This window comes from Roseovarius sp. ZX-A-9 (genome assembly GCF_028369135.1).
Taxonomy (GTDB): domain Bacteria; phylum Pseudomonadota; class Alphaproteobacteria; order Rhodobacterales; family Rhodobacteraceae; genus Roseovarius.
Genome location: NZ_JAPWHW010000006.1, coordinates 1 through 57,671, shown reverse-complemented (window position 1 = coordinate 57,671; position 57,671 = coordinate 1). Strand labels below are relative to the sequence as shown.

The 57,671-nt window shown below is 62.4% G+C and carries 47 protein-coding genes and 1 tRNA gene (1 of these 48 running past the window's edge); 34 read left to right on the top strand and 14 right to left on the bottom strand.

All coding sequences use genetic code 11. The features are described from left to right. Positions 1-318 carry the start of a c-type cytochrome biogenesis protein CcmI gene (gene ccmI, locus O3306_RS07515; protein ID WP_272005180.1) on the bottom strand. It extends 912 nt beyond the left edge of the window, so the window shows 318 of its 1,230 coding nt (coding positions 1-318); its start codon is at positions 316-318; the stop codon falls past the left edge of the window. 198 nt (positions 319-516) lie between these two features. On the opposite strand from ccmI, the gene O3306_RS07510 reads away from it, so the two are divergent. From O3306_RS07510 to O3306_RS07490, 5 genes are all read left to right on the top strand, one after another. After that, the gene (locus O3306_RS07510; RefSeq protein ID WP_272005178.1) at positions 517-1,761 is read left to right on the top strand and encodes a sarcosine oxidase subunit beta family protein; all 1,245 of its coding nucleotides are present in this window, start codon (positions 517-519) and stop codon (positions 1,759-1,761) included. A 64-nt stretch (positions 1,762-1,825) separates the two neighbouring features. Continuing rightward, positions 1,826-2,023, top strand: coding sequence for a hypothetical protein (locus O3306_RS07505; protein ID WP_272005175.1), 198 nt, complete (start codon positions 1,826-1,828; stop codon positions 2,021-2,023). 108 nt (positions 2,024-2,131) lie between these two features. Then, positions 2,132-2,461 carry a sarcosine oxidase subunit delta gene (locus O3306_RS07500; protein ID WP_272005172.1) on the top strand — a complete coding sequence of 110 codons (330 nt, stop codon included), beginning with the start codon at positions 2,132-2,134 and terminating at the stop codon, positions 2,459-2,461. A gap of 61 nt (positions 2,462-2,522) precedes the next feature. Further along, positions 2,523-5,537: a sarcosine oxidase subunit alpha family protein gene (locus O3306_RS07495; protein WP_272005170.1), complete on the top strand. Its 3,015-nt coding sequence runs from the start codon at positions 2,523-2,525 to the stop codon at positions 5,535-5,537. After that, a complete protein-coding gene (locus O3306_RS07490) occupies positions 5,530-6,102 on the top strand; it encodes a sarcosine oxidase subunit gamma (RefSeq protein WP_272005168.1) in 573 nt (190 codons plus the stop codon). The genes O3306_RS07495 and O3306_RS07490 overlap by 8 nt, the downstream gene beginning before the upstream one ends. A gap of 91 nt (positions 6,103-6,193) precedes the next feature. On the opposite strand, the gene O3306_RS07485 is transcribed toward O3306_RS07490, so the two are convergent. After that, a complete protein-coding gene (locus tag O3306_RS07485) occupies positions 6,194-7,756 on the bottom strand; it encodes a hypothetical protein (protein ID WP_272005165.1) in 1,563 nt (520 codons plus the stop codon). A 345-nt stretch (positions 7,757-8,101) separates the two neighbouring features. Here O3306_RS07485 and O3306_RS07480 point away from each other — a divergent pair, with 345 nt between their 5' ends. The 3 genes from O3306_RS07480 (at position 8,102) to rarD (ending at position 10,285) form a co-directional block, all read left to right on the top strand. Then, positions 8,102-8,701: a superoxide dismutase gene (locus O3306_RS07480; protein WP_272005163.1), complete on the top strand. Its 600-nt coding sequence runs from the start codon at positions 8,102-8,104 to the stop codon at positions 8,699-8,701. A gap of 202 nt (positions 8,702-8,903) precedes the next feature. Next, the gene (locus O3306_RS07475; protein ID WP_272005161.1) at positions 8,904-9,371 is read left to right on the top strand and encodes a MarR family winged helix-turn-helix transcriptional regulator; all 468 of its coding nucleotides are present in this window, start codon (positions 8,904-8,906) and stop codon (positions 9,369-9,371) included. Next, the gene (rarD, locus tag O3306_RS07470) at positions 9,368-10,285 is read left to right on the top strand and encodes an EamA family transporter RarD (protein ID WP_272005159.1); all 918 of its coding nucleotides are present in this window, start codon (positions 9,368-9,370) and stop codon (positions 10,283-10,285) included. Before O3306_RS07475 ends, rarD begins: the two co-directional genes overlap by 4 nt. On the opposite strand, the gene O3306_RS07465 is transcribed toward rarD, so the two are convergent. Continuing rightward, a complete protein-coding gene (locus tag O3306_RS07465; RefSeq protein ID WP_272005156.1) occupies positions 10,225-10,776 on the bottom strand; it encodes a TIGR00730 family Rossman fold protein in 552 nt (183 codons plus the stop codon). The genes rarD and O3306_RS07465 overlap by 61 nt on opposite strands. 222 nt (positions 10,777-10,998) lie before the next feature. Between O3306_RS07465 and O3306_RS07460 the strand changes: the two genes are divergently transcribed. From O3306_RS07460 to O3306_RS07450, 3 genes are all read left to right on the top strand, one after another. Next, on the top strand, positions 10,999-12,708 hold the full coding sequence (locus O3306_RS07460; RefSeq protein ID WP_272005153.1) for a LysM peptidoglycan-binding domain-containing protein: 1,710 nt from the start codon (positions 10,999-11,001) through the stop codon (positions 12,706-12,708). A gap of 228 nt (positions 12,709-12,936) precedes the next feature. Beyond that, positions 12,937-14,748: an ABCB family ABC transporter ATP-binding protein/permease gene (locus tag O3306_RS07455; RefSeq protein ID WP_272005152.1), complete on the top strand. Its 1,812-nt coding sequence runs from the start codon at positions 12,937-12,939 to the stop codon at positions 14,746-14,748. Then, on the top strand, positions 14,745-15,089 hold the full coding sequence (locus tag O3306_RS07450) for a hypothetical protein (protein ID WP_272005150.1): 345 nt from the start codon (positions 14,745-14,747) through the stop codon (positions 15,087-15,089). Before O3306_RS07455 ends, O3306_RS07450 begins: the two co-directional genes overlap by 4 nt. A 36-nt stretch (positions 15,090-15,125) precedes the next feature. Here O3306_RS07450 and O3306_RS07445 read toward each other — a convergent pair whose 3' ends face one another. Both O3306_RS07445 and O3306_RS07440 read right to left on the bottom strand, forming a co-directional pair. Beyond that, the gene (locus tag O3306_RS07445) at positions 15,126-19,052 is read right to left on the bottom strand and encodes an efflux RND transporter permease subunit (RefSeq protein ID WP_272005147.1); all 3,927 of its coding nucleotides are present in this window, start codon (positions 19,050-19,052) and stop codon (positions 15,126-15,128) included. After that, a complete protein-coding gene (locus O3306_RS07440; RefSeq protein WP_272005143.1) occupies positions 19,049-20,308 on the bottom strand; it encodes an efflux RND transporter periplasmic adaptor subunit in 1,260 nt (419 codons plus the stop codon). Before O3306_RS07440 ends, O3306_RS07445 begins: the two co-directional genes overlap by 4 nt. Before the next feature lie 219 nt (positions 20,309-20,527). On the opposite strand from O3306_RS07440, the gene O3306_RS07435 reads away from it, so the two are divergent. The 3 genes from O3306_RS07435 to der are packed head-to-tail and all read left to right on the top strand — an operon-like array spanning position 20,528 to position 24,095. Continuing rightward, complete coding sequence (locus O3306_RS07435) at positions 20,528-21,208, top strand: tetratricopeptide repeat protein (RefSeq protein WP_272005140.1); 681 nt, start codon at positions 20,528-20,530, stop codon at positions 21,206-21,208. Positions 21,209-21,257: 49 nt separating this feature from the next. Next, entirely contained in the window at positions 21,258-22,595 is a 1,338-nt protein-coding gene (locus tag O3306_RS07430; protein WP_272005137.1) for a PQQ-like beta-propeller repeat protein, read from the top strand. 48 nt (positions 22,596-22,643) lie between these two features. Next, positions 22,644-24,095: a ribosome biogenesis GTPase Der gene (gene der / locus O3306_RS07425; RefSeq protein WP_272005134.1), complete on the top strand. Its 1,452-nt coding sequence runs from the start codon at positions 22,644-22,646 to the stop codon at positions 24,093-24,095. Between the two features lie 21 nt (positions 24,096-24,116). Here der and O3306_RS07420 read toward each other — a convergent pair whose 3' ends face one another. The 6 genes from O3306_RS07420 to O3306_RS07395 all read right to left on the bottom strand — a co-directional run bounded on the left by O3306_RS07420 (position 24,117) and on the right by O3306_RS07395 (position 32,061). Beyond that, positions 24,117-24,821 carry a hypothetical protein gene (locus O3306_RS07420; RefSeq protein ID WP_272005131.1) on the bottom strand — a complete coding sequence of 235 codons (705 nt, stop codon included), beginning with the start codon at positions 24,819-24,821 and terminating at the stop codon, positions 24,117-24,119. Between the two features lie 74 nt (positions 24,822-24,895). Further along, the gene (gene serS / locus O3306_RS07415; RefSeq protein WP_272005128.1) at positions 24,896-26,191 is read right to left on the bottom strand and encodes a serine--tRNA ligase; all 1,296 of its coding nucleotides are present in this window, start codon (positions 26,189-26,191) and stop codon (positions 24,896-24,898) included. A 79-nt stretch (positions 26,192-26,270) separates the two neighbouring features. Next, a complete protein-coding gene (locus tag O3306_RS07410) occupies positions 26,271-28,022 on the bottom strand; it encodes a pentapeptide repeat-containing protein (RefSeq protein WP_272005125.1) in 1,752 nt (583 codons plus the stop codon). 110 nt (positions 28,023-28,132) lie between these two features. Continuing rightward, positions 28,133-29,365 carry a multidrug effflux MFS transporter gene (locus tag O3306_RS07405; protein ID WP_272005122.1) on the bottom strand — a complete coding sequence of 411 codons (1,233 nt, stop codon included), beginning with the start codon at positions 29,363-29,365 and terminating at the stop codon, positions 28,133-28,135. Positions 29,366-29,520: 155 nt separating this feature from the next. Further along, on the bottom strand, positions 29,521-31,197 hold the full coding sequence (locus O3306_RS07400) for an ABC transporter substrate-binding protein (RefSeq protein ID WP_272005119.1): 1,677 nt from the start codon (positions 31,195-31,197) through the stop codon (positions 29,521-29,523). Between the two features lie 162 nt (positions 31,198-31,359). Continuing rightward, the gene (locus O3306_RS07395; protein WP_272005118.1) at positions 31,360-32,061 is read right to left on the bottom strand and encodes a glutathione S-transferase family protein; all 702 of its coding nucleotides are present in this window, start codon (positions 32,059-32,061) and stop codon (positions 31,360-31,362) included. A gap of 168 nt (positions 32,062-32,229) precedes the next feature. Here O3306_RS07395 and rpiA point away from each other — a divergent pair, with 168 nt between their 5' ends. From rpiA to O3306_RS07365, 6 genes are all read left to right on the top strand, one after another. Further along, positions 32,230-33,018, top strand: a complete 789-nt coding sequence (rpiA, locus tag O3306_RS07390; RefSeq protein ID WP_272005116.1) for a ribose-5-phosphate isomerase RpiA — start codon at positions 32,230-32,232, stop codon at positions 33,016-33,018. Between the two features lie 27 nt (positions 33,019-33,045). Next, on the top strand, positions 33,046-34,401 hold the full coding sequence (gor, locus tag O3306_RS07385; RefSeq protein ID WP_272005114.1) for a glutathione-disulfide reductase: 1,356 nt from the start codon (positions 33,046-33,048) through the stop codon (positions 34,399-34,401). Between the two features lie 95 nt (positions 34,402-34,496). Then, on the top strand, positions 34,497-35,651 hold the full coding sequence (gene hflK / locus O3306_RS07380; RefSeq protein WP_272005111.1) for an FtsH protease activity modulator HflK: 1,155 nt from the start codon (positions 34,497-34,499) through the stop codon (positions 35,649-35,651). Position 35,652: 1 nt separating this feature from the next. Next, on the top strand, positions 35,653-36,522 hold the full coding sequence (gene hflC, locus O3306_RS07375; RefSeq protein WP_272005108.1) for a protease modulator HflC: 870 nt from the start codon (positions 35,653-35,655) through the stop codon (positions 36,520-36,522). Next, positions 36,522-36,719, top strand: coding sequence for a DUF2065 domain-containing protein (locus tag O3306_RS07370; RefSeq protein WP_272005105.1), 198 nt, complete (start codon positions 36,522-36,524; stop codon positions 36,717-36,719). Before hflC ends, O3306_RS07370 begins: the two co-directional genes overlap by 1 nt. A gap of 232 nt (positions 36,720-36,951) precedes the next feature. Next, positions 36,952-38,349, top strand: coding sequence for a Do family serine endopeptidase (locus tag O3306_RS07365; RefSeq protein ID WP_272005564.1), 1,398 nt, complete (start codon positions 36,952-36,954; stop codon positions 38,347-38,349). Positions 38,350-38,530: 181 nt separating this feature from the next. Here O3306_RS07365 and O3306_RS07360 read toward each other — a convergent pair whose 3' ends face one another. Next, on the bottom strand, positions 38,531-40,354 hold the full coding sequence (locus O3306_RS07360; protein WP_272005102.1) for a BCCT family transporter: 1,824 nt from the start codon (positions 40,352-40,354) through the stop codon (positions 38,531-38,533). 436 nt (positions 40,355-40,790) lie between these two features. On the opposite strand from O3306_RS07360, the gene O3306_RS07355 reads away from it, so the two are divergent. The 9 genes from O3306_RS07355 to O3306_RS07315 all read left to right on the top strand — a co-directional run bounded on the left by O3306_RS07355 (position 40,791) and on the right by O3306_RS07315 (position 50,833). Continuing rightward, positions 40,791-42,017: an aminotransferase class V-fold PLP-dependent enzyme gene (locus O3306_RS07355; protein WP_272005100.1), complete on the top strand. Its 1,227-nt coding sequence runs from the start codon at positions 40,791-40,793 to the stop codon at positions 42,015-42,017. Between the two features lie 49 nt (positions 42,018-42,066). Beyond that, the gene (locus O3306_RS07350) at positions 42,067-43,488 is read left to right on the top strand and encodes a cryptochrome/photolyase family protein (RefSeq protein ID WP_272005096.1); all 1,422 of its coding nucleotides are present in this window, start codon (positions 42,067-42,069) and stop codon (positions 43,486-43,488) included. 74 nt (positions 43,489-43,562) lie between these two features. Beyond that, positions 43,563-44,771, top strand: a complete 1,209-nt coding sequence (locus tag O3306_RS07345) for an SAM-dependent methyltransferase (RefSeq protein WP_272005093.1) — start codon at positions 43,563-43,565, stop codon at positions 44,769-44,771. Next, the gene (locus O3306_RS07340; RefSeq protein WP_272005090.1) at positions 44,772-45,230 is read left to right on the top strand and encodes a TrgA family protein; all 459 of its coding nucleotides are present in this window, start codon (positions 44,772-44,774) and stop codon (positions 45,228-45,230) included. It abuts the gene before it with no gap. A gap of 4 nt (positions 45,231-45,234) precedes the next feature. Next, positions 45,235-46,362 carry an NUDIX domain-containing protein gene (locus O3306_RS07335; RefSeq protein WP_272005087.1) on the top strand — a complete coding sequence of 376 codons (1,128 nt, stop codon included), beginning with the start codon at positions 45,235-45,237 and terminating at the stop codon, positions 46,360-46,362. 53 nt (positions 46,363-46,415) lie between these two features. After that, positions 46,416-47,447 carry a cysteine synthase A gene (locus tag O3306_RS07330; protein ID WP_272005084.1) on the top strand — a complete coding sequence of 344 codons (1,032 nt, stop codon included), beginning with the start codon at positions 46,416-46,418 and terminating at the stop codon, positions 47,445-47,447. Next, positions 47,444-49,933: a DUF3772 domain-containing protein gene (locus tag O3306_RS07325; protein WP_272005081.1), complete on the top strand. Its 2,490-nt coding sequence runs from the start codon at positions 47,444-47,446 to the stop codon at positions 49,931-49,933. The genes O3306_RS07330 and O3306_RS07325 overlap by 4 nt, the downstream gene beginning before the upstream one ends. Then, positions 49,930-50,649 carry an alanyl-tRNA editing protein gene (locus O3306_RS07320; RefSeq protein ID WP_272005079.1) on the top strand — a complete coding sequence of 240 codons (720 nt, stop codon included), beginning with the start codon at positions 49,930-49,932 and terminating at the stop codon, positions 50,647-50,649. Before O3306_RS07325 ends, O3306_RS07320 begins: the two co-directional genes overlap by 4 nt. A 94-nt stretch (positions 50,650-50,743) precedes the next feature. After that, positions 50,744-50,833 (top strand) — tRNA-Ser (locus O3306_RS07315). 289 nt (positions 50,834-51,122) lie between these two features. Here the strand turns inward: O3306_RS07315 and O3306_RS07310 are convergent. Continuing rightward, a complete protein-coding gene (locus O3306_RS07310) occupies positions 51,123-51,317 on the bottom strand; it encodes a hypothetical protein (protein ID WP_272005076.1) in 195 nt (64 codons plus the stop codon). Continuing rightward, positions 51,314-52,105: a phosphodiesterase gene (locus tag O3306_RS07305; protein ID WP_272005073.1), complete on the bottom strand. Its 792-nt coding sequence runs from the start codon at positions 52,103-52,105 to the stop codon at positions 51,314-51,316. The genes O3306_RS07310 and O3306_RS07305 overlap by 4 nt, the downstream gene beginning before the upstream one ends. Positions 52,106-52,443: 338 nt before the next feature. On the opposite strand from O3306_RS07305, the gene O3306_RS07300 reads away from it, so the two are divergent. From O3306_RS07300 to O3306_RS07280, 5 genes are all read left to right on the top strand, one after another. After that, positions 52,444-53,748: an ABC transporter substrate-binding protein gene (locus O3306_RS07300; RefSeq protein WP_272005070.1), complete on the top strand. Its 1,305-nt coding sequence runs from the start codon at positions 52,444-52,446 to the stop codon at positions 53,746-53,748. Between the two features lie 67 nt (positions 53,749-53,815). Next, the gene (locus tag O3306_RS07295; protein ID WP_272005068.1) at positions 53,816-54,718 is read left to right on the top strand and encodes a carbohydrate ABC transporter permease; all 903 of its coding nucleotides are present in this window, start codon (positions 53,816-53,818) and stop codon (positions 54,716-54,718) included. Next, on the top strand, positions 54,718-55,590 hold the full coding sequence (locus O3306_RS07290) for a carbohydrate ABC transporter permease (protein ID WP_272005066.1): 873 nt from the start codon (positions 54,718-54,720) through the stop codon (positions 55,588-55,590). Before O3306_RS07295 ends, O3306_RS07290 begins: the two co-directional genes overlap by 1 nt. Positions 55,591-55,612: 22 nt before the next feature. After that, positions 55,613-56,674 (top strand): ABC transporter ATP-binding protein, encoded by a 1,062-nt coding sequence (locus O3306_RS07285; protein WP_272005064.1) that lies wholly within the window; start codon positions 55,613-55,615, stop codon positions 56,672-56,674. A 23-nt stretch (positions 56,675-56,697) separates the two neighbouring features. Next, positions 56,698-57,471, top strand: coding sequence for a DeoR/GlpR family DNA-binding transcription regulator (locus O3306_RS07280; protein WP_272005062.1), 774 nt, complete (start codon positions 56,698-56,700; stop codon positions 57,469-57,471). Positions 57,472-57,671 lie beyond the last annotated feature (200 nt).

Sequence of the window (57,671 nt, the reverse complement as noted above, 5' to 3'; positions counted from 1 at the left end):
GACCAATGCCAGCGTCGCCAGCGCAAACACGATCCGGCCCGCAACCGGCGGCTGCCCGCCCGTCTCGCCGCCGCGCTGCAACTGGGCATCGGCGGCAAGGATGCGGCGCGAAACTTCGGTGCGCACGCGCCCGGCCTCGGCCTCGGTCAGCACTCCGCGTGCCTGATCGCGCTCCACTTCGCGCAACTGATCGCGGTAAACGCCGATGTCATAGGCTGCGGGCGGCGCGTCGCCCACGCGCCCGCGCATCAGCGCGGCGCCAATGGCGGCACTGACAGCCAGCGCCAGCGCGCCTGTGAGGGTCCAGAAAATCATCATTGCTCCCTGCTCTTGCCCCCACATAGCGCCGCGCTGGACAGGAAAAAAGGGGCACGGTGTCGCTGCTGCCCCCATGTGACATCTCGATGTCGCATATTTCGCGCCGGACGCCGCATTATGTATCCATTTCTGGCCGGGCATGTCGCATACCGGTCTGTGAAACCGGCTGTGCCGAATCCCCTGTCATCGAGGCCCCGCATGAAAAAATATTCAGCCTTTGCCGTCGCCCGAGAGGCTCTGCGCCACCACACCGGATGGGAGCGCGCCTGGGCCTCGCCGGAACCGCGCGCCAAATATGACGTTATCATCGTCGGTGCCGGCGGGCATGGTCTGGCCACGGCCTACTACCTGGGCAAGAACTTCGGCATCACCAATGTGGCGATCCTCGAAAAGGGCTGGCTGGGTGGCGGTAACACTGGCCGCAACACCACGATCATCCGCTCGAACTATCTTCAGGATCCCTCGGCGGCGATCTACGAAAAGGCCCGCAGCCTTTACGAGACGATGAGCCAGGATCTGAACTACAACGTGATGTTCAGCCCTCGCGGCGTGATGATGCTGGCCCAGACCCAGCACGAGGTGCGCGGCTACGAGCGCACCGCCCATGCCAACGCGCTGCAAGGTGTGACGACCGAATTCATCACCCCCCAGCGGGTCAAGGAACTGGTGCCGATCATCAATCTCGACGGGCCGCGCTATCCGGTTCTGGGCGCGCTTTGGCAGGCGCGGGCCGGGACCGCGCGTCACGATGCGGTCGCCTGGGGCTATGCGCGGGCCTGCTCGGCCATGGGTATGCACGTCATTCAGAAATGCGAAGTGACCGGCATCCGCCAATCGGGCGGCAAAGTCACTGGCGTCACCACCAACCGGGGCGATATCGCCTGTGACAAACTGGGCGTAGTCGTGGCGGGCCATTCGGGCCATCTGGCCGAAATGGCGGGCTTCCGTCTGCCGATCGAATCCGTGGCGCTTCAGGCGCTGGTGTCCGAGCCGATCAAGCCATGCATGGACGTGGTGGTGATGGCCAACACGGTGCACGGCTACATGAGCCAGTCCGACAAGGGTGAGATGGTCATCGGCGGCGGTGCGGACGGGTACAACAACTACACACAGCGCGGCGCGTTCCACCATATCGAGGAAACCGTCCGCGCACTGGTCGAAACTTTCCCGATGATCGCGCGGCTCAAGATGCTGCGCCAATGGGGCGGCATCGTGGATATGACCGGTGACCGTTCGCCGATCTTGTCCAAGACGCCAGTGGACGGCATGTTCATGAACTGCGGCTGGGGCACCGGCGGGTTCAAGGCGATCCCTGGCTCGGGGTGGGGCTTTGCCGAACTGATGGCCAAGGGACACTCGCCCCTGACCGAGGCGTTCTCGCTCGACCGTTTCGCCGAGGGCCGCTTCATCGACGAAAGCGTTGCGGCGGGGGTGGCGCACTGATGAGGAACCTTTCCGCAAAAACCTGCGTTGGGACCGTGAAACGTACCCAATCAGGAGACGCATCATGTCCGATCAAGTCCAATCCGGCCAGCGCCAGAGCAACGGCTTCCTCGCCTTCATTGTCGGCGGCCTTGTCGTCGCGGTCGGCGTCATTGGCTGGCTGCTTTATGACGGCGGCACCAGCAGCGATGACGTCACTATTTCCATCGAAGGTGCGGCACCTGCTGCCGAAGCCGTGGAAGATGCCGTCACCGGCAACTGACGTCGCACGTCTGTCCGTAATACTGCAAAAAGGGCGGTGCCGCTTGGCATCCGCCCTATTTGCGTGGCGTTCCGCTATTTCTGCCCCTTCTCGAAAGGAATGTGCCCCATGCTGATCCTGACCTGTCCCTATTGCGGCGTGACCGGCGAGGAAACCGAATTTCACGGCGGCGGTGAGGCGCATGTGAAACGCTTCGGCCCCGGCTCATCCGACTCCGAGTTTCGCGATTACCTCTTCTCCAAGGTGAACCCCAAGGGCGTCCATTTCGAGCGCTGGCGCCACAACAATGGCTGCGGCAAGTGGTTCCATGCGGCCCGCGATACCATGACGCTGGAAGTCTACGGCACCTACCCGGCCCAGACCTTCGAGCCGCCGCAGGAAATCAAGGACGCGATCACCGCCAAGCGCCCCGGCTGGTCGTGGAGGGAATTCTCATGATCTTTCATCTTTCCAAAAATACCTCAATCGCTCCCGCAGCCACAGGCACGAGGGTTTCCAAATGAGCACACGTCTGGCACAGGGCGGCCGTTTCCTGAACAAATCGCGCAGCCTGGAATTCACCTTCAACGGCATGCGCCTGCGTGGCGTCGAGGGGGACACCATCGCCTCGGCATTGCTGGCAAACGATCACATGATGATCGGCCGCTCGTTCAAATATCACCGCCCGCGCGGCGTCGTGGCCTCTGGCGCCGAAGAGCCCAATGGCCTCGTCGGCATGGGCGAGGGCAACAGCTTCGAGCCCAACCAGCGCGTCACCACGACCGAGCTTTTCAATGGACTGACCTGCACCAGCCAGAACCACTGGCCGTCGCTCGAATTCGACATCGGCGCGATCAACTCCAAACTGAGCCGCTTCCTGCCTGCGGGCTTCTATTACAAGATGTTCATCCACCCGCGCCCTTTCTGGAAACATGTCTACGAGCCGTTCATCCGCCGTTCCGCAGGTTTGGGCCGCGCGCCCAAGGACCGCGACACCGACACTTACGAGCATTTCTACGCCTTCGTTGATGTGCTGGTGGTCGGCGGCGGTGTGGCTGGTCTGCAGGCCGCTAGGGCGGCGGGCGAGGCCGGTGCCAAGGTGCTGTTGATCGAGCAGACCCCGCATTGGGGCGGACGGGCCCCGGTCGATGGCGGCACTGTTGACGGGCAGCCTGTGGACAAGTTCGTGGACGAAACCGTTGCGGCGCTTGAAAACATGCCCAAAGTGACCCTGCGCAATCGCATGATGGGGGCGGGCGTCTACGATCATGGTTACGCACTGGGCTACGAGCGTGTTGGCGATCATCAGCCCGAGGCGGCAGGCCCGCGCCACCGCCTGTGGCGCATCCGCGCCCGGCAGATTGTCACCGCCACCGGTGCCATCGAGCGCCCGCTCAGCTTTGCGGGCAACGACATTCCCGGCGTCATGCTGGCCTCTGCCGTGCGGGACTATGCGGTCAATTACGGGGTTTCGCTGGGCGATCGGACGGTTGTCGTGACAAATAACGACGATGCTTACCGCACCGCGATCTGCCTGAAAAAGCAGGGGCTCGACGTGCCTGTGATCCTTGATGCGCGGGTGTTGCCAACTGACAGCGCCCTGATGGCTGAGGCCAAGGCTCTGGGCATCCGGGTGCTGATGGGGCACGGGATCTCCTCGGTCAAGGGCGGCAAACGCGTGACTGGCGTGGAGATCTGCAGCCAGGCTGGCGAAGGCGCCGTGCTGGAAGAAATCGCCTGCGACGCGGTGGCTATGTCGGGCGGCTGGTCGCCGGTCGTGCACCTGTGGTCGCATTGCGGCGGCAAACTGATCTGGGATACCGATCACGCCTATTTCCGCCCCGATGTGGATAAGGCACCGACCGGTGCTTCGGGCGAAGCCTTTGTTATTGCGGCTGGCAGCGCTAACGGCGCACTGGTGCTGGACGATGTGCTGCGCGACGCGGACGCGGCAGGGCAGGCGGCAGCCTCGGCCACTGGCCACACGCCGAAGAAAGGCGCGCCGCCGGAGGCGGAAACCGTTGAAGAGGCACCGATGGCACCGGTGTGGATGATGCCGCACGGTGCTGGCATCAAGAAGCGGATGAAAGCCTGGCTGGATTACCAGAATGACGTCAAGGTGTCGGATGTGCAGCTGGCAGCCCGCGAGGGCTTCGAGAGCGTCGAACACGCCAAGCGCTACACCACGTTGGGCATGGCGACCGATCAGGGCAAGCTGAGCAACATCAACGGGCTGGCGATCCTGTCGGACGCGCTGGGCCAGCCGATCCCGCAGACGGGCACCACCACGTTCCGACCACCCTACACGCCGATTTCAATGGCCTCAATCGCGGGCGAGGCGCGCGACGAGCGCTTCCAGCCGCTGCGCCGGACGGCGATGTATGACTGGCACGCCGAAAACGGCGCCTATTGGGAGCCGGTGGGCCAGTGGCGTCGCCCTTACTGCTACCAGAAGGACGGCGAGAGCATCGAGGATGCGGTCAAGCGCGAGGTTCTGGCAACGCGGAACAGCCTCGGGCTGCTGGATGCCTCCACACTGGGCAAGCTTCTGGTCAAGGGGCCGGACGCGGGCAAGTTTCTCGACATGCTCTACACCAACATGATGTCGAGCCTGAAACCGGGCTTCTGCCGTTACGGTCTGATGTGCAACGAGAACGGGTTCCTGATAGACGACGGCGTTGTCGCGCGGATCGACGATCAGACGTTCCTGTGCCACACCACCACCGGCGGCGCCGAGAGCATCCATGGCCACATGGAAGAATGGCTGCAGACCGAATGGTGGGATTGGGACGTCTACGTTGCCAACGTGACAGAGCAATATGCGCAGATCGCTCTTGTCGGACCGAAGGCGCGCGAGGTTCTGTCTGCCTTGACCGGGGATGATGTCTCGGCCGAGGCGCTGCCCTTCATGCGCTGGGCAGACATCATGCTGGGCGGTATGGCGGCACGGGTTTACCGGATTTCGTTCTCGGGCGAGCTTAGCTACGAGATCGCGGTCAAAGCTTCGCAGGGCCGCGCGTTGTGGGATCTGCTGCTGGCGACCGGTGCGGCCCATGGCGTTACCCCCTACGGGACCGAGGCGTTGCATATCATGCGGGCCGAAAAGGGCTTCATCATGATCGGGGACGAGACCGACGGCACCGTGATCCCGCAGGATTTGGGGCTGAACTGGGCAATATCCAAGAAGAAAGAGGATTACCTTGGCAAGCGTGCGCAGGCCCGCAGCCACATGACCGATCCGAACCGCTGGAAACTGGTCGGTCTGGAAACCCTCGATGGCAGCACGCTGCCCGATGGGGCCTATATCGTCGCCGAGGGCACGAACGCCAATGGCCAGCGCAATGTGCAGGGGCGGGTCACGTCGACCTACCATTCACCGACGCTGGATCGCGGGATCGCCATGGCGCTGGTCCTGCACGGGCCGGACCGCATGGGCGAGGTACTGGATATCCCGCGCATTGGCGGGCCGGTGACGCAGGCCAGGATCGTCGATCCGGTGTTCTTCGACAAGGACGGGGAGAAGCAAAATGTCTGAGGCAGTAAGCGCGCTGCAAGGCGCATCCTATGACGGGATCGCCCAGGTCCGCGAAATCGGTTTGCAGGGGATGATCACCCTGCGCGGCGACCTGGGAAACACCGCCCTCAAGAAGGCCGCGGCAGCAGCCACCGGGCAGGACATGCCCGGCCAGCGAAAGGCAAATGTGAAGGATGACTCGGGCATCGCCTGGATGTCCCCGGACGAGTTGCTGATCCTTGTGCCTTACGACGCAGTGGATGCGCGGCTGGAAGCGCTGGGCAAGGCGTTGGCAAAGCAGCACCATATGGCGGTCAACGTCTCGGATGCCCGCGCGGTGTTCGAACTGTCGGGCGGCCCGGTGGTGCGCGAAGTGATCGCCAAGCTTTGTCCGGTGGACATGGCGGTGGGCGCCTTTGGCGCCGGCGATTTCCGGCGCACCCGTATGGCACAGGTTCCGGCTGCGTTCTGGATGCCGGATGAAAACAGCGTGCGTATCGTCTGCTTCCGCTCGGTCGCGCAGTATGTGTTCGACCTGCTCAAGGGCGCCGCCGCCCCGGGCAGCGCGGTGGGCTATCTCGCCTGAAGAACCAATCGGAAAGGCTTTCGCATGAAGGTCTTTCCGATGATCCGCGTTCAGGAACCCAAGTGTTCAGCAGGGGGGGGCGGGCGCGATCTTATGCCAGAGAAATGATATCGGTCCCGCTCGCCCGGATGGTCTTGATGTGAGCGTTCACCGCACGGCGTGCGAAATGCAGGCTGGACAGTTCCGGCGCGCGCCATTCGGTAATTGCCAGATTGTAATGCAACTGTCTGCGTTTGCTCGGCGATAGCGCCGTGGCTGCGCCCAGCAGCCGCCGGTCGTTGAACGGGCAGACATAGAAATTGTTGATGAAGCTGTAGAGCAGGTTGCCAAAGCCGTGCGACAGGAACTGTTCGGCGAACATCAGGTCATAGGCCCGCTCGCGAGCCGAGCCGGGCAGGGTGGCATACCAGTCTTCGTACATCTGCTGGATTGCCGGATTGTCGACGATGCTCTTGTCCGAGAGCATCATCATGCGGATACCGGTGCGGGTGTCGTGGGGCAGGCTCTGTTCGTATTCGCGGGCGCCGCGCCGCCACAGCACGGCCTTGAGGAAATCGATGCCGTTGCCGCGCAGGAAAATGCCGCCGGGCGGATGCGCCAGCAAAACCTCGTGCCGGATCGGCTGCGGTGCATCGTCAAGGCCGGTAATGATGCGGTGCAGCTTGCCCAGATGATCCAGGCGGCTTTCGCTGGTTATCTTGAAGGCATCGTGGCGTATCGGATCGATCTCGCGCAGTGGCGCGCCGACGCGCTTGGCCAGATGCCGCGCCAGCCGCAGATCCTTGCGGCTCATTGAGTTTTCGACATGCGAAAACAGCTTGATCTTGTCCAGCACCGGCTTGGCGCAACTCAGCAACAGGCGGCTGTCCAGCCCGCCAGATAGCGGCAGATGCACATTGCCGGGCAGGTGGTTCGCAAGGCTGGCGATCACCTGTTCCAGCCGCCGGGTGATGCCGCGCACCACATCGGCCTCCGCTTCGGGGGACGGTTCGGTCACGTCGTCCGGACCGGGCCAGTGCCGTACCGGCGCCCAGAGCCTGAGGTCAAGAAAATGATTGGGTAGCAGGCGCTTGACCGCGATATCGGGCGTATGGCCAAAGGCAAAGCGATCCGGGCCGGTCGCTGCGCCACTCGTCAGAGGATAGTCGGTATTGGGTTGCGGCGCGCGGGTCAGCACAAGGTTCGTGGTCGCCCCGACACGCCCTGCGTCGCGGTCGTAAACCGCGCCCAGAGAGCCGAGACTGTCTAGATAGACCCGCTGATATGTCCCGGTGATGGCGATGATGGCATAGCGCCCGGCGCTGTCGTTCAGCCAATCCAGCAACTCCAGCGGCGGCATGTCGCGCGCGGTCAGCGCCTCCAGCCGCGCGGTGGTGATCACCGCGCCATCGGGATCGACGGCAAGGCCCAGTATCGCGATCCTGCCATCGCCGAACGGGGCCGAGGCGACCGGCAGGTTCGCGCCGTGGTAGAGGATCCAGCTCCCCAGGGCCACGCCACGCATGGCGGCAGGGGCGGCGGTCCCGCTGGGAGCCAGCAGGAATTGCTGTGACAAAACCGGCGCGCTGTCGATCTGCTGATCGGCGCAGAGCTGCTCTGCCCAGCTCGCACGGGTTTCCCACGCCGGGGCCACCGGCGACGATAGAAATGACATGTCCTGCATTCTGCCTGCCCGGCCTTCCCTTAAAACGCTGCCTCGATTATAGTTTTTCTTGAGATTCTAGGGGACTGTCGGGCGAAAGTCTATATCGGCCTCGTGCGCGCCGCTTTTTGGGGGCCATCTCTGATGTCCAGAGGTGGGGAACTTGCGGTACGGGGTTGACGTTATGCCCACAGGTCTACCATGTAGACGAAAGCGTTTTGCGTTTGATCCGGTACACGGATCGAATGCAAAATGTTCGTAACTGCGAAGGACGACGGGCGTTTCGCATTTTTCCCCAGTCAGGAAAAACGCAAGACGCTGTTTATGAAATATGGCACGCACCAAAGGAGGCAATCCATGAGCTTTCAACTTCCCGATCTTCCCTATGCCCACGATGCTCTGGCACCGCACGGCATGTCCGCCGAAACGCTGGAATACCACCACGACCTGCACCACAACGCCTATGTCACCAACGGCAACAAGGCGATCGAGGGCACCAAATGGGAGGGCAAGTCTCTCGAAGAGATCATCAAGGGCACCTATGACGCGAATGCCGTGGCGCAAAACGGTATCTTCAACAACATCAGCCAGTTGTGGAACCACAACCAGTTCTGGGAAATGATGAGCCCCGGTGAAAGCAAGATGCCCGGCGAGCTTGAAAAGGCCCTGAACGACAACTTCGGCTCGGTCGACAAGTTCAAGGCAGAGTTCTCGGCCGCAGGCGCCGGTCAGTTCGGCTCGGGCTGGGCGTGGCTGGTCAAGAAGAAGGACGGATCGCTTGCCGTCACCAAAACCGAAAACGGTGTGAACCCGGTCTGCTTCGATCAGACAGTTCTTCTGGGCTGCGACGTGTGGGAACATTCCTACTACATCGACTTCCGCAACAAGCGGCCAGCCTATCTGGAAAACTTCCTGAACAACCTGGTGAACTGGGAAAACGTCGCCAGCCGGATGTAACCGACCGCGATACGTTGGTATCACTGCAGAGCCTGCCCGGCGCGATCCGGGCAGGCTCTTTCATGACCGGGCCGCGTAACAACATGCAGATCCTCGGGCGGGATTTCCTGTTTCATTTCTGCGCAGTTATGGTTCTATCAACAGCGTGAGTCGATGCCGTGTCATAATTTATTTACATGGCAAATAATACCAAGGCAAAGACATGGCGAATCCCACCCTTCCCGATCTTCCCAAGCGTCCGGAAAACTCGCTTGGTCGCAAGCTCACGTTTGCTTCCGGCGCCTGCCTGGCAATGTGCCAGAAGTTGCTTGAGCCGCACGCGCTGACGCTGGCGCAATGGGTGCTGCTGTCGGCCCTCTGGCAGCGCGACGGGTTGCTGGTGTCGCAATTGGCGGCCTACTCGGGCAATGCCGCGCCCGCGACCTCGCGGATCGTGGACCGGATGGAGGAAAAGGGATTGCTCCGCCGGGCAAGGGAGGCCGAGGATCGCCGCGTCGTGCGGGTGTTTCTGACCGACGAGGGCAGAGCGCTTTCGCGTCTCGACAGGTTTCACGAGACGGTGAACGATGCCCTGCTTGACGGCTTCACCGCCGCCGAGGCTGCGATGCTGCACACGTTGCTGGAAAGGGTGGAGTTCAATGCCCGCCGCCGGTTGGAGGACGCGACATGACCGAAGCAACACGCGGTGTCATTGCAATGATTGTGGCCTGCACGATCTGGGGCCTCTCGGGGATCTACTACAAACTGCTCGCGCATATCCCGCCCCTCGAGGTGCTGGCGCATCGCACGATCTGGTCATGTGTCTTTTTCACGCTGGTGTTGCTGTGGCAGGGGCGGTTGCGGGTGTTGCTGGCCGTGTTCCGGTCGCCACGCGCGATGATGCTGGCCGGGCTCGCGGCGATAATGATCTCGACCAACTGGCTGGTTTTCATCACGTCGATCCAGATCGACATGGCGATCGAGGCATCGCTGGGCTACTTCATCTTCCCGCTGGTTTCGGTGGCTCTGGGAGCCGCCGTCTACCGCGAAAGGATGAGCGCGGCGCAGGCCGTTGCCGTCGCTCTGGCGCTGGCGGCCGTCGTGACGCTGACCGTCGGGCTGGGGGTCGCGCCATGGATATCGCTGATCATTGCCGGCTCTTTCGGGTTTTACGGGCTGATCAAGAAGGGCATCGCGCAGGGGCCGGTGGTGTCCGTGGCCGCCGAAGTCATGATCCTTGCACCGATCGCGCTGGTGGTGCTGTGGTACACCCATCCGGGTGGCACCGGCGTGTTTGGCTCCGGCTGGCGTGACGTGGCGCTTCTGATGTTTTCCGGGGTGCTGACAGGCGGGCCGCTGATCATGTTCAGCATGGCGGCAAAACGGGTGTCGATGGCTACGGTGGGCCTCATTCAATACATTAACCCGAGCTTGCAATTCATTGTTGCAACACTTCTTTTCCTGGAGCCGTTCACGCTCTGGCACATGGTCACCTTCCCGATGATCTGGGTCGCGCTGGCGATCTACACCGCCGCGACCTGGCGTCAGGACAGGGCGGTTCGCAGGGCCGCGAAGAGCGCGCTCACATCCGGCACCGCTCTGTAGAAGTCGCGCAGCGTCGGTTCGGCAAAGCCCTGATCGATGACATGATCGATCAGCCCGGTCAGCGGCTGCCAGTACCCGTCCACATCTAGGAGCAGGATCGGCATCTCGTGCAGCCCCAGTTGCCGCCATGTGAGAATCTCGAAAAACTCGTCCAGCGATCCGGCACCGCCGGGCAGCACCACGATGGCGTTCGAGTTCATGAACATGACCTTCTTGCGCTCGTGCATGGTCTCGGTGACGACGTAGGTGGTCAGATCACGTTTGCCTACTTCCCACCGCACGAGGTGCCGGGGGATCACGCCGAAGGTCGCGCCACCGGCCGCTTGTGCCGCGCGGGCGGTGCGCCCCATCAGCCCGACGTCGCCGGCACCATAGACCAGCCGCCATCCCGCCTCCGCCAGACCTGCGCCCACGGCGTCTGCCGCCGCACCGTATGCCGGATTTGCCCCATCGCGTGAGCCGCAAAAGACACAGACCGAGTGTTCTGCCATCAAAAAGCCTATTGTACAAAAAAGGGTTGCTTTGACCCGTGATTGCCTTGTTGCTAAAGCTTCTTGCACATAATCTAAAGCAGAGAAAATGCAAAACGCAGTGCAGCATTCGAAAGGCGCCGACAGCCTGTCCCGAAACAGCAGACCGGACGTGCGGCTTTTGATCTGTACCCGTGCCAAATGCGCGGTGCACGGCGCGCATGGCGTGGTGGAAGGACAAAGATGACCAAGCTGGCTGGTTTGTCGGGGGGGGCGGCGATCGGCGCGGCAAGTGTCGCGGTGGCCGGGGTTGTTGCGGTAGGGCTCTATGCTGCCGGGGTGTTCGCGCCCGCGCCGCCGCCAGAACCCGCCGTGGCGTTGCCCACCGCCATTGTGCAGGATCCTGCGGCGCCAGAGCCTGCCGGGGCGGACCCGGTACAGCCCGACACCGCAGCAGTCACGCCACCCGTGCCCGAAGCCGCGGCTCCGGATGTGGCCGAAGCTGACGCGTCCGACCCGGAACCCCAACCCGCCGTGCTGCCTGACCCGCCCCGCATCGACGTCTTTCGCCTCGATCCGGGCGGTGCGATGCTTGTGGCGGGCAGCAGTGCGCCCGGTTGGCTGACGGAAATTCTCATTGATGGCGCACCGCTTGCGGATGCCGACGCCGACGACAATGGCCAGTTCGTGCAATTCGTGACGCTGGAGCGTAGCGAACAGCCGCGCATCCTGTCGCTGGCGATGACGTCGCCGCAGACCGGCGACCGGATCGTATCGCCCGACGAGGTGATCATCGCGCCCACGCCCGTCGCTGCCATAGCACCGGGCGAAGACACGCCGCCTGCCGCCGTTCAGACCGCCGACGCACCCGCGGACGAGGCCGCCCCGACTGTTCCGGGCAACACCCAACCAGCGCCCCAGAGCACGCAGGCAGTGGCTCCGGACATGCCGGACACGGAACTCACCGCCAGGCTTGAAACTGCACCCGCCACGTCACCGTCGCCGACAGTAGCGGATGACAACGGCACACAAACCAACTCCGCCGCCACCCTGAAACCTGCGACCAGCGATGCGGAACTATCCGCCGCACCTTCCGCGCCGGTGGCGCAAGAGGGCGGCACCGTCCCCGAAACGCAGATTGCCGAAACGCAGATACCTGACCTGTCTGAAGAGGCTGCAGCGCCGCCGATGGAAGCCCCGGCCGAACCCGCAGGTGAAGCCGCAGCCCCGGACTCCGAAATGGCCGAGGCAGAGGGCGTGGCGACTGCCACGGGAACGGCTGACATATCTGACGAAAGCCTCGCCACAACGCCCGCATCTGAACCGCAGGCGGCAGAGATACCGCAAGTCGAACAGACCGCTGCGCCGGAGCCAGACGCACAACCAGCAGAACCGGCGCGACAACAGCAGACCGTGTTGCTGTCCAACGAGAGCGGCGTGACCGTCCTTCAGACACCCATCGCAGCAGATGCCGCGCCAGAGCTGATGTCGGTCGTGGCAATCGATGCCATCACCTATTCGGATACGGGCGAGGTGCAACTGGCCGGTCGCGGAACGGGGCGAGGTTATGTGCGCATCTACCTGGACAACGCGCCCATCACGACCTCGCGGATCGCCGCTGATGGTGGTTGGCGTACCGATCTGCCAGCGGTCGATACCGGCGTCTACACCCTGCGCGTCGATGAAGTCTCTGATGATGGCCGAGTGATCAGCCGGGTCGAAACACCGTTCAAGCGTGAGGACGAAGCCCTGGTGGCCGAGGTCGGGGCAGAGGCAAAATCCGCAAGCCGCATCCGCGCCGTGACGGTCCAGCCGGGCAATACGCTTTGGGCGATATCGCGCGAACATTACGGGCAGGGAATCTTCTATGTGCGTGTTTTCGAGGCCAATGCCGACCGAATTCGTGACCCGGATCTGATCTATCCCGGGCAGGTATTCACCGTACCTGAATAGCGTCAGTCTGATCCGGTCGCGGCGGGCTGTGCGCAGGCGCGCAGCGCCCTGCGCACTGGATATTCCTGCCCACGCGACGTATCTCTAGGTCGCTTTGCATCCGGTCCGACGCAGGAACCAGAAGCAAGACGCCCGCAACAATGACCGACGCTGCGCGTTTTCGCGGTTTTCCTGATTCAGGATAGGCGCATTATGCCAAGGCCGGTCCGCAAAATTCGAAAGTACCAGATGCGCCGTAGCCACCTGACCACGACCGAGATGCCCAGCAATGGCTGGACCACGATCCGCCGGGTCGCGCCCTACCTGTGGCCGGACGACCAGCCTTGGGTAAAGCAGCGCGTGGTGCTGGCGCTGATCGTGCTGCTGCTGGCCAAGTTGGTGGCGGTTGGCACGCCGTTTTTCTATAAGGCGGCTGTCGATGCGCTGGCGGGGGACGCGACAGGTGCGGGGTGGATGCTTGGTTTCGGCGCGGTCGGCCTGACCGTTGCCTATGGCGGCGCACGGCTGCTGAATGTCGGCTTTCAACAGTTGCGCGATGTGATCTTTGCCCGTGTCGCGCAGCGCGCCTTGCGGGCGCTGGCGCTGCGCACGTTCCGGCATATCCATGCGATGTCGATGCGCTACCACATCACCCGCAAGACCGGCGGGCTGAGCCGTATCATCGAGCGCGGTGTAAAGGGCGTCGAGTTCCTGCTGCGCTTTCTGCTCTTTTCCATCGGGCCGCTGGTGATCGAACTGCTGCTGATCGGGATCGTTCTTTGGACGCTGTTTGATTTTTGGTATCTGGCAGTGGTGGTGGTTGTGATCGCGCTTTATGTGGCGTTCACGTTCAAGGTGACCGAGTGGCGCGTCAAGCTGCGCAAGCAGATGAATGACCAGGATACCGATGCCAATCAAAAAGCAATCGACAGCCTGCTGAACTATGAAACCGTCAAGTATTTCGGCGCCGAGGACCGCGAAGCCATGCGTTATGATGCGGCGATGGCAGGTTACGAGAGTGCGGCGCTCTCAACCTCCTATTCGCTGGCGTTTCTCAACTTTGGCCAGTCGCTGCTGATTACTGCGGGGCTGGTGATCGTGATGGTCATGGCGGCCATGGGGGTGCAGAGCGGGGCCATGACGGTGGGCGATTTCGTGATGGTCAACGCCTACATGATCCAGATCACCATGCCGCTTAATTTCCTCGGCACGGTGTACCGTGAAATCCGCCAGAGCCTGGTGGATATGGGCGAGATGTTCGGCCTGCTGGAGCAGCCCCCGGATGTGACGGATGCGCCGGACGCAGCGGGGCTGAAGGTCAAGGGCGGGCAGGTCGAGTTTCGCGATGTGCATTTCGGCTACGAGGCTGATCGTGCGATCCTCAAAGGCGTAAGCCTGACGGCCGCCCCCGGCGAAACGGTAGCCATCGTCGGGCCGACAGGGTCGGGCAAATCCACCATCGGGCGGCTGCTGTTCCGGTTCTACGATGTGCAGGACGGGGCGATTTTCATCGACGGGCAGGATCTGCGGAGCGTCCGGCAGGACAGCTTGCATGATGCCATCGGCGTGGTGCCGCAGGACACGGTGCTTTTCAACGATACGATTGGCTACAACATCGCCTATGGGCGGGCGAACGCCAGCGAGGCCGATGTGATTGCCGCGGCAAAGGCCGCGCAAATCCATGATTTCATCGACAGCCTGCCACAGGGGTATGACACGCCGGTGGGCGAGCGCGGCCTGAAACTGTCGGGCGGGGAAAAGCAGCGCGTCGGCATTGCGCGCACCTTGCTGAAAGACCCGCCGATCCTGCTTCTGGACGAGGCCACCTCGGCGCTCGATACCGAGACGGAACGCGACATTCAGGGCGCGCTGGCACAGGCGGGGCGAGGGCGTACCGTGCTGATCATCGCACACCGCCTGTCGACCGTGGCCGATGCGGATCGCATCGTCGTGCTGGAAGACGGGCGCATTGTCGAGGAAGGCACCCATGCCGCTCTGTTGGCGAGTGGCGGGCGCTATGCGGGGCTCTGGGCTCGCCAGCAGGCGGAAGAGGCAGCGTGAGCGGCAAGAAGGATTATCCCACCACGCCGGACGGGCGCTATTTCGTGTCGCGCGGTCGACTCTGGCGGTGTACTGATCCGCGGCTATCGGACTCTGAGCGGCGCGCAGCCATCAAGGCATTGATGCAAGCGCGGCGCGGGCTGATTGGCACCCCGGACGCTTCGGAGGCCGCGGCGCAGCGCGCGGCGGTGGATGCGGCCAAGCGACGGCTTGGTGAGCGCGGCCCGGTCTGGTGGCAGGACGGCGCGCCGGACGAGGGCGGGATGCATCCCAAGAACAGCAGCTACGCAAGCTGGTGGGCCGATCTATCCGAAGAGGCACGGACGCGCGGCGAGAGCTGAACGATCGCCGGTAAGCTTACCCGGTCTTGCTGGTACTCACTCGGCAGCGCGCAGCGGTTTGCCGTCTGGCTGGATGTCGTCGGCCTGCGACTCATCATCCGGGCCCTGCGGGTCGTATTCGAACATATCGAACGTGTCCGGGAAGTTTGGCTCGTCACCCCACTCGTCGCCCCAGATGGGGGCGTTCTCGGCAATGGCTTGTATGGCGGTCTCGGGTACGTCCATGCGGCTGCCGGGGGTCACGGCGGCCTCGGGCGCGACCGTTCCGCCGCTCAGGCCCGGGCCAGCAGGCAGCGCCAGACTGGCTCCCTCCCAGATGATTTCGGGCGCGCGGACCCGGCGTGCGGCGCGCGTCAGAGCCCAGTCGCGCGCCGCACGGCTGGAGCGTCCCATCGACAGCGCCGCCATCGCCCGCGAGATCCACAGGACATAGGTGCCCGCCCAGACCCGCAGCGCAAGCATCGAAGGCGTGAAAACCAGCGTCAGCACTGTCGCGATGCTGAGGCCGAACACCACCGCTGTCGCCAACTGTTTCCACCAGAGCGCGGTCGGGCTGTCAAAGCTGTAACCGCCGTTGATGAAATCGAGGCTGAGGCCGAACATCATCGGCGCAAGGCCCGCGATCGTGGTGATGGTGGTCAGCAGAACCGGCCTGATCCGTGCCTCTGCGGTGCGGGTGATCGCCTCGATCCGGGGCATGTAGCGGCTGAATTCCTGATAGGTGTCGATCAGCACGATATTGTTGTTCACCACGATCCCCGCCAGCGCCACGATGCCGGTTCCGGTCATGATGATCGAAAAGGTCTGCCCCATGACCAGCATCCCGATGAGTACGCCGGTCGTGCTGAGAACCACCGCCAGCAACACCAGCACGGCGTTGTAGACGCTGTTGAACTGTGCCAGCAGGATGATGAACATCAGGCCCAGTGCGCCGATGAAGGCCTTTTGCAGGAAGGCACCGGATTCCTCCTGATCCTCCTGATCGCCGGTCCATTCGTATTCGACGCTGGCTGGCAAGGCACCGTTCGCCAGCCACGCGCTAAGCATCTCGATCCGTTCATTGGCAGTGATGGGGATGGATTTCTCGTTGCCGCTCTCGTCGGTCGTGGTCTTGAACAGGCCGGTTTCGACCCCCGCCTTGACGTCGAAAAAGCGGGTCTGATCGATCCGGTCGATCTGGGCCAGTTTCTGCACCGGTTTACGGGTGATGAAACTACTCAGCGGCACTAGCCCTTGATCGGTCCGCACGCGCAACGTGTCGAGCGTCGACAGAACGCGGAATTCGGCGGGCAGGCGCACGCGGATGTCGATCTCTTCATCCGAACTGGGCACCCGCATCGTGTCGAGAAAGACACCGCGCGTGACCAACTGCACCATCGCGCCCACCGTGGCCACATCGGCGCCATAGCGGCCGGCCCTTTCCACGTCGACATCGATCTGCCAGTCGATGCCGGGCAGGGGCAGCGTGTCCTCGATCTGGGTGAGGCCGGTTGTCTGCTCGAACTTGTCGCGCACGGTATTTGCGGCCTGTTGCAACTCTTCCCAGTTGTCGCCTTTCAGGCGCAGATGCACCGGCTTGGCCGAGGCAGGGCCGCCGGTATCGGCGAGGATTTCAATCTTGATGCCGGGGATCGCCTGCAACTTTTCGGTCAATTGCCGGATGATCACGTCGCCGTCCATCTTTGACGCCTTGACCTGGCGTTCCCACAGGCCCCAGGCCCAGGGTTCGGAGACGGTCTCGCGATCCTCCCAGGGGATGGTTTCGAACTGGACCTGCCCGATCGTATCCAGAGGCGCCGTCGCACCGCCGGTGTAGCTGTCCAGCCCGCTCTTGCCGGCAAAGGCAAAGGCCGTCTGAATGCCGGGTTGCTCCAGCACGATCTGTTCGACCTGGCGCACCAGATCGTCCTTCTGCTCGATCGACAGGTTGCCACGGCCACGCACGTAGACGATGGCGCGCTCCGGCTCGGTCTCGACAAAGAACTCGGTGCCGTTGTTGTTGTCCATATAGTAGATCAGCGTGCTGCCGACGACGACAAAGATGGCGCAGAAGGCGACGAGCGGCATCACCGGATTGCCCGCGATGGCGTGGATCAGCCAGCCAAACGCGGTGCGGCGATAGCCCGAGCGCACCCGGCGCTTGCGGCTCGGCAGAAGCTTCCGGCCCGTCCAGCGCAGGCCGTTCCGCACCCGGCGGAATATCGCCATGATCCCCAGCAGGATGGCGGTGACGCTGGCCAGCGCCGCCGCCCCCAGAACCACGGTGCCGAAGAGCAGCGCAAACACCGACGCCAGTACCGGCACGACCGATCCCAGGATATCCCCCATGTTCATCACGGCGAACCGTGCCGAAACCTGCTCCAGCAGCACGGGGATCAGCGTGCCTGCCCCCAGCAGCGCAGCCGCAGCGATCGGAAAGAGCAGGATATGCCACAGCCAGAACCCGCCCGCGATCTGCGCGACCCGCTGGTCGAACCAGCGCTCGACCCGGCCGGTGACACCCCCGAGAACCGGCAGATAGACAAGCGCCACCAGCAACGAGGCCGACAGCACGAAGATCAACGTCACCGGCAGCATGCCCATGAACTGCCCCGGAACCCCCGGCCAGAACAGCATTGGCAGGAACGCGCAAAGCGTCGTCGCGGTGGAACTGGTAACCGGCCAGAACATCCGCTTGGCCGCGTCCACATAGGCGTGCATCGGGCCGGCGCCCTCATCGATCCGCTTGTCGGCATATTCGACCACCACGATAGCCCCATCGACCAGCATGCCGACAGCAAGGATCAGCCCGAACATGACCATGTTCGAGATGGTGATGCCCATCACCGCCAGCATCGCAAAGCACAACAGGAACGATGTGGGGATCGCGAATCCGACCAGCAGGGCAGGGCGAATGCCCAGTGCGGCCAGCACCACGATCATCACCAGCGCAATGGCGGTCAGCACCGATCCCTCAAGCTGACTTACCATGGAGCCGACGATGCGCGACTGGTCGTTCGACGTGCCGACCTTGACCACCGCCTTCAGTTCATCGGGCCAGCTTTCGCGGGCCTTGGCCACGGTTTCACGCACCAGATCGGCCGTGTCGATGACGTTGAAACCCTTGCGCTTGACCACCTGCAGCGCGACGGATGTTTCGCCGTTGAACCGCGCGGTGCCGGTGCGATCCTCGAAGGTCAGGTTGATCGTGGCCAACTCGCCCAGCAGGATTTGTCGATCACCGTTAGTCTTGATCGGCAGCCGGTAGATATCGCGCGTCTTGTCAAACGACGACGGGATCTTGACCGAGAAACTGCCACTTTGGGTGGTGACTTCGCCCGCCGCGATCAACTGGTTGTTGTTACGCACCACATTGATCAATTCGCTGGCGGTGACGTTGTAGGATTCCAGGCGCAGCGGGTCGATGACGATCTCCACCATCTCCTCGCGGCTGCCCGCGATGCCGGCCTCCAGCACGGGCTCGAGACTCTCCAGACGATCCTGCAACTCCTTGGCAAGCTGGGTCATCATGCGTTCGGGTACGTCGCCGGTGAGGTTCACGATAATGATCGGGAATTCCGAGAAATTGATCTCGTTGATCACGTATTTCTCGGCGCCTGCCGGAAATTTGGCCTCGGCGGCGTTCATCGCGTCGCGGACGTCGGCCATGGTCTTGGTCTTGTCCCAGCCAAACTCGAATTCCAGCGCGACACCGGCGTAATTTTCGGCCGCCGTGCCGGTCATCTTGTCCAGCCCGTCGAGATCGCTCAGCTCGGTCTCCATGACCTTGACCAGCAGTTTCTCGCTGTCCTCGGCGGAAATCCCCGGGAAGGGGACCGACACGAAGAGCGCCGGGATATCGATATCCGGCTCGCCTTCCTTGGGCAGACTGACATAGGCCACGCCCCCCGCCAGCAACGAGAGCACCACGAAGGCGATGACCATCCGGGCCCGGGCTGCTGCCCAATCAACTAAACCGGTCACTGGGTAATCTCTTGGTAGCTGGGTTTCACTGGAACGCCCGAGATGATGTATTCCTGACCGATGATGATCACGTCCGCTTCGGCAGGCAAGCCGGTCAGCCAGACGCCGTTAACCGTGTCACGTAACAAGGTCACAGGCACGAAGTCCGCGGTGTTTTCGGCGGTGACGATGCGCACCCCCAACGTCCCCTCGTCGTTCAGCGTCAGGGCCGATTGCGGCAGCAGATGCGCGTTGGTGCCGTCCGAGGAGATCAGGATCTCGGCGGTCTGTCCGTCGCGGATCGACAGGTCCGGGTTCGGCACTTCGATCTCGACGCGGAATGTGCGTGTCTGCGGATCTGAAGCGCGCGAGATGAATGTCACCTTGCCACTGACCTCTTCGCCGGACACCAGCCGTGCCCGGGCAGAGGCCCCCAGTGCGACGCGGCTCACTTCGGTTTCGGGCACGAACCCCACCAGAACAACCGGATCGAGTTGCAGGACTGTGGCGCAAACCGATCCGGGCTGAAGCAGACTGCCAAGCTCGGCGGTGTCAGTCTCCAGCAGCCCCTTGAAGGGCGCGTGGATTTCAAGCCGGGTGATTTCGTTCTCGGCGGCGGCCACGGCGGCCTCGGCCGAGCGGATACCGGTGCGCGCTGCTTCCAATCCGGCCTTGGCAGATTGCACGGCGGCCTTGGCCGCGCTCACGGCGGCGCGGGTCGCGGCCACCCGGGTCTCCGAGGCATAGCCATCCACCGACAGCTTGGATGCGGCATTATCGTTGATCTCTGCCTCGATCAGGCGCGATTCGGCCTCGGCCAGCCGGGCCTGCGCCTCGGGCACGCGGGCGCGCGCCTCGTCGCGCCGGGCTTTGGCCTCGTCCAAAGTGGAGGCGCGGGTTCCGGGATCAAGTTTGCACAGGAGCGCGCCTGCCTCGACGAAGCTACCCTTGCGCAGCGGCGCAGAGATGACGCGGCCATTGGTTTCGGCGCGGACCTCCACCTGGCGGTCCGCTTCGGTGCGGCCACGCAAGATCACGGCGCTGTCGATGGTGCGCGCAACAGACCGGACCGCCACAACGCCGACAGGTGCGTCCGGCTGGCTCTCTTCGGTCTGCGGCGTGGCGGCTTCAGCCCCGGTTGCGGCGGTGTCGTCTGTTTCCGAAATGTCCTGCGCCGGGGCCGGGGCAAGCGCCGCCAGGAGCCGCTCGCGCTCAAAGACAAACCCGTAGATCAGCGCAGATACCGCGATCGCGGCAATAATCGGGAAAAGTCGCATTTTGTACCTTTTTGGCCTTTCCGGTGTTTCTGACGCCAAATTGGCGGTTTGGCCATGTTTTTCTACCCCGAAGCAGGCTAAACGACATGGTTCAAAATAAACTTTTACATCGGCCTGGGCAAGACAGGGCCGCAGCCCCCGGGCGCGCGGCCCTTGGCAGTTGCAAAAGGACAGGGTAAGAGGGGCGAAATTCCAATCCCATAAGGGCGCCGAGGTTTCGTGAGCAATACCGACAGTTTCATCGATGAAGTGACCGAAGAAGTCCGCCGCGACCGGCTGTTCGGGTTGATACGCCGCTATGGCTGGATCGCCGTTCTGGCCATTGTGCTGCTGGTTGGCGGCGCGGCCTATAACGAGTGGCAAAAGGCGCAGGCCCGCGCAGAGGCCGAGGCGCTGGGCGACAGCATCCTTGCGGCGCTGACCAGCGAAGAGGGTGCGGCGCGCGTCGCCGCCCTTGATGCCATCGCGGCCCCCAATGCGGGCAGCCGGACGTTGGTCGATCTGATGGCCGCCTCCGAAGAAATCAGGCTGGATCCCGCGGATGCGGCCCAGCGGCTGTTGGCCATCGCTGATCGGTCTGATGTCGAACAGGTCTATCGCCAGATTGCGACGCTCAAGGCGGTGATGATCCCGGCCGGCGGGCTGGATGTCGAGACGCGCCGTTCGCGCCTTGATGGTCTGGCGCTGGGCAATGGCCTGGTGCGATTGCTGGCGGAAGAACAACTGGCCTATCTCGACATCGAGACCGGCGCGCCGGATGCTGCAATCGAGCGGTTGCAGCAAGTGGTGGCCGATGCCGGTGCCACGCCGGGCTTGCGTCGTCGGGCCGCACAAGTAATTGTGGCTCTGGGCGGCGAATTTGACGTGCGCCCCGAAGACGGCGCGACGGCTACCGAATAGGCCGCAGGCGTTAAGCGGTGATGAACTGGGACAAGTGGGGACGGAACTGGTGATACGTAACGGACTGATCCTGGGACTGGCGGCGTCGGCGTTGCTGGTGGCCTGTTCCGAGCCCGACAAGATTTTGCAGGGCGAACGCGAGAATATTTTTGCGGCCGTGGGTGACCCCGAGGCCGATAAGTCCCCGGTGATCGCCGATGCGGCCGCAGGCGACGCGCCTGCGCCGATCAGCCTGCCGCCCGCGCGGGTCAACAGCGAATGGACTCAGGCGCCCGGCTCTGCCGCCGGACGGCCCGAGCACCCGGCATTGCGGGCCGCGCCGCAAATGATCTGGTCCGCCAATATCGGATCCGGTGACGGGGCGCGCAACCGTATCTCCGCCGATCCGGTGGTGGCAGGCGGGCGCGTATTCGCGCTCGACAGCACCGGGCAGGCAAGTGCGCACACAACCGATGGTGCACCGCTCTGGAGCGTCAGCCTGGTCCCCAAGAACGATTCGCCCAAGGACGGGTCGGGCGGTGGTCTCGCTTATGGCGACGGCAAGCTTTTCGTATCTACCGGGTTTGGTCGCCTCACGGCGCTTGACCCTGCAACGGGCGCGCAGCTGTGGGAGCAGGAGTTGCGCCAGACGGCAACTGGCAACCCCGCAGTCCATGACGGCTTGGTCTATCTGGTGGCGGGCGATGATGTGGCCTGGGCGCTCGATACGGACACCGGCCGGATCAAGTGGCGGCTGTCGGCCACGCCGGATGTGAACAATATCCACGGTGGCCCCGCGCCAGCGATCTCGGACAAATACGCGGTCTTTGCCTTCGGCTCGGGCGAGTTGCAGGGCGCATTCCGCAAGGGCGGGCTGCGGCTCTGGGATGCGCAGATCGCCGGGCGGCGCAGTGGGCTGGCCCAATCCAGCATCACCGACGTGGTCGGCGACCCCGTAATTGATGGTGATCGCCTTTACGTGGGCAACAGCGCAGGCCGTATGGCGGCGTTGCAACTGGCCAACGGTGCGCGCATCTGGTCGGCGAACGAAGGCCCGATGGGGCCCGTGTGGCCTGCGGGCGGCGATGTATTCCTGGTGACGGACCGTAACGAGCTAGTGCGCCTGAACGGCGAGACCGGCGCGCGCGTCTGGGGCGCCAAGCTGCCGTTTTTCACCAAGGATCGGCCGCGGCGTCAGGCAGAAGTCTATGCCCATTACGGCCCGGTTCTGGCCGGTGGGCAACTGGTAGTGGCCTCCAATGACGGGCTGCTGCGCTTCTTCGATCCGGTCTCGGGTGCGCTCAATCGCACGGTCGAGATACCGGGCGGCGCGACCACGTCGCCGGTGGTTGCGAACAACACGCTTTATGTCGTTTCGACCAAGGGCACGCTTCACGCTTTCCGTTAACGCGCGATTGCTGTAGAGCGGGCCTCTTATCCGCTGCGGAGCCGCATCATGACGTTTAGCCTTGCCATCGTGGGACGCCCGAACGTGGGCAAATCCACTCTTTTCAATCGCCTCGTGGGCAAGCGTCTGGCGCTGGTCGACGATCAGCCGGGCGTCACGCGCGATCTGCGCGAGGGTGCCGCGCGTCTGGGCGACCTGCGCTTTACCGTGATCGACACGGCCGGGCTGGAGGAAGCGACGGACGAAAGCCTGCAAGGTCGTATGCGCAAGCTGACCGAACGGGCCGTGGACGTTGCCGATGTCTGCCTTTTCATGATCGACGCGCGCGCGGGCGTCACCCCCACGGACGAGATTTTCGCGGAAATCCTGCGTAAGCGGGCCAAGCATGTGATCCTTGCGGCAAACAAGGGGGAAGGCAGCGCCGCAGATGGCGGTGTCATCGAGGCTTATAGCCTTGGACTCGGAGAACCTATCCGGCTCTCGGCTGAGCATGGCGAAGGGCTGAACGATCTTTACGCGCATCTGATGCCACTGTCAGACGAGTTTGCCAAACGCGCCGAAGCCGAGGCCCCCGAGACAGACGTTGCGCTGGACGACGATGACTATGACGGCCCGCGCGTGCCCACCGCCAAGAAGCCGCTGCAGGTGGCCGTGGTCGGGCGCCCGAATGCGGGGAAGTCCACTTTGATCAACCAGATACTGGGCGAAGAGCGCCTGTTGACCGGCCCCGAGGCGGGGATCACCCGCGACGCGATCTCGCTTCAGATCGAGTGGGACGGGCTTCATATGCGCATCTTTGATACCGCCGGTATGCGCAAGAAGGCCCGCGTGCAGGAAAAGCTGGAGAAGCTGAGCGTCGGCGACGGGTTGCGCGCGGTGAAGTTCGCCGAGGTGGTGATCGTGCTGCTTGATGCCGCGATCCCGTTCGAGCAGCAGGATCTGCGGCTTGCCGATCTGGCCGAACGCGAGGGCCGCGCAGTGGTGGTCGCGGTCAACAAATGGGACATCGAGCCCGAAAAGCAGGCCAAGCTGCGCGACTTGCGCGAAAGCTTCGAGCGGCTGTTGCCACAGTTGCGCGGCGCACCGCTGGTGACCGTCTCGGCCAAGACGGGCAAGGGGCTCGACCGGCTGCGTGCTGCGGTGGAAAAGGCGCATGAAGTCTGGAACCGGCGCGTGGCCACGGCACAACTCAACCGCTGGCTTACCGGCATGCTTGAGGCGCACCCGCCCCCCGCGCCGGGCGGCAAGCGGATCAAGCTGCGCTATATGACCCAGGCCAAGACGCGGCCGCCAGGATTCGTGGTGATGTGTTCGCACCCCGACAAGATGCCCGAAAGCTATACCCGCTATCTGGTCAATGGCCTGCGAGTGGATTTCGACATGCCGGGAACGCCGATCCGGCTGCATCTGCGCAGCCAGTCGGACAAGAACCCGTACAAGGCCAAGAAGAAATCGACGCCTTCCCGACTGCGCAAGCATACGGGCAAGAACGCGAAATAGGCCGGGCGCGCTGCGTCCGGCTCAGCGGCGCTGCATGTTTCTGGCAGCCAGCGCCGCCAGCGCGACGGCGCCGATGGCGGCAAGGATCAACACCGACATCGCGCCGTCCTGCCAATTATGTACGCAGACCCCGATCAGCGCCCAGATCACCGCAGCGAGAAACCCCAGGGCGTCGGGTCTCTGGCGCGCAACAAGGGTTGCCAGCCCCAGCGCGATCACCAGCGCCAGGAGGGCCGCAACCTGCTGATCCATGCCGCCAAACCCTGCCGCCATCAGCCCCAGTGAGACGCAGGAGGCCGCCGTCAGCCATCCGGCATAGAGCGCGACCGGCGCGCGGCCCAGCCAGGCGTCGGACCGTCCATGGCCGGGCGCGCGCAGCAGCGCCCAGACCGCAAAGGCCCACATGATCCAGATCAGCACCGTGGCCCAGGTCGCGCTGGCCTGCGCGACCGGAAGCCACGTGGTCCCGACCAGCAGCGACACAATCAGCGGCACCCGCATGGCTGCCCAGTCCGCGTCGTCGCGCCGCTGCCATAGCCCGTAACCCGCGCCGACGATCAGCCAGCCGTAGATCAGCCCCCAGATGGCAAAGGCATAGCCGGCAGGTTGCACCGGCGGATCGACCTGCGGGATGGGAAACTGGTTCGGCTCGAAACCGCCAAAGCCCGGCGCCAGAAATGGCGACAGGGCAAAGGCGATCGTGGCAAGAAGGACGAGAAGGGGCATGAAGCGTCACCGATCAGATGGGAATGTACCGTGAGGTAACGCACGCCAACGGGCTTGGTTCCCGGCGTCGCGCTTCAGCTCAGCGTGCCGTCTGCTCCCAGCCGTGTCTTGCCGCCCAGATAGGGGCGGATTGCCTCGGGCATGATGACCGATCCGTCCGCCTGCTGGCCGTTTTCCAGCACTGCGATCAGGCAACGCCCGACCGCCAGGCCAGAGCCGTTGAGCGTGTGGACGAATTGCGGCTTGCCGCCTTCGGCCGGTTTGAACCGGGCGTTCATCCGACGCGCCTGGAAATCACCGCAGACCGAGACCGAGCTGATCTCGCGGTAGGTGTTCTGCCCCGGCAGCCAGACTTCGATATCATGGGTACGCCGCGCGCCGAACCCCATGTCGCCGGTGCACAGCGCAACGGTGCGATAGGGCAGGTTCAGCGCCTCCAGGATGCCGGTGGCGCAGCCGGTCATGCGGTCCAGCTCGGCGCGGCTATGGTCGGGATGGGTGATGCTGACCATTTCGACTTTCTCGAACTGGTGCTGGCGCAGCATACCGGCGGTGTCGCGCCCGGCGCTGCCTGCTTCGGAGCGGAAACACTGGGTGTGGGCGACATAGCGGCGCGGCAGGTAGTCTTCGTCCACGGTCATGCCGTTCACAATATTGGTCAGCGTCACTTCGGCGGTCGGCACCAGCCACCAGCCATTGGTGGTGCGATAGCTGTCTTCACCGAATTTCGGCAACTGCCCGGTGCCAAGCATCATTTCGTCGCGCACCAGCACAGGCGTCCATGTCTCGGTCAGGCCGTTCTGGTCGATATGGGTGTCGAGCATGAATTGCGCCAGCGCACGGTGGATGCGCGCGACGGCCCCGCTGAGCACGACAAAGCGCGCGCCGCTCAGCTTGGCGGCGGTCTCGAAATCCATGCCGGGCAGGACGCCCGTGATCTCGTAATGCTCCTTGGGTGCAAAATCGAGCGTCGGGGGCGTGCCCCAGCGGTGGATTTCCACGTTGTCGGCCTCGTCCGCGCCTTCGGGTGTGTCGTCATAGGGCAGGTTGGGGATGGCCATCAGCAGGTCGGTCAGTTGCGCATCAAGCGCCTTGGCCTCGGTCTGCATCGCGGCCACCTGGGCCTTCTTCTCGCCCACCAGCGCGCGCAGGCGCTCGAATTCGGCCTCATTGCCGCTGGCCTTGGCGGCGCCGACTTCCTTGGCGGCCTTGTTCTGCTCGGCCTGTGCTGCTTCGGCTGCGGCGATCTTTGCGCGGCGCGCCTCGTCGAGCGCGAGGATCTGGGCCGACATCGCCGCCACCCCGGGCCGCCGGGTCAGGGCGGCGTCAAAGGCGGCAGGATTTTCGCGGATCGCACGGATGTCATGCATGGGGTCGTCCTCGGCTTTTGATGAATCACTTCTTCGCTGGGTTATGCACCACAATTGCCGCCGGGTGTAGGGTGGGGTTTTACCCCGGAGTGCTGTCCGGTGGAGAGGGCGGGGTGTAGCTGTTGGGGTTGGCCAGCCACTTGCGCCAGTGCTCGCGGAATTCTGGCAAATCTATCACAAACTGCGGCCAATGATCTGGCCGGTCAAAACCGACAGGGGTTTCCACGCTTGCATCAGCGAAAAAATCGGCTGCATGAGCAAGTAGAGATGGTAGGTTGGCACAATCCACAGCTTTCAGCGCTGCACCTCGAAGAATAACATCGTCGAAGGATGTGCCGCTATCAAACATAGCCTCCATGAGGTTCGCCCCCTGCATCATCGCGCCCCTGAGTTTCGCCCCTTGCATCCTCGCGCCCCAGAAGATCGCTCCCTGCATCTCCGCGATTCTGAGGTCTGCCCCCTGCATCTCCGCACCTCCGAGGGCCGCCCCCTGCATCCTCGCGCTGCTGAGTTTCGCCCCCTGCATCTTCGCGCCCCAGAGGTCCGCCCCCTGCATCTTCGCGCCCCAGAGGCCGGCCCCCTGCATCTTCGCGCCTTTGAGGTCCGCCCCCTGCATCTGCGCGTAGCTGAGGTCCGCCCCTTGCATCTTCGATTTCTTGAGGAACGCCCCTTGCATTTGAGAGTCGTCCATTCGTGCACCGCCAAAGTCTGCCTTTGACATATCCGAGCCTTGCAAATTGCAGCGCCGCAAGTCCAGCCGGTCGCCGGGATAGTCGCGCAACGCGGCATTCCATGTTTTCATTTCAGCTTGGAAAGACTTCATAGCGGCAGGATCATACCTGCCGTCCTCATCCGGTTCTGGCAGTTCGGGGCAGGGTGTGTCGAACACGAATTTGGCGTTTCTATCTTCATGTCCCGCCAGCGCCTCCAGCGCGCGTTGATGTTCGCTGCGCCGGCCTATCACCGTCAATGCGGTCTGGATATCGTCTCGGCAGGTCAGATCGGCCTTTAGCGCCCGCTGCTTTGCCTCGAACGCTTTGACGCGCTCTTTCCAATCGTCGTGCAGCGGGCCGTCTCTTTCATCCTCGTGCATCTCGATCTCGGGCCACTCCACGGCGTCAGAGGCCGGGGCATTCTGCCGGATATAGGCGCACAGGATTTCCATGATCTGCACATGGTCGCGGTCGCTGTCCTGCGCGATCCGCTCCAACGCATAGATCGCGCCGATGCGCACTTCGAGGTTGGGTGCGGTGGTCTCGATACTGCTGCGGTCGATGATCGGTGTGCCGTCCGGGTGGGTGGCAGGAATCGGGTTGCCATCGTCGTCACGCAGCCATTCACCGCGCGCGTCTATCCTGTAGCGGGGCGTTTCGTTGACCACCTTGACCACCTTTTCGGCCCCCAACCCCTCGACCGCGCGTGTGATCCGGTCGGTGATCAGGCCCTCTTCGGCTGCCGTGGTCTGGCGTTCGGTGGTAAAGACGCGGATCAAGGCCAGCGGCGCGCCGATCAGACCGGCCAGAGCTGTCATCAGGCCGACAATGGCGAGGAAATGCACGCGGTAGGCCAACGCATCTTTGGCGGTCGGCTCTGGTGGGTCGAACCAGAGGTTGAATAGCGATGTGATCGTCAGGATCAGCAAGGCCGCCCAGAGAAAGGAAAATGGAATCGCGAAGAGGCCGATGAGGTTCAGTGCGGGACGCTTGTGCAATCTGGGCAGCACGGTGATTTCGTCGGGTTTGTTGCCGCGATTCGTCGCGAAATAGACGAGGCCGCACAATCCCACGAACACGCAGGTCCCGACGATCAGCGCGAAAACATCCGCCCGCATCGTCCACGTTAGGAGTTCTTCATTTCTCACGCGACATCCCGAGGTAAAAGCACAACCTCAGATTAACGGCCAATGCCGCATCCGCCTAGCGCGAAAGTCGGGCCGCAGTTTTAGCCTTTGGACGATCCGCGCTCTGCCCAGATGCTTGCGCCCAGTGCGGCCACGGCCAGCCCGCCGAAACCTCCCACCAGCGGCAGCACGTTGCCGTCAAACAGGTGCCCCAGGTACCACGCCAGCGGCAGTGCGATGAAGGTCGAGACCGATCCGACCAGCGCCGCGCCGAGGCCCGCGATATGGCCAAGCGGCTCCATTGCGATGGCGTTGAGGTTGCCGAACAGGATCCCGTTGCAGAAAAACACCGCCAGCAGCCAGACCATGAACAGCCAGAAGGGCGGGATGCCACCCGCCATGAGCGCGGGCACTGCAAAGAGCGCCGATATCACCACGATACCGATCATCGCCGTGCGGATGAGCAGGCGCATGCCCAGCCGCATCACCAGCATCGAATTGACCAGCGACGCGCCGCCGATCGCCAGCGCCGCGATTCCGAAGTAGAGGGCGAAATACGGGCCGGTGTCATAGACCTGCTGGAAAATCTGTTGCGCGGTGCTGAGATAGGACATGAACGCGCCGAAGATGAACCCGGTGGCCAATGTATAGCCGACGGCGATGCGCGACGAGCAGACCTCGACCAGCCCCGCGGCGATGACCCGGAAGGAAAATGCGCGGCGTTCGGTGCGCGGCAGCGTCTCTGGCTGTCGCAGGGCGAACCACAGGCAGGCCACCAGCGCCATCGCCATGAGCACCGCGAATGTCGCCCGCCAGCCGCTGAACCTGATCACCACCTGGCCGACCGCCGGGGCGATCATCGGCACCAGGATGAATACCGCCATCACAACCGACATGATCCGCGCCATATCGCGCCCTGCATGGCCATCCCGCACCAGCGCCAGCGTCACGATCCGCGGCGCGGCGGCGCCGAGCCCCTGCAACACCCGCCCGGCGATCATCATTTCCCAGCTATGCGACCAAAGCGACATGGCAGAGCCGATGATGAAAATGACATAGCCGCCGTAAATCACCGGCTTGCGCCCGAAACTGTCCGATAGGGGCCCGGCCAGTACCTGACCGGCGGCAAAGCCGAGAAAGAGGGTCGAGACCACCAATTGCGCATCGTTGGGGTTGCTGACGCCCAGCTCGCTGCCGATCAGGTCAAGCGCGGGCAACATGATATCGGTGGCCATCGCCGTGATCGAGACCATGAGGGCCAGAAGGATCACGAACTCTGCAAAGGGCAGAGAACTGCGGGGCGCGGCGGAGGGGATTGCGGTTCTATCGGTCATGGCGCTGTCTAAGCAGTGGTTGCGGGGGGCCGCAATCGCAGATTTTCCTGTTTGATGTGCAAATTTGCAGGGATGGCTGTGAGGCGCGCTGAAATTTCAACGCGGATTGTTCGGGCAATGGCGCGATCGGGGCGTTCCGCGTGCGTGGTAGGCGCTCAGGTCCAGCGCAGCGCGGCGGGCCGGATTTCGAACCCGATGTGATGGCCGCCGCCCTCCAGCCCCTCGACCGTGTGGTTGAAAAGCCTGCGCCAATAGGGCTGCACCGTTACGCCGTCGTCGCGGACCAGTTGCTGACAGCGATGCATCAGGGCGCGGCGTTTTTCGATGTCGAGCGTCGCCAGCGCCTCTTCCAGTACGGCGTCGAATTCAGGATTGGACCAGCCGAACTCATTCCACGCCTCGCCCGAACGATAAGCGAGCGCATAGGTCTGCACCCCGAGCGGGCGGTGCCCCCAGTCGGTCGTGCTGAATGGAAAGCTGGCCCAATTGGTCCAGTAGACCGTGCCGGGCACAATGGTGCGGCGCACCTTGATGCCAGCATCCGCCAGCAGGGCGGCCGCGGCATCGGCCGTGTTGCGCCGCCAGTCATCATCAAGCGATATCAGCTCATGCTCGAAATCGGCCATGCCGGCCTCTGCCATCAGCGCGCGCGCGGCGGCAGGGTCATGTTCGGGCCGGGGCATGGGCGTGTATTCCGGGTGCAGTGGCGCGACGTGGTGATTTTCCGCCTCGATACCGCGATTGGCATAGCCCAATTCCAGCAGGATCTCGTTGTCCATCGCCAGTTGCAGCGCGCGGCGCACGCGCACGTCCGCGTAGGGACGCCGGCCGTCGATCTCGGCTTTCTGGTTGGGGCGGATGACAACGGTGGCGGCTGTGTTGACCTTGTTCTCGACCCAGCCGTCCATTCCGCCGAAAACCTCGATGAAATCGCCTTCGACGGAATAGGTCATGTCGATGCGCCCGTCTTGGGCCGCGGCGGCAAAACTGGCCGGGTCGGTGCCGAGGTCGATGAATTCGACCCGCTCCATCCAGGCACCGTTTCCGGCGTTCCACCATTTGTGGCTATCGTTGCGCACCAGCACCGCGCCGATGCCCGGCTCGACACTTTCGGGCAGGTAGGGGCCAGTGCCGACGGGCACCTCCAGCATGCGGTCCGGATCAAAGCCCTCGGGTACGATGGCCGCCGGGTAATCGGCCATTCCTGCGATCAGCGAGATATCGGCGCGCGGCAGATCAAGCACCACGGTCAGATCGTCCGGCGTGGAAAGCGTGCCTTCCATCAATTGTCCGGTGGCAGGGTCGACCAATGCGGCAAAGCGACCGGCCATGGAATTGCCGGGCACGGTTTTGTCGCACCAACGCGCGATGTTGCGTGCCACATCGGCAGAGGTGAAGGGGGTGCCATCATTCCATGTCACGCCGGGGCGCACCCGCAGCGTGTAGTGGCGCGCATCGTTGGTGATCTCCCAGTCGTGCAGCAGTTGCGGCTGGAACGTGCCATCGTTTTCGTAAGAGACGAGATATTCCAGCCAGCCGCGTGTCACGTTCGCGGCCTGGAACCAGTCAAAGAGCCGCGGGTCGCCAAGGGGCCGCACTTCCATCTGGATGCGTACGGAGGTGCCGTTGGCGCTAGGCGGCTCTGACTCGCCGGTGTCGGCGCTGGCCGGTGCGGGCAGCCCGAGCAGTGCATAGGCGGTGGCGGTGCTGGCGCCAAAACTGCTGGCAAGGGCAAGGAATTCGCGGCGGCTGACATCATCGCCCCGGGCGCGTTCTGCCTGCCCCACAATCGAAGAAGGGAGAGGGCGACCAGAGCGGGTGAGCCAGTTCATGCGAAATCCTCGCGCCTGGGCGACATGCGGGGCGGGCACACCGGCCACATCCCGGAGTCGGGTTTGTCTCTGATACCCTTTGTCGGCCATCGGGGCACGGATGGCAAACCCGAACTCCGTCCGATGCCGGTATTGTCAAAGCGAAACGCTTTGGCCGCCACGTCAGGTTGCGCTGCCCTCGGGCGGCATGGCCAGACGCGGGGCGGAAAAGGGGGTCGGGCCCAGCCCCTCCAGTTCGGCAACGTGGCGGGCGCTCTTGCGGGCCTCGATTGCGCGTGTCAGCGCCGCCAGGGCGGGCCAGCGGGTCAGGTCGAACCAGTCCGTTCCGCCCGCAGGATAAAGCGCCATCCACCGCAGCATTGGTGCTAGGTAGAAATCTATCATGCTTGGCGTTGCGGCTCCGAGCGCGGTGCCGTCGGCATGGGCCTCGAGAATGTTCAGATTCGTGACAAGCCCCTGCTGCGTCCGGCTTCGCAACGTGGCTTCCTGATCCGGATTCGGATCGATGTACTTTTCGGTATAAAAGGTCATCCGCAGGGCAGGGTGCACCGTGTTTGCCAGAAAGATCAGCCATTTCAGGAAATCGCCACGCGCTGCCGTGCCGGGGCGCGGCGCCAGCGCGCCGGGGCGGGCCTCGTCAAGCCATAGCAGGATCGCGGCAGTTTCGAATATGACTCCATGGGGCGTCTCAAGCGCGGGGATCAGCCCGTTGGGGTTGATCTTACGATAGGCTTCGCTGTCTTGCGCGCGCGCCGCACGGTCCACAAGAACCGTCTGGTGGTGCATCCCCAGCTCTTCAAGCGCGAGGCGGATGATCAGCGAGGCGTTGTCGGGGGCGTAATGCAGGCGGAGGGGCTGGGTCATGATCTCTGATTTGACCTGTTTGAGCGGATTTGTGAATGGTGTTTGTGCAAACTTGCGATGCGGCCCGATGCAGCCGCGTTCGAACCGAACCACCCGGAAAACCAATTCATACTCGCACCTCTGCGGCTTCTCTCTTATACCGGACGAAATCACGAAGGAGTCGCTGCCATGACCGGAGAATTGTCCCCTATAGACAAGGCAAAATTTGTCGCCGCCAAGCGGGCGGTGGATTTTGTCGAGGATGGAATGCGTGTTGGTCTGGGGACCGGTAGCACGGCTGCCTGGATGGTACGTTGCCTCGGAGAGCTGGTGCGCGAGGACGGATTGAAGATCCGCGGTGTTCCGACATCGACCCGCACCGCGCAACTGGCCCGCGAAGTGGGCATCGAGGTGATCAGCCTGGATGAGGCCAAGTGGCTGGACCTGACGATCGACGGCGCCGACGAGTTCGATGGCGAGTTGAACCTGATCAAGGGCGGGGGCGGCGCGCTCCTGCAGGAAAAGATCGTGGCGACCGCGAGCGACCAGATGATCGTGATCGCCGACGCCGCCAAGGAAGTGGAGCGGCTGGGGGCCTTTCCGCTACCCGTAGAGGTCATTCCGTTTGGTTGGCAGACCTCGCGCGCGCTGATCGAGGAAATGCTGATTTCGGTCGATGTGATGGGCCGCGATGTCACGCTGAGGATGAATGGCGAGCGGCCGTTCATCACCGATGAGGGCAATCACATACTCGATCTGCATCTGGGCCGGATCGGCAATGCCCGCCAGCTGGCGATGGTTCTGAACCAGATCCCCGGTGTGGTTGAAAACGGGTTGTTCATCGATATCTGTGATGTCGTCGTGATCGGTTTTGGCGATGGCCGGGTCGAACTACGCGACATCAACGAAGGCACGGTGGAGCGCGATCGCCTCGATTTCGTCGAGAGCGACAACCTTTTCACCGACATGATGGACTGAGACAATCGTTTCAGACAGGGGACAGGCATGAGTTTTGACTACGATCTTTTTGTGATCGGCGGCGGGTCCGGCGGGGTACGTGCGGCGCGTGTGGCCGCGGCCGAAGGGGCCCGCGTCGCGCTGGCCGAAGAGGACCGGTACGGCGGTACCTGTGTGATTCGCGGCTGCGTGCCGAAAAAGCTGATGGTATTCGCCAGCGAATATCCCGATGCGATGGAAGATGCCCGCGCCTACGGCTGGACCGTCCATTCGGGCGGGTTCAGCTGGCAGGATTTCAGCACCAAGCTGAATGCCGAACTGGACCGGCTGGAGGGCGTTTACCGCAAATTGCTGTCAGGCAATGGCGTGACCATGTACGACGCCCGCGCGGTGCTGAAGGATGCGCATACCGTCAGCCTTTCGACCGGAGAGAGCTTTACCGCCAAGCATATCCTGGTTGCGACCGGTGGCCGCCCGGTGCGCCCCGATCTGCCGGGGGCCGAGCACGGCCTTGTCAGCGATGACATCTTTCACCTCGACGAGCTGCCCAAATCCATCCTGATCATCGGCGGCGGTTACATCGCCTGCGAATTCGCCTGTATCCTGAACGGGCTCGGTGTGCAGGTTACACAGTATTACCGGGGTGCACAGATCCTGCGCGGATTTGACGACGAGGCGCGCGGCTTGGTGGCAGAGGAAATGCGGCAGTCGGGGATTGATCTGCATGTCGGCAGCAACATCCTGGAAATGGCTTCGACCGAGGGCGGCTACAGGATCAAGGCGACCAACGGCACCGAGAAGGTGTTCGAGCAGGTATTCTTTGCCACCGGGCGCAAGCCGAACACCGATGGCATGGGGTTGCAGGAGATCGGCGTTGAACTGGGCCGCAACGGTGAGATCGTCGTGGACGAGTATTCCCAGACGACCGTGCCTTCGGTCTATGCCATCGGCGACGTTACCGACCGCGTGGCGCTGACCCCGGTTGCGATCCGCGAAGGCATGGCTTTTGTCGAGACGGTGTTCAAGGGCAATCCCACACCGGTCGATCACGAATTGATCCCGACCGCGATCTTCACTCAACCCGAGATCGGCACCGTAGGGATGACCGAGGAAGAGGCGAGCGCCAAAGAGCCGGTGGAGATCTACTGCACCTCGTTCAAGCCGATGCAGCAGGCCTTTGCCGGGCGGCAGAACCGTGTGATGATGAAGCTGGTGGTGAGCAAGGCGAGCCGTCGGGTGCTGGGCTGTCATATCGTGGCACCGGGCGCGGGCGAAATGATCCAGCTGGCGGGCGTGGCCGTCAAGATGGGCGCGACCAAAGAGGATTTCGACCGGACCTGTGCGGTGCATCCGACCATGTCCGAAGAGATTGTCACCATGAAAACCCCCATTCGAACCGCCTGACCGTAAGGTGCGGGTTGAATTTCGGGGACGGCTATACAGTTTAGGTATGATGCCCGCATGCGATGTGGGCAAAGAGACAGAAGGAAACGAAACAGATGGCAGGACAGTCTGGCGGCCCTTGGGGCGGCGGTGGCGGTGATAACGGCTCTGGCGACGGTAAACGTGGGACTGGTGGAGATCGCGGTGGCCGACGTCCCCCCGCAGGCAACGGCGGCCCTCCCATTCCGGAGATCGACGAACTGATGAAAAAAGGCCAGGACCAGTTGCGCGTACTGATGGGCGGGCGCGGCGGCGGTGGCGGCGGTGCCAACGGCACGGGCGGTGGTTCGGGTGGTCCGGGTCTGACGCGCGGCACGGTCTTTATCGGGCTGCTGATCGCCGTGGGCATGTGGCTCTTTGCCAGTTTCTACACGGTCAAACCCGAAGAGAACGCGGTCGAGCTGTTCCTGGGCGAGTATCACCGCACCACCGGTTCGGGCGCGCATCTCGCTCCCTGGCCGTTGATCACTTATGAAAAGGTCGCGGTGACCAGTGAACGCAACGAGGATATCGGCGTCGGGGCGCGCGGGTCCGAAGCGGGGCTGATGCTGACCGGGGACGAAAATATCGTCGATATCGACTTCCAGGTGGTCTGGAACATCAATGATCCGGCCAAGTACCTGTTCAACCTGCGCGATCCGCGCATGACCATGCGCGCGGTCAGCGAAAGTGCGATGCGTGAAATCATCGCTCAGTCGCAACTGGCACCGATCCTGAACCGTGACCGTGGTGTGATCGCGTCGCGTTTGGAGGAACTGATCCAGTCGACACTCGACAGCTATGACAGTGGCCTGAGTGTTGTCCGCGTCAACTTTGACAAGGCCGATCCGCCGCAGCAGGTGATTGACGCTTTCCGCGAAGTGCAGGCGGCAGAGCAGCAGCGTGACCGGCTTGAGAAAGAGGCGGATGCCTACGCCGCCCGTGTTCTGGCTCAGGCCCGTGGTGAAGCGGCGCAAACGCTGGAGGAAGCCGAAGGCTACCGCGCGCGCGTCGTCAACGAGGCCGAAGGTGAAGCCAGCCGTTTCTCGGCGGTTCTGGCAGAGTATCAGAAAGCGCCGGAAATCACGCGCAAGCGTCTCTATCTAGAAGCGATGGAAGAGGTGCTGGGCGATATGGACAAAATCATCCTCGACGAGCGTCAGGGCAGCGGCCAGAGCGTCGTGCCTTATCTGCCGCTCAACGAATTGCGCCGCGGCGCGGGAGATCAATAAGATGCGGAAATCAGCTTTTTTCCTGCCGGTGCTTGCAGTTGTCGTGATCACGGCGCTCAGCTCGGTCTTTATCGTCGACGAGCGCGAGAAGGTTCTCGTGTTGCAGTTTTCCAAGATCATCGCGATCAAGGAAGAGCCGGGTATTGGCTTCAAGATCCCGCTCATTCAGGAGGTGGTGCGCTATGACGACCGCATCCTGAGCCGCGATATCGATCCGCTGGAGGTCACGCCGCTGGATGATCGGCGTCTGGTGGTCGATGCATTCGCGCGCTACCGGATCGCCGATGTCAAACGCTTCCGCCAGGCGGTGGGCGATGGTGGCATTCCATTCGCCGAAAACCGCCTGGATTCGATCCTGCGGTCGAAAACGCGGGAAATCCTCGGTTCGGTCAGTTCGAACGATATCCTCAGTTCGGACCGTGCGACGCTGATGCTGCGTATCCGTAACGCGGCGATCGCTGATGCACAGGCGCTGGGGATCGAAGTGGTTGACGTACGGTTGAAGCGTACGGACCTGCCAAGTCAGAACCTTGATGCGACCTTCGCGCGGATGCGTGCCGAACGTGAGCGGGAAGCCGCCGACGAAGTGGCGCGCGGTAACGAAGCCGCGCAAAGGGTGCGCGCCCAGGCGGATCGTACGCAGGTGGAACTGGTCTCTGACGCCAAGCGTAAGGCCGAGATCACTCGCGGTGAAGCAGATGCCAAAAGCAACGCGATCTTCAACAAGGCATTCGGCGAAAACAAAGAGTTCTTTGAATTCTATCGCTCGCTTGACGCCTACCGGGTTGCATTGCGCGGCGAGAACACATCCATCGTGATGTCGCCGGACAGCGAGTTCTTCAATTACTTCAATTCGATAACCGCTGAATAATGCTGGGTGTTGCCGCACTTGCCCTCGGGCTTGTGCTTATTGTTGAGGGGCTGGTCTATGCGCTGGCCCCTCAGCTTGTCGAGCGGATGCTGGAGGCCCTGCGCGCGATTCCTCCAGAGGCGCGCCGCACCCTCGGGCTGCTGGCGCTGGTAACGGGCCTCATGCTGGTCTGGATCGGCAAGTCATTGGGCGCGTGACGTGACGCGCCACCTGATCTCACGGTCGCGTGACACTATGTTGCAAGCTTTGCGATCTGCGGCTGAATGCCTACATTGCAGCCAGAGGAGGCCCGTCCCGGCTCTCGGGAGGGCGGATCGAGACACCCCAGTTCAAGGAGATTTTGGCGTGAATGTACCGAGCCAAACCAGACCCTTTTTTGACGTCAGGACATTGCACGTCCTGGCGCTGACGTTCTTGGCAGCGCTACTGATGCTGGCCCAGTCCGTCACAGCGCAGTCCCGGCCCGACAGTTTTGCGGACCTGGCAGAAAAATTCAGCCCTGCCGTCGTGAACATCACTACGTCCACGGTTGTATCAAGAGGCACCGGACCGTCGCCGGTGGTGCCCGAAGGGTCGCCCTTCGAGGATTTCTTTCGCGAATTTCGCGACCGTAGCGGCAATGGCGATCGGCCGCGCCGCACCTCGGCACTGGGGTCGGGCTTTGTCATCTCGGAGGATGGCTATATCGTCACCAACAACCACGTGATCGAGAGCGCGGATGAGATCATCATCGAGTTCTACGAAGGCGGCGAGTTGGAAGCCAAGGTTATCGGCACCGATCCCAAGACCGATATCGCGCTTCTGAAGGTAGAGGCCAAAACGCCGCTGGCCTATGTCTCCTTCGGCGACAGCGATACCGCACGCGTGGGCGACTGGGTCATGGCCATGGGTAACCCGCTTGGACAGGGATTTTCGGTCAGCGCGGGTATCGTATCGGCACGCAATCGGGCGCTTAGCGGCACCTATGATGACTACATCCAGACCGATGCGGCGATCAACCGGGGCAACTCGGGCGGGCCGCTGTTCAACATGAATGGCGAGGTTGTGGGCGTGAACACCGCGATCCTGTCACCCAATGGCGGCTCGATCGGAATTGGCTTCTCGATGGCGTCGAACGTGGTCACTCGCGTGGTCGATCAGTTGCGGGAATTCGGCGAGACTCGCCGCGGCTGGCTGGGTGTGCGCATTCAGGACGTGACTGATGATGTGGCAGAGGCGATCGGCCTTGAAAAAGCCTCCGGTGCGCTTGTGACAGACGTGCCTGAAGGCCCTGCGGCCGAGGCTGGCATGCTTGCCGGTGACGTGATCCTGTCATTCGACGGCAAAGAGGTTGCGGACACACGCGAACTGGTGCGTCGGGTTGGCAATGCGGAAGTTGGCAAAACCGTTCGCATCGTCGTTTTCCGCGATGGTGGTACCCAGACGCTGAAAGTGACGCTGGGCCGCCGCGAAGTGGCTGAGGGTGCCGTTCCGGTTGCTCAGCCGAATGGCGACGCGGATCAGGGAATGGTTGAGAAAACCGTGCTGGGTCTGACCTTGGTGCCGCTCGACGATGAGCTGCGCGAGCAACTGAACCTGGCCGACAACGCCGCCGGGCTGGTGGTGCGCGACATCGACGAGCTGTCGGAGGCCTATGAAAAAGGCCTGCGTGCCGGCGACCTGATCACCGAAGCGGGGCAGCAGAAGCTGACCGGCATCTCTGATCTGGAAGATCGTATCGTAGAGGCCCGCGAGGCCGGGCGCAAATCGCTCTTGCTGTTGGTGCGCCGTGACGGCGAGCCGCGCTTTGTCGCGCTGTCGCTCGAAGAGGCACCTGACGCAGAGTAAGCGCCATACCCTTGAACGACATAGCCCCGTCAGAGCACTTCTGGCGGGGCTTTTTTGTGCCTGTTACCGGGTGTCTGGGCAGCAAGCCCGCCCTTATTTGCGCGGGCTGTGGCAAAGAAAAACGGCACCGCTTGGGGGCGGTGCCGTTCTGGTGGGGCAAGGGCCCATAGGTGCTGCGGCGCTATTCGGCCGGGTTTGTCAGCAGCCCGTGTTTCTCGCGCTGGCCATCACGATAGAGCGCCTTGATCAGCGAGAGACACATCAGCCCCATCACGATTGTGAAGGGAAGTGCGCCGATGATCATCGCGTTCTTGAGCGCATCCATCGGGTTGTTCTCACCTGCGGCAACGATCAGCGTGCCGATCACCAGCGTCAGGATGATACCCCAGATGATCCGGTGCTTGATGCCGGTTTCCTGCGCGCCGCCGGACATGATCGTGTTCATCACCAGGATGCCGGAATCTGCCGAGGTCACGAGGAAGGTCATGATCAGCACCACACACATGATGGTGATTGCCGACAACAGCCCACCATCCAGCATCTGGCCCAGTGTGGCGAAAAGCTGATTGGTCTGCGTCGCGCCGGTGATGGCACCCTCGGCCACGCCGGAAAGCTCCAGATCGAAGGCTGTCCCGCCCAGGATGGTCATCCACGCAAAGCAGACCAACGCCGGTGCAATCACGCAGCCCAGGATGAATTCACGCACTGTGCGCCCCTTGGAAATGCGCGCAAGGAACAGGCCCACGAAAGGCGAGAATGCGATCCACCATGCCCAGTAGAACGTCGTCCACCCCGACTGCCAGCCGAACTGACGACCTTGGTTGCCCACTTCGTAGACTGCCGCCAGCGTCGCTTCGTCCAGCTCTGCCGCAGCGCCGGTCAGGCCGGACTGGAAGCCCGCGAAACTGCCCCATGCGTTTGTCGCACCGCCGTAGAGTTCCGTCGCGAGCGGTTGCGCCGCTGCGGGGATTTCGGCCGCGAATTCTGCCGGTGACATTGGCAGCCACGGGCCAAAGCTCAACTGCGTGAAATGCAGGATGTAATCGACCAAGGCCGATCCGAAGGTCGACATCGCGAAGAGAAACGAGCCGTAGATCACGAAGGTCATCAGCAGGATCAGCGACAAGACCAGGTTGAGGTTCGACAGGTACTTGACCCCCCGTCCGACACCCGAAACCGCCGAGATGATCGACAGCCCCATGATCATCACGAGGCCCGCAACCAACCCGACCTTGCCGGGGGCAGGGACATCGCCGGTCATGTTCATCATCCATTCCATACCGGTGATGGCATAGAGGCCATCGATGAACTGGCTGACGCCGAACCCGATGGTCACGGACACGCCAAGGATCGTCGCAACCACGCCCAGCACATCGACCACATGGCCCAGAACCCCGTTCATCAGCCTGCCAAAGAGCGGCGTCAGAGCGGTGCGGATCGTCAGGGGCATGTCACGCGTATAGGCGTAATAGGCAAGGCAAAGACCGGTCACCACGTAGATTGCCCAGGCGTGAAAGCCGTAATGCAGGAAGGTGTAGCGATAGGCCGATTGTACCGCCTCGGCGGTGCTGCCCTCGACATCTCCGGCGACGACCACAGGGTTTGAACCCCACAGGCCCAGCGGTTCGGCGGTGGCGAACACCATCAACCCCACGCCCAAACCTGCGCCGAACATCATCGAGAACCAGGAGAAGTTCGAGAATTCAGGTTTTTCGCCCGGCGTGCCCATGATCCGCGCGCCGGTCCTGGGCAGGATCGCGACGACGAAGAGGAAGAAGGCGAAGAAACCGACGATGACGATGTAGAAGCTGTTGAAGATTTGCAGGATCTGGTTGTTCCAACTGCCCAGCGTGCTGTTCGCATTGGCCGGCCAGACGAGAGCCCAGATCACCAGCGCAACCATGATACCCTTGGATATGAGGGCGATAGGCAGGCTGTTGTCTTTGTAGAATCCATCGTCCTGAGTATTGATATCCAGATCCGTAAACGGAGGTTTGATAGGCATGAATATGTCCCTGTGATCATTTCTAGGTCAGAAAAGGAAATTGATCGTGCGCGCATGTTTGCGGACAATTGGGTGTTGGATTTCTCTCAGCACTGTCCCCGGCGCCCCTTCCCATACCGATAGTGTGTCATGCCGCCGGATGCGTCGAGGACTTCTTTACGGCACCCGGTTTGCGGATTGCGACCACTTCGGCCTCATTTTGTCGGTTTTGCGATGTGCCTGAAGGAATCCCCCCGCTGCGCTTTGGCCAGGTTCATGACCTCCTCGGGGGCTGTGGCATCTCGGGAGCAACGGCGCAAAGCGTCACCAGAATCGGGCTGCCGACACCAGGATATGACCTGAAACGAAGGGATTCAGATCGGGCATGGCCTCCAGTGCTTGCGTGCCGGAAAGCTTTGCTGTTTTCTCGCACCGAAATGGAATGAAGGGGACAGACATGGCCGGGCAATTGGATGTGGATTTCGTGCGGGCGCAGTTCCCGGCCTTTGCCGAGCCGTCGTTGCAGGGGCAGGCCTTTTTCGAGAATGCGGGCGGGTCCTATACCTGCGGACCGGTGATTGCGCGGCTGGAACGCTATTATCGCCAGCGCAAGGTGCAGCCTTATGCCCCCTATGAGGCCAGCCAATTGGCGGGTGAGGAAATGGACGAGGCACGCGCACGCCTGTCGGCCATGCTGGGGGTAGCCGAGGACGAGTTGAGCTTTGGCCCATCCACCACGCAGAACACCTATGTTCTGGCGCGGGCGTTTGCCCAGTGGATGCAGCCCGGCGATGCGATCGTCGTGACCAATCAGGACCACGAGGCAAATACCGGTCCTTGGCGGCGTTTGGCGGATGAAGGCTTTGAAGTGCGCGAGTGGAAGATCGACCCCGAAAGCGGGCATCTCAACCCCGAGGACCTGGAAGAGCTGCTGGATGACAAGGTGCGGCTGGTCTGTTTCCCACACTGTTCAAACGTGGTGGGCGAGGTCAATCCAGTGGTTGAAATCACTGCACTGGCGCATGCTGCGGGGGCCTATGTCTGTGTCGACGGGGTCAGCTACGCGCCGCATGGCTTTGTCAATGTCGGCTTGATGGGGCCGGATATCTATCTGTTTTCGGCTTACAAGACCTACGGCCCGCATCAGGGGATCATGGTGATCCGCCGCGATCTGGGAATGCAACTGCCGAACCAGGGGCACTACTTCAATCAGGATTGCCTTTATAAGCGCTTCACCCCGGCGGGGCCGGATCATGCGCAGATCGCCGCCTCTGCAGGCATGGCTGATTATTTCGATGCGCTTGCCGAGCATCATGGCATCACGGGCACGCCAACAGAGCGGAACGAAGGCGTGCATGAACTGATGCGCCGCCACGAGAGCGCGCTGCTGCAGCCGGTGCTTGATTACGCCAAGGATCGCAACTCGGTGCGTCTGCTGGGGCCGACCAGCGCGGAAGGGCGCGCGCCGACCGTGGCGCTGGCGCTGAACCGCGCGGGCGAGGGCGTCGCGCGCGATCTGGCGCAACATGGTATCATGGCGGGCGGGGGCGATTTCTATGCCGTGCGGGCCTTGCAGGCGATGGGTGTCGATCCCGATCAGGGCGTGCTGCGGTTGAGTTTCGTGCACTACACCAACCGGGCCGAGGTGGACCAGTTGCTGAACGCATTGGACGATTGCCTTTGATCCACGCAGTATCGCGCTATGTAGGGTGTTGTAACAATCGAGGCGCCCAATGGCCGATACACCCGCGACCCTGCTCTGGCTGCGCCGCGATCTGCGGCTGAGCGACCATCCAGCCCTGAACGCGGCGTTGAAACGCGGCGCCCCGGTGATCCCTGTCTTCATCTGCGACGAGGCGGTCGAGGGGTTGGGTGCGGCGGCGAAATGGCGGCTGGGCCTGTCATTGGACGCCCTTGCAAAGCAGTACGAACGAAATGGCAGCCGACTGATCCTGCGGCGCGGCGATGCGTTGCAGGTCTTGCGCGCGCTGGTGGCCGAAACCGGGGCCACTGCGGTGCACTGGTCGCGGCTCTATGACCCGCAGGCGATTGCACGGGACAAGGCGATCAAGGCGGCGCTGGCGGGGGACGGCGTCGAAGCGACGAGCCATCCCGGCCACTTGTTGTTCGAGCCGTGGACGGTCGAAACCAAACAGGGCGGCTACTACAAGGTCTATTCCCCGATGTGGCGCGCGGTAAAGGATCGCGATGTTGGTAGCCCGCTCAAGACGCCCGATGACCTGAACGCTCCGGATGACTGGCCGCGCAGTGATGCACTGTCAGACTGGTCTCTGGGGGCGGCGATGCGGCGCGGCGCGGCGGTCTGTCTGCCGCATCAGCGGGTGGGCGAGGCTGCCGCGCAGGACCGGCTGGCATGGTTCACCACCGAAGCCATCGACCGCTACAAGATCAATCGCGATCTGCCCGCGCGCGACGGCACCTCTGGCTTGTCGGAAAACCTGTCACTGGGAGAGATCAGCCCGGCGCAATGCTGGCACGCGGGGCTGCGCGCGTTGCACGAGGGCGCAGGCGGGGCAGAGCAGTGGGTCAAGGAGCTGGTGTGGCGCGAGTTCGCCTATCACCTTCTCTACCACACCCCGCAGATCGCTACCCGCAATTGGCGCGAGGATTGGGACGCTTTCCCCTGGTCGGAGGATGCTGGAACCGAGGCGGTGACCCGTTGGAAGCAAGGCCGCACCGGCGTGCCCTTTGTCGATGCAGCCATGCGCGAGATGTATGTGACCGGTAAGATGCACAACCGCGGACGGATGATCGTCGCTTCCTACCTGACCAAACATCTGTTGACCCATTGGCGGGTCGGGCAACAATGGTTCGCCGATTGCCTGACAGACTGGGACCCGGCCAGCAACGCGATGGGCTGGCAATGGGCTGCGGGCTCCGGCCCCGATGCGGCCCCCTATTTTCGGATTTTCAACCCCGAGACCCAGTTGGCAAAATTTGATCCCAAGGGGCATTATCCGCAGGCTTGGATCGCGGAGTGCAGCGAGGCACCGAGCGAAACGGCGCTGTCCTTTTTCGACGCGGTCCCGCGCCGCTGGGGCTTGCGTCCGGATGATGCGTATCCCGCGCCGATGATCAATCTGAGCGACGGGCGTAAACGCGCGCTGGAGGCTTACGGGGCGCGATCATTCTGACGTCTGGCAGGAATGGCTTGCCCGGTGGTCCGCGGCGGCCTAGCTTACTTTGCAAGTAAATGCAGAGAAATTGAATGCTCCGGAATACAACCAGCGGCGAGACCAACCTGCCGCGTTACTTTTCCCGCGTTTTCGAAACCGCGCAGACCATCCGCAACGGGCGGATCGATTTCGTGATGCCGGACGGGCGCATCTTTCGTGCGGATGGGCCGCTGCCCGGCCCGGTGGGTGTGATCGAGGTGATCAATGACGATCTGTTTGCACGGCTGATCCGCGAGGGCGATCTGGGGTTCTGCGAGGCCTATCTGGACGGTTGGTGGAGCACGCCGGACCTGCAGGGCGTGATGGATGTGGTACACGCTGAGAATGATGACATCTATGACGGCTTTCCCGGGATGGGCCTTATCCGCGCCTATGAACGGCTGCGCCATTGGATGAAGGGCAATTCACGCGCGCAGGCGCGGCGTAACATCAGCCATCATTACGATCTGGGCAATGACTTCTACCGTCTGTGGCTGGACGCGACGATGACCTATTCCAGTGCGCTGTTCGAGACGGGACAGGAGAGTATGGAAAGCGCGCAGATCGCCAAATACGCATCAATGGTGGATCAGATGGGCGTCGAGCCGGGCGATCATGTGCTGGAAATTGGCTGTGGCTGGGGCGGGTTTGCCGAATACGCCGCCAAGGAGCGGGGCCTGAAAGTGACGGGGCTGACCATCAGCCAGCAACAATTGAACTACGCGCAGCGCCGCATCGAACAAGCCGGGCTGAGTGACATGGTCGATCTGAAATTATGCGACTACCGAGATGAACGTGGCACCTATGACGGGATTGCCAGTATCGAGATGTTCGAAGCGGTGGGCGAGAAATATTGGCCGGATTTCTTTGCAACGCTGCGCGGACGGCTGCGCCCCGGTGCCTGCGCCACGCTGCAGATCATCACCGTACAGGATCGCCGGTGGGAGACTTATCGCAAAGGCGTGGATTTCATTCAGAAATACATCTTTCCGGGCGGTATGCTGCCCAGCCCTCGCGTGCTGCGGGCCGAGGTGGAGCGCGCGGGCCTGACAGTGGCCCGGTCCACCGAATTCGGCGACAGTTACAGCCAAACGCTGCGCCGCTGGCATGATACGTTCAACGCGCGTTGGCATGATATTGCCGCGCTGGGATTCGATGATCGGTTCCGGCGGATGTGGAATTTCTACCTGACCTCTTGCGCGGGGGCGTTTCAGGGAGGAAACTGTGACGTGACACAGATCACAATCGCAAGGCCTCGATAAATGCCGTTAACCGATAAAATGCCCAGCAGCGCGCGCTTTGCCGCTGCCGTATCGCTGGGCCTTCTGGGCTGGATCGGATCCGAGATGATCCGCGATCTGATGCCGCCGCACACCGCCTTTGGCTGGTTCAACTACGTCAATGTCGTGCTCGGGCTGCTCTGCGGCTGGTCGGTGGTCGGGGGGCGCGTCGGCACCGGCTACGTCGATTCGATCAGTATCGGGCTGACGGGGTCCGCGGCGCTCGTTTTCTGGGGGCTGTTCACGCAAAGCTTCAACCTGATGCTGGCGCAATCGCTGGACCGCAAATACGATGGCCCGGTGGAAGGTGTGACCGGAATGTTCGACAATGCCGTGGATTATGGGCAGTACCTGCTCGACGGCCCGCTCATCGCTGTGCTTGTGGCGGGCGGCATCCTGACCGGGCTTATTGCGGAATTCGTCGTGCGGCGCTGGACCTGATCTGATGACATCACTTTTCTTCTACGGCACGTTGCGTGACCCTGAACTGATGCGCATCGTCATGGGCGCCGAGGCTGGAGGTGCCACGATCACCGAAGCCGTGCTGCCCGATCACGCAGTCTATTGGGCCAATGGCCAAAGTTTTCCCACCATCGAGGCCTGCCCCGGAGCCGAAGCGCCGGGCGTGCTGCTGACCGGGTTGAGCGAAACGGCGGTCGCGCGGTTCGATTTCTATGAAGGCTCGTTCGGCTACACGCTGCGCCCGGTCGAAGTGCGAACGCCGCAGGGTGAGCATACGGCACTGGTCTATTTTCCCGATCCCGGTCTGTGGCAGGCGGGTGCGCCGTTTGATCTTGCGCTCTGGCAACGGCAAAACGGCCCGCTCAGCCGTTTGTCGGCGGTCGAGGAGATGGGGTATTTCGGGCAAATCAGCGGCGAGGAACTGGCGCGCCGTGTGCCGATGATCCGCGCCCGCGCAGCATCGCGCCTGGCGGCGGCGCGCGGCGTCCCGGCAGAACTGCGCAGTGCGCAGAGCCGCGACAGCATCGATCAGGTTTCGGTTGAAACCGTGTATGCCGGGTTTTTTCTGACGCAGGTGCACCGCTTGCGCCACCCCACCTTCGCGGGGGGGATGAGCGCCGAGTTGCGCCGCGAGGTCTTTGTCGCGGTGGATGCGGCCATCGTGCTGCCTTACGATCCGGTGCGCGACCGGGTGCTGCTGGTCGAGCAGTTTCGCATGGGGCCCTTCGGACGCGGTGATCCGCGCCCTTGGATGCTGGAGCCCGTGGCGGGCCATGTTGACCCTGGTGAAACGCCCGAGGAAGCCGCGCGCCGTGAATGCCGCGAAGAAGCGCAGCTGGAACTGACCGGACTGGAGCGAATCAACGGCTTTTACGCAACGCCCGGCACGTCGACGGAGTATTTCCATTGCTATCTTGGCTTTTGCGATCTGCCTGAGCTGGGGCAGGGCAGTGGCGGGCTGGACGTCGAGCACGAGGATATCCGGACCCATGTTCTGTCTTTTGCCGATGCGATGCAACTTTGTACCACCGGCGAGGCGGATAACGGACCACTGATCGTTGCCCTTACTTGGCTGGCCCTGCACCGCGAGCGGCTGCGCGCAGCGGCTTGAGTTTCGGTGGCGCGGGCCCTAAACGTGAGGCCACTCAAGCAGGGGATTGGCACATGCGCATTGCACGGGATTTGGCAGAGGCTGTCGGCAACACACCGATGATCCGCCTGCGAAAAGTCAGCGAGGAAACCGGCTGCACCATTCTGGGAAAGGCCGAATTTCTCAATCCGGGCCAATCGGTTAAGGACCGTGCGGCGCTCTATATCATACGTGATGCGGTGGCGCGGGGGGATCTGAAACCGGGAGGGACCATCGTCGAGGGGACTGCCGGAAACACCGGGATCGGTCTGGCGCTGGTCGGTGCCTCGATGGGGTTCAAGACAGTGATCGTCATCCCCGAGACCCAGAGTGAAGAGAAAAAGGACATGCTGCGGCTGGCCGGTGCCGACCTGGTGCAGGTGCCTGCCGCGCCCTATTCGAACCCGAACAACTTCGTGCGTTATTCCGAGCGTCTGGCGGCCAAACTGGCCAAGTCCGAGCCCAACGGCGCGATCTGGGCCAACCAGTTCGATAACGTCGCCAACCGGCAGGCCCATATTGAAACGACCGGCCCCGAGATTTGGGAGCAGACCGATGGCAAGGTAGATGGTTTCGTCTGTGCCGTGGGCTCTGGCGGCACGCTGGCAGGGGTCGGCATGGCGCTGCAGCCCAAGGGGGTCAAGATCGGCATCGCGGATCCGATGGGGGCGAAGCTCTATTCCTATTACACCACCGGAGCGTTGGAGGGCGAAGGCGGCTCGATCGCCGAAGGGATCGGCCAGGTCCGCATCACCGCGAACCTCGAAGGTTTCACCCCCGATTACGCCTACCAGATCACCGATACCGAGGCGCTGCCCTACGTGTTTGATCTGTTGCGCGAAGAGGGTCTGTGTCTGGGCGCATCCTCGGGTGTTAACATCGCGGGGGCCGTGCGGCTGGCCCGCGAACTGGGTCCGGGACATACTATTGCGACGGTGTTGTGCGACTACGGCACACGCTACCAGTCCAAGCTGTTCAACCGCGACTTTCTGCAGGAAAAGGGGCTGCCCGTGCCCGAATGGCTGGGACAGGCACCGCGTTCGATCCCCGGAGTGTTCGAGGGATGACGTCGTTGCTGCCGCTGTTGCGCCGACTTGTCGTGGTATGGGCGCTGGCACTGGCGCCACTGACGCTTGGTTATGTCGTGACGACCGGCACCGCCGATGCCCAGCAGGCAAATGCCGGTCCCGACTACGCCAAATGGATCTCCACCGTTCAGCGGGCCACGGATGCCATCGAAGCGGCGCGCGCGTCCACGCCCGCGCTGGAGGATCTGCGTGACCAACTGGCAGACTGGCGCGACATCTTCGCAGCCGCGCAGGACACCAACAGCAACGCCATCTCCACGCTCGAAGCGCAGATCAAGGCGCTTGGACCTGTTCCCGAAGAGGGTGGCGAAAGCCCCGATATCGAGCGACAACGCAAAGAATTGGCCGAACGGCTCAACCGCCTGAACGCACCGGTCAAGAGCGCGCAACTGGCCTACAGCCAGGCGGATGGACTGATCAAGGGTATCGACAAGATCATCCGTGATCGTCAGACCGATGCGCTGTTGCAGCTCGGGCCGTCGCCCCTCAACCCCAAGAACTGGCCCGCAGGGCTGGATGCCATCACCAACACGGTCGAATCCGTACGCTCGGAAGTGATCATCGCGTGGCAGAACGACATCCAGCGCATGGAGACGAAGGGCAACCTGCCCACGATCATCGTGCTGGCGCTGCTGGGCTGCATCCTGCTGATACGTGGCCGGTTCTGGGTGGAGCTGGCGGTGCGCTTTGCATTGCCACAGCGCGCAACATCAGCGCATTGGATCATCACGTTGCTGATGTCTCTGGGCGAGATTTTCGTGCCCTTCATCGGTCTGCTCCTGATCAGTCAGGCGGCCTATTCCAGTGGGCTCGTCGGGCTGCGTGGAGATCTGGTGCTGATCGCGCTGAAGCCGGCTTTCGTGATCTTCCTGCTGGCGCGCTGGCTGGCGCTGCGCTGCTTTCCGCGCCTTGAAACTCACCGGCCGCCGCTGGCGCTGGAGGCAGAGGACCGCAGGGCAGGGCGCTGGTATGGCGCTTCGTTGGGGCTAATCATCGCGGCCTTTTATTTCATCGTCGAGATCGCCAGGGTCACCGCCTGGTCCGAGGCGGCGATCAACGTGGTTCTCTTCCCCGTGATGGTGATTGCAGGGCTGTTGCTGCTGCGTCTGGCACGGTTGTTGTCAAAGCACAGCCGGAACGCGGCCACAAACGAGCACACCAATACCTACCGCAACCGGCTGACCCGGCTTCTGGCGAATGCGCTGATCGCGCTCGCGGTACTGTCTCCTGCTCTGGCTGCGGTCGGATATTTCAAGGCAGCGTCGTCGTTGATGCTGCCCTCGCTTCTGTCGCTGCTCGTGTTGGCGGCCCTGCTGGTGATCCAGCGCGTGATCTCGGAGGTTTACACGCTGATCTCGGGTGACCGAGAGGGTGCGGCGGACGATCTGGTGCCGGTGCTGATGAGTTTTGCCATCGTGATCCTGTCAGCGCCAGTCTTTGCCCTGATCTGGGGTGCGCGGGTGGCGGACCTGTCCGAGTTATGGACCCAGTTCACCAAGGGCATCACCTTGGGCGAAATGACCATTTCGCCGACGATCTTCCTGACGCTCGCGGCAATCTTTACCGCGGGGATGGTGCTGACGCGGCTGTTGCAGGGGACACTGAAGAACACCCTGCTTCCCAAGACCAAGCTGGACGCGGGCGGGCGAAACGCCATCGTGTCGGGCGTCGGCTATATAGGTATCTTTCTGGCAGCCCTCGTCGCAGTGACCTCTGCGGGGATCGACCTCAGTTCGCTTGCGATCGTTGCCGGTGCGCTGTCCGTCGGTATCGGTTTCGGGCTTCAGAACATCGTCTCAAACTTCGTATCCGGCATCATCCTCTTGATCGAACGCCCGATCAGCCAGGGCGACTGGATCGAGGTCAACGGCCAGCACGGCACTGTGCGCGAAATCTCGGTGCGCTCGACCCGGATCGAGACATTCGATCGCTCTGACCTGATCATCCCGAACGCCGACCTGGTCAGCGGAACGGTCACCAACTACACGCGCGGCAACACTGTGGGCCGGGTGATCGTGCCCGTCGGTGTGGCTTACGGCAGCGACACGAAAAAGGTCGAAGGCATTCTCAAGGAGATTGCCATGGCCAACCCGATGGTTATCATCAATCCAGAGCCAGCGGTGGTGTTCAAGAGTTTTGGCGCCGATTCTCTGGATTTCGAAATTCGCGCGATCCTGCGCGATGTGAACTGGGTGATGACCGTCAGATCGGAAATGAACCACGAGATTGCCAGACGCTTTGCAGAGGAAGGTATCGAAATCCCCTATGCTCAGCGCGACATCTGGCTGCGCAATCCCGAGGTGCTGGCCCAGATGGCTATGGGTGGCGCTCCCAAAGAGGCCAGGGATGACGACAAACCAGCCCCGACCAAGGCGAAGCCCAGGAAAGGCAAGGCTGGACCATCCCAGCGGATCGAAGACCCGGACGGGACGCCTGATGGGGACGGGGACGGAGACGGGCGATGACCGAGCCGCTCTACCTGCGCGATGCCTATGCGACCGAGGAGACAGGGACCGTAATCGGGCACACACCCGAGGGCGGGCTGGTGCTTGACCGGACGATCTTTTACCCCACGGGTGGCGGCCAGCCGGGTGACTCCGGACGCCTCACATGGCCGGGCGGCGCAATGAGCGTGGCGACCAGTGTCAAGGCCGAGCAGGGCAATATCGCACTGGTCCCGGCCGAGCCGCAGCCATTGCCGCCGGTCGGTACATCGGTGCGGCAGGTTCTCGACTGGGAGCGGCGGCACCGGTTGATGCGTATGCATACTGCGCTGCACCTGCTGTCCGTTGTAATCCCGCTGCCGGTCTCCGGCGGGGCAGTGGGCGAAGTGCGCAGTCGTCTCGATTTTGACATGCCCGAGGCACCGCAGGACAAGCAGACGCTGGAGGCACTTCTCAATCAGCTGGTGGACAGTGATCTGCCCGTGGCCGAAGAGTGGATCACGGATGCCGAACTGGCCGCAAATCCCGGCTTGGTCAAGACGATGTCCGTGGCCCCGCCCACCGGGGCGGGGCAGGTACGCCTGGTGCGCATCGGGCAGGGGCGCGACCAGGTCGATCTGCAACCCTGCGGCGGTACGCATGTCGCACGTACCGCTGAGATCGGCCGGCTGCGGCTGGGCAAGATAGAAAAGAAGGGGCGGCAGAACCGCCGCGTCTATGTCCATTTCGACGATTGATAGAGTGTGGTGGCCACAGCGCCGTGCGATGTGTCGATATTTTCCCTCATCCCTCTTGCGGCGGGTTGCCGAACGGCGATAGAAGCCCTGCAACGGAGCGGTGGCCGAGTGGTCGAAGGCGCACGCCTGGAAAGTGTGTAGGCGGGAGACCGTCTCCAGGGTTCGAATCCCTGTCGCTCCGCCACTTACCCTTGAGAAACTGTTCTCCCGATCCGGCTGCGGCCGGATTTTTCCGTTATATTCAAAGGTTATGCGGGAGGGGCTGAGCACTGGCCCCGGTGCGAAGAGGGCCCAAGGCGTTCTCTACGGCCTGGTATTCTCTGGACCTGATGACTGCGCTGATTTGGTGTTGAGCGTGTAATTTGTTGATCATAAACAGGTTTTCCGGAGGTCGGCAATTCACTTCGACGCCGGTCTCGTTCGGTCTGTTTGACCTGAAATCGAAACACGTTCTGACAACTGCTAGACACAGCTCAATCGACATGCCGTAACGCAACGAACAGCACCAAGGGCGGCTTTCGGTCATTCGCTGCGGCCAACACGAACGTCAGCGATGCGTAGGGAGCGGACTTTGCAAGGTTCGGGTCGTTGAGCATGGTAGAAGGGACGCGACCGGCCCACAGTCGCCGCTTGTTGCGTTGATTTTTGCTGCAATGCAGCATTTTCAATCCATGTCCTGCCTCAATGCTTCGACCGAGACGACATGGCTGACAAGGGGCACTCCAGGGCGCGCGATGTGCATCATGTATTGCGCAGGCTCATCGGAGAAGGCGAACGGCACGTCAGCGCGCAGGTCGAACGCAATCTGATGTGAGGCAGACGGGGCCACGCGCACCGGAGCGCCGCCGTACACTCCCTGAATGGCCCGGTGCATATGCCCGCAGAGGATCCCCTGAACCCTGCCGTGACGCGCGACGAGGTCGGCGAACTTCTCTCGTCCCACAAGCAGGCCCATCGAATCCATGTCCTGCAAGCCAGTGGTCAGGGGCGGGTGATGCATGAAGATCAGCACATCCTGGCCCTCGCAATGGCGCAGCGCCACCTCCAGCCATGACAATCGGTCGGCGCACAGCTCTCCATGTGGAGCACCCTCGACCAAGGTATCAAGACCGATCACGGCAAGATCGAACCGCGTATCGCAAAGGCACAGATGCCCGCTCTCGGTTTTGTGCAGCATGTCCGGCAAGGACGCGAACATCGGGGCGCGCGCGTCGTGATTGCCCGGCACGGCCAGTACGGGAATGCCAAGGCGACGCAGCCCCTCCCCCACATGATCATATTCCTGCGCTGTCGCATCCTCGCCCAGATCGCCGGAAAACAGGATCAGATCAGGGCGCACCGGCTGGCGGGCAAGACTTGCAACAAGACGATCGAAGGCCGCGCCAGTGTCAAACCGCCCGGCGAGCTTGCGACCGCCAGACAGAACGTGGGAATCACTGATTTGTGCAATCAACATCTGTGAGCCTCTCGGTGATGTACGAGGAGTCGCCTCGCGTCCGGTCCAGAGTAGCGCAAACCCGGCGCGAGATTTGTTAACTTTTTGTTGAAAACTCACTTCGCATGCCAATTTTTGTGGCTTTAAAGCCCAAAGAACCACAGAAGTATCAAGACTAATTTTGGTTTTCCAAACGGTACGCTGACGATGCACCGACGACGCAAATGGTCAAAAACCTTCATAATTTTGTCATTCCCCGCCAATAGAAGGAAAAATGTGGTTTGGGCGCCGCCGCAGGATTGCGGATCCAAACATACGGAACGTCATAGCGAACCTACACATTTGGGAGATGCAAGAATATGAAATCCACAAAATCCAATCTAACGCGGCGGCGGCTGTTGGCCTCTGGTCTGACCGCCCCCTTCGTGAGCATGATGCCGGGCATTCTGACCCCGGCACGCGCCAATGAAACGGTAAAGCTTCAATTCATGTATCCGGTCGGGGTGTCTGGCGACATCAACGCCATCGTTTCGGGCATGATCGCCGACTTCAACGCGACCCATGACGGGATCGAAGTCGAGGCGATCTACGCCGGCTCCTACGACAATACCGAGCAAAAGGTGATCACCTCGCTCGGTGTCGGCGAACCGCCTGCCCTATGGCTTCCGATCAACTCTTCGCTGCAGACCTTTCTGGGGCTCGACGCGCTTGAGGACATCACAGAACAGGCCAAATCCGACGACATCTATGATGATTTCATCGGTGGCTTCCTGAGCACCGCCATCTCTGATGATCGCCTTTACGGGTTGTCCTACCAGCCCTCGACCCCGGTGCTGTACTATAACAAGGACGCCTTTTCGGACCTCGGCATCGCCAAGGCGCCGGAAACCTGGGACGAACTTGTTGAAACCGCCAAGGCGCTGACCATCCGGGATGGCGACGAGTTGAAACGCTGGGGGCTGACCATCGGCGGCGGCTGGCATGACTGGATGTTCGAGGGCTATTGCCGCCAAAACGGTCTGGTGCCGTGGGAAAAGGACAAGGTGCTGTGGGATCGCCCCGAAGCGATCGAGGCGCTGAGCTTCTGGAAAACCATGGTGGATGCGGGCTGCATGGCGCCGGCCTCGACTTGGCAAGGGTCTGCCAATGACTTCATGGCAGGGTCGACCGCGATGCTGTACCACTCGACCGGCTCGCTGACCAACCTGCGCAAATCGTCGCCCTTTGAAGTCGGCGTTGCCTTCATGCCGAAGAAAAAGCAATGGGGCGCGTCCCAAGGCGGTGGCCCCATCATGATCGCCAAGAAACAGTCGGATGCCAAGAAAGAGGCCGCCTGGACCTTTGCGCGTTGGATGACCAACACCGAGAACCAAGCCGCATGGAGCCGGGCAACCGGCTATCTCGCCGTTCGCAAATCCTCGTGGGAACAGCCCGAGATGCAGCAGTATCTCACCGAGGTTCCACAGGCCGAGGTTGCGATGAAACAGGCGCAATATTCCGGTGCCTTCCTTCAGGTTCCGGCTTATTCTCGCGCCCGCGACTCGCTGAAAAGCGCGATTGACCGGACGTTGGCAGGCGAAATCGCCCCCGCAGCCGCGCTCACCGATGCCACGGCCGAGGTGAACCGCGAGATCACCCGCGTTCTGCGCCGCCAGAAGGGCTGAACACACCATCTCTTGAGGGACGCGGGTTTTTGCCCGCGTCCTTTTCCGTTTTCACGAGGATCCCCTCATGTCCCATGCTTTCGTCCGCGCACGCCGAAACGAAATGCTGCTGGCCTATGCGCTGCTGCTTCCATCGCTCGTCTTTCTTGCCGCCTTCACCTATTGGCCGATCCTTCGCTCGATCTGGTTCAGCCTGCATGATGTACTTCTGGGCGATCCCGACATCTATTGGCTCGGGGCCGAAAACTACCTGCGGCTGCTTGATGATCGGCTGTTCTGGAAGGTGCTCGGCAATACCGCCTTCTATACGTTGACGACGATCCCGCTTTCGATTGCCGCCGCCTTGTTGCTGGCCCTCGCACTGGACAGCAAGCTGCGCGGCATGGCGATCTATCGCTCGGCATTTTTCTACCCGGTCATGATCCCCTCGGTTGCTGCGGGCATGCTCTGGGTGTTCCTCTATGCCCCGGGCTACGGGCCGATCAATGAGGCGCTGACAAGCTTGGGTCTGCCGCGGCTGGATTGGCTTTACGACAGCAAATGGGCCCTACCCGCCATCGTGATCATGAGCATCTGGAAATACTCGGGCTATTTCATGCTGATCCTGCTGGCGGCGCTGAAACTGGTACCTTCGGATCTGTACGAGGCGGCGCGCCTTGATGGCGTCAGCGGCTGGCATCGGTTGCTGCACATCACCATCCCGCTGATCTCGCCCACGCTCTATTTTGTCATCATCATCGGCACGCTGCACAGCTACCAGATCTTTGACTACGTCTATGTGATGACGCAGGGCGGCCCTGCCGACAGCACGAACGTGCTGACCTATTATATTTACCAGAACGGCTTTCAGTATCAGGACATCGGCTATGCTTCGGCGCTGGCCAATGCGCTGCTGGTCTTTGTTCTGAGCCTGATCGGCCTCGTCGCGGTGACGTTGGGCCGCAAGGTTCACTATCTCGGAGAACGCTGATGAGCGACGTGACCCAAGCAAAGCTTTCAACACCGCGCAGACGCGGCCACTGGCAGCGGCATCTGCAGGCGAATTGGCTGCATCTGATCATGGCACCGCTGGCGCTGCTCTGGCTCAGCCCCTTGGTCTGGATTCTCGTGACCTCGCTCAAGACCAATGTCGAGGTATTCGATCAGGAGGCAGGGTTCTGGCCGCAAAGCCTGAATTTCTCGAACTATCCCAGCACACTGTCGGTTGCGCCGTTCGGAACCTATCTGATCAACTCCGTGATCGTCACGGGTTCGATCCTGACCGGCCAGATGATCACGATCACCTTGGCCGCCTATGCCTTTGCACGGCTGACGTTTCCGGGGAAAAACCTGCTGTTCACGCTGTTCCTGCTGCAGGTGATGTTCCCAATCTATGCGATCTTTCTGACCAACTTCGTCACCCTGCGGGAGATGGGGCTGGTGAACACGATCCCGGCCATGATCGTGCCCTTCATCGCCTCGGGCTATGGCACCTTCATGCTGAGACAGAGCTTTCGCCAAGTGCCGTCCGAGCTTTCGGACGCCGCCCGGCTGGATGGCTGCAACCATCTGGAAATCCTGTGGCACGTTTTCCTTCCGCTGGTGAAACCGACGCTGATCGCCTTTGGCATCATCTCGGTCGTGACCCACTGGAACGATTACATGTGGCCGCTTCTGGTGACGAATTCCGAAAGCATCCGCACCCTCCCCATCGGACTGGGGCTTTTGGCCAAGGCCGACAGCGGGGCCGACTGGCCGCGTTTGATGGCGGGCACAACCATCGTCGTTTCGCCGCTGCTGCTGCTCTTCGTGATCTTCCAGCGCCGCTTTATCGACAGCTTCATGCATACCGGCGTCAAGTGATGCCCGATACCGGAGACCCAAAATGGCGACCGTTCAACTGAAAAATATTTGCAAATCCTATGGCGAGCGCAAAACCGTGCATGACATCAACCTGACCATCGAGGACCGCGAATTCATGGTCATGGTCGGCCCCTCGGGCTGCGGCAAATCCACCACGCTGCGCATGATCGCGGGGCTGGAGGAGATCACCGGCGGCCAGCTTCTGATCGACGGGCAAGATATCACCGACGCCCAACCCCAAAAGCGCGACATCGCGATGGTGTTCCAAAGCTATGCCCTCTACCCGCATATGACCGCCTATCGGAACATGGCGTTCGGCCTAATGAAGACCACCCGGTTATCAAAGGCCGAGATCGACACCCGCATTCGCGATGCGGCCGAGATCCTGCGCATTGGCGACCTGCTGGATCGCCGGCCAAAGGAATTGTCGGGCGGTGAGCGCCAGCGCGTCGCCATCGGGCGTGCATTGGTGCGTCAACCCAAGGTCTTTCTGTTCGACGAACCGCTGTCAAACCTGGATGCAAAGCTGCGCAACCGGATGCGCGCCGAGTTGAAGCGGCTTCATCAGGAACTGGGGCTGACGGTGATCTACGTGACCCATGACCAAATCGAGGCAATGACGCTGGGCACCCGCGTGGCGATGATGTCAAACGGAAAACTGCAACAGGTCGGCGCCCCGATGGACATCTACATGAAGCCCGCCAATACCTTTGTCGCCACCTTCATCGGCAGCCCGGAAATGGCGCTGATCCCGTGCAAGGCCGCGAACGGCAAGGTTGGACATGCCAGCTTCATGGGTGAATTGGCTCTGGGCCCCAACCTCCCGCCGGATGTGCTGATCGGCCTGCGCCCCGAAGAGGTAACCCTTGCGAGCGATGGCATGGCCCGCGCACGGGTCGAGCGCACCGAACTGATCGGCGCCGAAGCCTTGGTCGAGGTCGCCCTTGGCGCGGATCGGATGGTTGTCAAAAGCCCTGTTTTGGGCGCCCCCTCTGCCGGGGACGAGGTCGGGCTGAATTTCGACCTTGATCGACTGCGGCTCTTCGATACCGGCAGCGGTCAGGCTATCGTGAAGCGGGCCTGACCCGGACCGGACAAGGAGAAGACATGGCACGCACTCGCAGAAAGGAGCAGATTCTTGCGCGGCTCACGGCGCAGGGAAAGGCGACGATCTCTTTCTTGGCGGAAGAATTCGAAGTTTCGGACGAGACCATCCGGCGCGATCTGAAGGCCCTGTCGCGAGACGGGCTGGTGGAGAAATTTCACGGCGGTGTCCGCCTGCCCATGCCGCGCGCCGAGGCGCCCTTTGACCGGCGCTTGTCGGAAAGTTCCGCCGCCAAGGCCGCCATCGCGGCGCGCACCGCCCGCCACATCCGGGAAGGGGCGACGTTGCTGTTGGATAATTCGACAACCGCCTGCTTCCTCGCAAGGGAGTTGGCCCGGCGCGAACCGATGACGATCCTGACCATTTCGCTGGAAATCGCGCAAATCCTGAATTCCGGCGCCAGCCCGCATCGCATCATCTTGCCGGGAGGAGAGCTGCGCAAAGCCGACCGGACCCTGACCGGCGCAGGCACGATCAGCTATCTCTCAAGTTTCTCACCGAGCTATTTTCTCATGTCCGTCGTGGCGGGGGCGTCCGGTGGCTGTCAGGATTTCGACCTGTTCGAGGTCGAGTTCAAACGCGCCATGATCGCACGCGCGGATGAGACGATCCTGATGATGGATTCCGGAAAATTCAGCAAATCCGGTCTGATCCATGTTTGTGACTGGTCAGAAATCGATGTTCTGGTCACCGATGGCGCACCGACGGAGATCTCCGAGCAAATTGACCACTGTCACCTGTTGCTGGCCCCAACGCTGAACGGAAACACCGCATGATCGATTTGCTACGGCTTTGATGCGCAAATCGGGTTTTGGGCGAAAGCCGCTTTCCGCACCGCGCGAATGTCCACCAAGGGCTGCGGAGCTGGCATTAGACACATTTCCTATGAACGGCAGGTTTGGGCCGTCTATACCGCCGCTGAACTGCCCGAGCGTGACTGATGCCGCGCTGCATCCGATGACGGCCCCGAGCCCAA

Coding starts and splice junctions, on each gene's coding strand:
- O3306_RS07350 (WP_272005096.1), top strand. CDS start 42,067: ATGGCCGATACACCCGCGACCCTGCTCTGGCTGCGCCGCGATCTGCGG.
- O3306_RS07330 (WP_272005084.1), top strand. CDS start 46,416: ATGCGCATTGCACGGGATTTGGCAGAGGCTGTCGGCAACACACCGATG.
- O3306_RS07320 (WP_272005079.1), top strand. CDS start 49,930: ATGACCGAGCCGCTCTACCTGCGCGATGCCTATGCGACCGAGGAGACA.
- O3306_RS07355 (WP_272005100.1), top strand. CDS start 40,791: ATGGCCGGGCAATTGGATGTGGATTTCGTGCGGGCGCAGTTCCCGGCC.
- O3306_RS07325 (WP_272005081.1), top strand. CDS start 47,444: ATGACGTCGTTGCTGCCGCTGTTGCGCCGACTTGTCGTGGTATGGGCG.
- hflC (WP_272005108.1), top strand. CDS start 35,653: ATGCGGAAATCAGCTTTTTTCCTGCCGGTGCTTGCAGTTGTCGTGATC.
- O3306_RS07460 (WP_272005153.1), top strand. CDS start 10,999: ATGACCAAGCTGGCTGGTTTGTCGGGGGGGGCGGCGATCGGCGCGGCA.
- O3306_RS07465 (WP_272005156.1), bottom strand. CDS start 10,776: ATGGCAGAACACTCGGTCTGTGTCTTTTGCGGCTCACGCGATGGGGCA.
- O3306_RS07300 (WP_272005070.1), top strand. CDS start 52,444: ATGAAATCCACAAAATCCAATCTAACGCGGCGGCGGCTGTTGGCCTCT.
- O3306_RS07485 (WP_272005165.1), bottom strand. CDS start 7,756: ATGTCATTTCTATCGTCGCCGGTGGCCCCGGCGTGGGAAACCCGTGCG.
- serS (WP_272005128.1), bottom strand. CDS start 26,191: ATGCATGACATCCGTGCGATCCGCGAAAATCCTGCCGCCTTTGACGCC.
- O3306_RS07280 (WP_272005062.1), top strand. CDS start 56,698: ATGGCACGCACTCGCAGAAAGGAGCAGATTCTTGCGCGGCTCACGGCG.
- O3306_RS07475 (WP_272005161.1), top strand. CDS start 8,904: ATGGCGAATCCCACCCTTCCCGATCTTCCCAAGCGTCCGGAAAACTCG.
- rpiA (WP_272005116.1), top strand. CDS start 32,230: ATGACCGGAGAATTGTCCCCTATAGACAAGGCAAAATTTGTCGCCGCC.
- O3306_RS07400 (WP_272005119.1), bottom strand. CDS start 31,197: ATGAACTGGCTCACCCGCTCTGGTCGCCCTCTCCCTTCTTCGATTGTG.
- O3306_RS07500 (WP_272005172.1), top strand. CDS start 2,132: ATGCTGATCCTGACCTGTCCCTATTGCGGCGTGACCGGCGAGGAAACC.
- gor (WP_272005114.1), top strand. CDS start 33,046: ATGAGTTTTGACTACGATCTTTTTGTGATCGGCGGCGGGTCCGGCGGG.
- rarD (WP_272005159.1), top strand. CDS start 9,368: ATGACCGAAGCAACACGCGGTGTCATTGCAATGATTGTGGCCTGCACG.
- O3306_RS07285 (WP_272005064.1), top strand. CDS start 55,613: ATGGCGACCGTTCAACTGAAAAATATTTGCAAATCCTATGGCGAGCGC.
- hflK (WP_272005111.1), top strand. CDS start 34,497: ATGGCAGGACAGTCTGGCGGCCCTTGGGGCGGCGGTGGCGGTGATAAC.
- O3306_RS07440 (WP_272005143.1), bottom strand. CDS start 20,308: ATGCGACTTTTCCCGATTATTGCCGCGATCGCGGTATCTGCGCTGATC.
- der (WP_272005134.1), top strand. CDS start 22,644: ATGACGTTTAGCCTTGCCATCGTGGGACGCCCGAACGTGGGCAAATCC.
- O3306_RS07505 (WP_272005175.1), top strand. CDS start 1,826: ATGTCCGATCAAGTCCAATCCGGCCAGCGCCAGAGCAACGGCTTCCTC.
- O3306_RS07410 (WP_272005125.1), bottom strand. CDS start 28,022: ATGCGGGCGGATGTTTTCGCGCTGATCGTCGGGACCTGCGTGTTCGTG.
- O3306_RS07365 (WP_272005564.1), top strand. CDS start 36,952: ATGCTGGCCCAGTCCGTCACAGCGCAGTCCCGGCCCGACAGTTTTGCG.
- O3306_RS07340 (WP_272005090.1), top strand. CDS start 44,772: ATGCCGTTAACCGATAAAATGCCCAGCAGCGCGCGCTTTGCCGCTGCC.
- O3306_RS07395 (WP_272005118.1), bottom strand. CDS start 32,061: ATGACCCAGCCCCTCCGCCTGCATTACGCCCCCGACAACGCCTCGCTG.
- O3306_RS07495 (WP_272005170.1), top strand. CDS start 2,523: ATGAGCACACGTCTGGCACAGGGCGGCCGTTTCCTGAACAAATCGCGC.
- O3306_RS07335 (WP_272005087.1), top strand. CDS start 45,235: ATGACATCACTTTTCTTCTACGGCACGTTGCGTGACCCTGAACTGATG.
- O3306_RS07360 (WP_272005102.1), bottom strand. CDS start 40,354: ATGCCTATCAAACCTCCGTTTACGGATCTGGATATCAATACTCAGGAC.
- O3306_RS07420 (WP_272005131.1), bottom strand. CDS start 24,821: ATGCCCCTTCTCGTCCTTCTTGCCACGATCGCCTTTGCCCTGTCGCCA.
- O3306_RS07290 (WP_272005066.1), top strand. CDS start 54,718: ATGAGCGACGTGACCCAAGCAAAGCTTTCAACACCGCGCAGACGCGGC.
- O3306_RS07455 (WP_272005152.1), top strand. CDS start 12,937: ATGCGCCGTAGCCACCTGACCACGACCGAGATGCCCAGCAATGGCTGG.
- O3306_RS07370 (WP_272005105.1), top strand. CDS start 36,522: ATGCTGGGTGTTGCCGCACTTGCCCTCGGGCTTGTGCTTATTGTTGAG.
- O3306_RS07405 (WP_272005122.1), bottom strand. CDS start 29,365: ATGACCGATAGAACCGCAATCCCCTCCGCCGCGCCCCGCAGTTCTCTG.
- O3306_RS07480 (WP_272005163.1), top strand. CDS start 8,102: ATGAGCTTTCAACTTCCCGATCTTCCCTATGCCCACGATGCTCTGGCA.
- O3306_RS07305 (WP_272005073.1), bottom strand. CDS start 52,105: ATGTTGATTGCACAAATCAGTGATTCCCACGTTCTGTCTGGCGGTCGC.
- O3306_RS07490 (WP_272005168.1), top strand. CDS start 5,530: ATGTCTGAGGCAGTAAGCGCGCTGCAAGGCGCATCCTATGACGGGATC.
- O3306_RS07295 (WP_272005068.1), top strand. CDS start 53,816: ATGTCCCATGCTTTCGTCCGCGCACGCCGAAACGAAATGCTGCTGGCC.
- O3306_RS07510 (WP_272005178.1), top strand. CDS start 517: ATGAAAAAATATTCAGCCTTTGCCGTCGCCCGAGAGGCTCTGCGCCAC.
- O3306_RS07345 (WP_272005093.1), top strand. CDS start 43,563: ATGCTCCGGAATACAACCAGCGGCGAGACCAACCTGCCGCGTTACTTT.